Origin of the sequence: Fibrisoma montanum (assembly GCF_003583365.1) — a bacterium.
In the GTDB taxonomy this organism is placed as follows: Bacteria; Bacteroidota; Bacteroidia; order Cytophagales; family Spirosomataceae; genus Fibrisoma; species Fibrisoma montanum.
In genome coordinates this window covers 519,043-576,713 of the sequence record NZ_QXED01000004.1, presented here as the reverse complement: position 1 = coordinate 576,713, position 57,671 = coordinate 519,043, and the positions used below count along the sequence as shown (strand labels likewise).

The window sequence follows — 57,671 nt, the reverse complement described above, 5'->3', positions numbered from 1 at the left end:
CCGACGACTTCATTGCCATCGTGAACGAAATCGTACCGAAACGACTCGGCAGCAAATACGGTCCGGACATGAACTGGTTTTTTGATCAGGTGCTATACGGCGACAACGTGATTGATTATGAACTGACCGACATCCGGAACCGAATCCGTAACGGCGAACAGCAGGCAACCATAACGGTTCAACGCCTGGGCGATGGGCACATGCCGGTCGACGTACGGGTCCATTTCGACGACGGCAAGGAACTGATGCTGTTCTGGGACGGCAAAGCCCGACAGCGCACCTTCACGCTCAACGAAAAAGCGAAAGTGGTGTGGGCGCACATCGACCCGAAACAGAAGATTTTCATGGACGTTGATCTGAACAACAACAGCCTGACTCTGAAGCCATCGGCGGCCCCGGCGGCTAAGTTTGCCGCAAAATTTCTGTTCTGGGTTGAAAACTGGATGCAGTGGCTGGCGTGGCTTTTTTAACCGACTAACCGTATGAATGCACTCACTCAGGCCCTGCGCCAAACCCTTGCTTCGCGCCGGTTGATCTGGCTGATCTACGGCATTACCCTCGCGCTGGGGCTGCTGGCGGCCCTGCCCATGTACAACACCCTCAAAGCCGAAGACCAGAACTCACTCGGTCCGCTGAACATGCTCGGCGGCTTCGATTACACCGTCTTTTCGGACTTCATGCACCGCAGCGGGCGAGCCATCAGTCCGCTGATGAGTGTCGGCCGATGGCTGGGCGTTTTGTATGTTTTCCTGAGCATCTTTTTCACCGGTGGCATCCTGCTGCATTTTAACCAGTTAGGCATCCGGTTCAGCGCCGGTACGTTCTGGCAGGCCTGTAGTCATTACGTTCGGCGCTACCTCGGTCTGTTCGGGGTAACGTTTCTGTTCATCTGCGTCGGGGCCGGTGTCTGGCTGATAGCCGGCGTTCTGGCGGGTATCGTACTGAGCGATACGCTCACCGAACGGGGTGTTTTCTTCGTCGGACTGGTATTTTTCCTCTTCTTTGTCCTAACCGCCACCCTGATTTTGTGCATCGGCGATTACGCTAAAGTGCTGATGTTTCGTGAAGACGTCCGCAATGGCTTCCGCGCCTTTGGACGGGCCGGCCGGCTGGTATTTCGCAACCTCGGCCGGACGTACGGACTTTACTGGTTGCTCATTCTGATCGGCACCGGCTTCTTTGCCCTGTACCTTCTGGCCGACAGCCTGATCACGATGCGTAACTGGCCGACGATTCTGATTATGCTGGTTATCCAGCAGGTATTGATCTTTGCCCGCGTTGGTCTGAAGGTATGGGCGCTTGGCACAGCCGTTCACGTATACGAAACGCTCCCCAGACCAACCCCGCAGCTCCGGCCGGTCCCGTTTTCGGCCAGTCCTTCGGCCGGTGAACCCGTATCAGAAGCGGCAATCCCGGCGGCTACGGATACGTCCGAAAAGCTGGACGAACCGGATTCATCGGTGCCAACCAGGGATCACGAACGCAATTAAACTTCTTACTTCTTTGGTCATTTCGTATAATTGCAGAATCATCTTCGTTTACTGATTTAGCCGTATGGCCGTTCCAACCGTTTCCTCCGAACCCAAGACTACTACGCATGGACTTTTCAGCCTACCGGTTATCGTTGCCGCACTGGGCTATTTCGTCGATATCTACGATCTGTTGCTGTTTGGCATTGTTCGAGTACCCAGCCTGAAAGATCTTGGCCTGACGCCGGACGAGATTTCAACCGTCGGGGCCAGCATCCTGAACTGGCAGATGGGCGGTCTGCTCCTTGGTGGCATTCTGTGGGGCGTTCTGGGCGACAAGCGCGGGCGACTATCCGTACTGTTCGGCTCCATTATTACCTATTCCATTGCCAACGTAGCCTGCGGATTCGTGGCCGACGTTACGTTCATGAGTCCAACCACCTACTACGCCCTGATGCGGTTTGTGGCGGGTATCGGTCTGGCCGGCGAACTGGGTGCAGGCATTACACTCGTGAGCGAAGTGCTGCCAAAAGAAAAACGAGCCATCGGTACGTCGCTGGTAGCCGGTATCGGCCTGTTTGGAGCCGTAGTCGCGTATTTCACGGTGCAGTTGTTTGACTGGAAGATGGCCTTTTTTGTAGGCGGTGGGCTAGGCTTTGGGCTGTTGCTCCTGCGCGTGGGCGTAGTCGAATCCGGTATGTTTACCGACGTTTCGGAGCAGAAACATGTCAACCGGGGCGATTTCCTGTCGTTTTTCACCAACACCAACCGGCTCGTGCGTTACCTGAAGTGTATCGGCATTGGCCTGCCCACCTGGTTTGTTATCGGTATTCTGGCTACGTTCAGCAACGAGTTCGGCAGAGCCTTCGGGATTGCCGAAGAAATTCAGCCGGGGCTGGCCATCATGTGGTGCTACGTCGGGCTGGCCGCGGGCGATCTGGCCAGTGGCTTCATCAGTCAGGCGCTGGCGTCGCGCAAAAAAGGGGTTGCGTTGCTGATGTCGCTGGCGCTGGTATTCAGTCTGGTTTATCTGTACGCGGGCGTTTCATCGTCCACCATGCTGTATGGTCTGTGTCTGGCCCTGGGCTTTGGCATTGGGTACTGGGCCATGTTCGTAACCATCGGGGCTGAGCAGTTCGGCACCAACCTCCGGGCCACAGCCGCCACTACCGTACCGAACATGGTACGTGGTCTGGTAATCCCCATGACGCTGACCTACCAGGCTCTGAAGCCGTCGCTCGACGTTATCAACGCCGGGGCCGTGGTTGGTCTGATTAGCTTCGCCATTGGCCTTTATTCAACGCTGACCATTCCTGAAACACACGGGAAGGACCTCAACTACCTGGAAGAGTAGCCTCGTTTTCGTTACGGCCTGTCCCCTCCTATGCAAGTTGCTGCTCCGCCCCGGCCTTCCCTACGGCCTTTGTTTGCCCTGCCGGTGATCGTATCGGCACTCGGCTTTTTTGTCGATGTATACGACATGCTCATCTTCAGCATCGTGCGGGTGCCCAGCCTGCAATCGATGGGTCTGTCGGAAGCCGACGTGTCACGGGCCGGTACGTTCATTCTCAACTGTCAGCAGGCGGGTCTGGTGCTGGGGGGCATTTTGTGGGGCGTTCTGGGCGACCGGCGGGGCCGGATGTCTGTCCTGTTTGCCAGCATTCTCACCTACTCGCTGACCAACATTGCCTGCGGGTTTGTCAATGATGTCAATACGTATGCCTGCCTGCGCTTTCTGGCCGGTATCGGCTTGTCCGGCGAAATCGGCGTAGCGATGGTGCTGGTAGCCGAAATTCTTCCCAAGGAAATTCGGGGCTACGGCTCAGCGGTCGTGGCCGGGGTTGGCTACTTCGGTGCCGGAGCCGCCTACCTGACCCAGGAATGGTTCGACTGGCGAACTGCCTTTTTTGTGGGTGGGGGTATGGGCTTGCTGCTGCTGCTCCTGCGGGTGAGCGTATTCGAATCCGGTTTATTCAGCCGAATGAAAGCCGAGCACCAACACGTCAGCCGGGGGGATTTCCGGCAGTTTTTCCGAACGTGGCCGTCAACGATAAAATACCTGCGCTGCGTGACGATTGGCATGCCTACGTGGTTTATTGTCGGTATTCTCGCTACGTTCGCCAACGAACTGGGGGAGGCCATGGGTATCGTGGAGGGCGTCAAACCGGGCCGGTGCGTTATGATGATCTACGTCGGTCTGGCTGGGGGCGACCTCCTGAGCGGCCCCCTGAGTCAGTGGCTGCAATCCCGCATCAAAACCATTACGGGGCTCCTTCTTTTTAGTGCGCTGCTGAGCGGCATCTATCTGTTCGGGGGGATTGACACGGCCGAGGGCATTTACACGATCTGCGGTCTGGCCGGATTCTGCACCGGCTATATTGCCATGTATCTGACGATGGTAGCCGAACTGTACGGCACCAACCTCCGCGCAACGGCCACTACATCGGTACCCAGCGTCGTGCGGGGAACGCTCATCCCCATGACGCTCCTGTTCCAGACATTCAAACCGTCGCTGGGCGCATTGGCAGCCGCCGGCCTGCTTGGCTTGCTCGTCTACGGCCTGGCGTTCTGGTCGCTGAGCCGCATGGAAGATACCTTTGGCAGGGACCTGGACTTCGTCGAGGAGTAAATTGTAATTCTGCCGGTTGCGGCAACAGTCTTCCTGATCCAGCGCATTACCTGAGTATTTCTTCCACAAAAGGCAATATAATAATTGCTGGATTTTGTCCATTTAAAGCGCGTACGGCCCTATTCCCTGCAAAAAATCGGCCTGCCGTTCATCCTTTTTATTTGCCGTTTCTCACCAAGCCCGGCGCTGAGCAAAGTCCCTTTACTCTTTGGATTGACAATTAAAGGTTATCACACAAATCAGTCAACCCAATGAAAACGTTCGCCAAGTCAACCATCGGAGCCCTGCTTGTTGCCATGAGTGTGTCAGTATCGTCCTTTGCCGTGGATGATGATCTGACTCAGAAGAAGTCGTTTGGAGTGGCTATGTTCCCGGCCGCTGATCCGTCCAAGTTGTGGATGTGTCTGGAGAAATACAAACCCGGCAGCAAGATTGAACTTCAACTGACGAACGAGAAAGGCGAAGTGATGTTCCGGGAAGTCTTGCCTGCAAAAGGAGGCAAAAAGAACGGCTTCCGGCAACAGTTTGACCTGAGCCAGATCGGCGACGGCCGCTATACGTTCCGGATCTCCGATGGCATTCAGACCGAAGAGCGCACGTTTAAGCTGTCAACACCAACCATTCGTGAAACGCTGCCTTCCCGACAGATAACCATGAACTGAGTTCTCATAGTGAGATTATTAGATGAATTGGTAAAGGCACGGTGTTTTACGCCGTGCTTTTTCTATGGTCTAAACCCCGACCCCGCTCATGGCCGGACGATGCTTTTTTCTAACTTGCCGGCGGCTAGGCTTCAACCTCTTATGCAACCGTCAACCACCGCCGTTCAATCGTCCGTATCGCTGCGTCCGTTGTTTTCACTGCCGGTCATCGTGGCCGCGCTCGGGTACTTTGTCGATGTCTATGACTTGCTGTTATTCAACATCGTTCGGGTACCCAGCCTGAAAGACCTCGGACTGTCTGAGAGCGACATCTCCCTTATCGGCGGGCGCGTGTACAATTTTCAGCAGGCGGGTCTGCTCCTCGGCGGCATCCTGTGGGGCATCCTGGGCGACAAGCGGGGGCGGCTCTCGGTACTGTTCGGCTCCATCGTCACGTATTCGCTGGCCAACATCGCCTGTGGGTTCGTCAACGACCCTACTACCTACGCCGGGCTTCGGTTTGTGGCGGGTCTGGGGCTGGCCGGCGAACTCGGTGCCGGTATTACGCTCGTCAGTGAGATTCTGCCCAAGGAGCTACGCGGCTACGGATCGTCGCTGGTGGCAAGTGTCGGCTTGCTGGGGGCCGTTGTGGCTTTTTTTACCGTACAGTTGTTCGCCTGGCGTACTACGTACTTTGTGGGGGGCGGCCTGGGACTGGCTTTGCTGCTGCTACGGGTCAGCGTACTCGAATCCGGCATGTACAAACGCGCCGAAGCCACCAACGTCAGCCGGGGGGATTTCTGGTCGCTCTTCGCCAACCAGAAACGGCTGGTTCGCTACCTCCGCTGCATGGGTATTGCCGTACCGACTTATTTCGTGATCGGCATCCTGGCTACGTTTGGGAATGAATTTGGAAAAGCAATCGGCATTGCCGAGCCCATTCAACCCGGCCAGTGCGTGCTTTATACCTACATCGGTATGGTGGTCGGCGATCTGGCCAGCGGCTTTTTAAGCCAAGGACTACGCTCCCGCCGACGAGCCATCGGGCTGATGATGGGCCTCACGGCCCTGTTTGTCGCTATCTACCTGTTCGGAGGCCTCAGCTCGACGAACGCTTTCTACGCCGTTTGCCTCGGTATGGGATTTGGGATTGGCTACATCGCCATGTTCCTGACCGTTACGGCTGAGAACTTCGGCACCAATCTTCGCGCTACGGCTACAACGTCCGTGGCCAACAACGTACGGGCTACTACGTTACTGACCATCCCGTTGTTCCAGGCTCTGAAACCATCCATTGGCGTGATAGGAGCCGGTGGGCTGGTGGCCCTGCTTTGCTTTGTAATTGGTGTCTGGTCGCTGGCAACCATCGAAGAGACATTTGGCAAAGAGTTAGATTATACAGAACTTTAAGGCAACTATTTGCTGCCGTAAGTCTCGTTAAGCAACGTTATGGTTCAACATACCATGCCTCCAGCGCAGCCATCGCTGGTTTATTTTCCTGGTTTCAACGGCATTCGGTTCATAGCAGCTTCTGCCGTGGTTGTGCATCACATTGAGCAGTACAAAACCACCTTTGGCTATACCGACACCTTCACCAATGTCAACGACCACCCGATTGTCTACCAGGCCGGTAAGTTAGGCGTAGCCCTGTTCTTTGTCCTGAGCGGCTTTCTGATTACGTATCTGCTGCTGGCCGAACGGCAAACGGCCGGACGCATACACATCGGCAATTTCTACGTTCGGCGTATCCTGCGCATCTGGCCGCTGTACTTCCTGTTGGTCGGGCTGAGTTTTTTCGTCTTTCCGCACATTCCGGCCCTGTTCATCCCCGGCGTATCCGAGCATACGTATACGAATTTTGCCCAGAAACTGACCCTGTTCGGGCTGGTGCTGCCCAATTTCGCCCTGACGCTCTACGGCGAGATGCCGCTTTGTTCGCATGCATGGTCGATTGGCGTCGAGGAGCAGTTTTATCTCATCTGGCCGTGGCTGATCGGTAGTCGCAACCCACGCCGGACGCTGCTGATTTTACTTGGTATCGCCCTGGTCCTGGGAGGCTGGTTTTTCTGGCTGCGCTACGGTCCCGGCTCTACAGCACCCCAGGCCGGCACTACGATGCTGCTCATTACTGACTTCCTGGCGCATTTCCGCATCGGCTGCATGGCCATCGGTGGGGTTGGCGCCTATCTGGTGTTTTCAAATCATCCGGTGCTTCGGTTGCTGTACCGGCCATCGGTGCAGTGGGTTGTGTATACCGTACTGGGTGCTATGCTGATAAGCGGCCTGCGGATTCCGGGTTTAAACTACGAAGGCTACGCCGTATTCTTCGTGTTTCTGCTGATGAACCTGGCCCATAACCCCAACTCGGTAGTCGACCTGGAAAACCGGCTGTGTACGTTCATGGGTAAGATTTCGTACGGACTGTATATGTATCATCCGTTCGCGATTGTGCTGAGCCTGTACGTTGTCCGCCAGTTTCTGCCGTACAGCCCCGGTTTTTCCATAGCCTTGTACGTGCTCAGCTATGCGCTCACGACGCTGCTCGCGTGGCTCTCGTACGAATATTTTGAAAAGCAGTTTCTGAAACTGAAGGACCGCTTTTCGCCGGCTACGGCACCGAAACCAGCTACCGAAACGGCCCGGGCATAAGAATCATTTCGCGAGCTCCGGCGGGCGTTTGTCGAACCAGGGCTGCGCTTGTTCCAACTGCCCGGCCAGTCGAAACAGCGTGGCTTCGTCGCCGAGTCGGGCCGCAAACATCACCCCAATGGGCAACCCATCGGCCGACCAGTGCATCGGTACCGACATAGACGGCTGACCGGTCATGTTCGTGATGGCGGTAAACGAGATGTACCCCAGCGATTTTTCCGCAATCTCGTCCACAACTTTAGAGCCTTTCAGGTATTTCAGCGCCCCAACCGAGTCGGCCAGTTTAAGCATGCGCTGCTCGGTCGTTGTATTCTGAAAATCGCCGATGGCAATAGGCGGCCGTGGTAAGGTTGGTGTCAGAAAGACATCATACGTTTCGTGAAGCTGCCCCATGCTGCGACTCAGTACGTTCCAGCGCCGTTTCTGGTACGCAAAGTCCGTGGCTGAGAAGCCGGCGGCCAGTCGTGCCTGCGCCCAGGTGTTCAATTCCACGTCGCCCCGGCTGACGGGCCGTCCCAGGTATTCGCTGAGTTCTCGTAGAACAGCGCCTGTTTCGCCCAGCACCATCGTGAAAAACGCCTGCGTAAGAATCGTTTTTTCGTAGGGCAGCGGTACCTCTTCGACCGTATGCCCTAACTGCTCCAGCAACCGGGCCGTTTTCTGCACGGCGTTTACGCACTCCGGATGCACCGGCTGCGACTCGATCAGGGTCTGGGTCGAAAATGCTACCCGCAATCGTCCCGGCTCGCGACCCACTTCCTGAGCAAATGGTCGCTCAGGCGCGGGAATGCCATACGGATCACCCGGCAATGGACCAGCCACCGCATCGAGCAGCGCGGCACTGTCGCGAACCGTGCGCGTCACGGCGTGGCTGGCCACGGCTCCACCCCATACTTCGCCGAAACGAGTCCCCAGCGTAACGCGGGCACGGGACGGTTTCAGCCCGAACAAGCCACAGCACGACGCAGGAATACGGATCGACCCGCCCCCATCACTGGCTGTAGCCGCCGGTACAATCCCCGCAGCCACCGCTACGGCCGATCCTCCGCTCGATCCGCCCGGCGAATGCGTCAGCTTCCACGGATTGTGAGCCGGCCCGTAGAGTTTCGATTCGGTGTAGGGCGTCAGCCCGAATTCCGGCGTATTGGTTTTGCCAAAAAACACCAGACCGGCTCGTTTCAACCGTTTCACAACCTCACTGTCCTCCGTAGCTACGTACTGCTGATAGCCCACGCAGCCGGACTTAGTTGGCGTTCCAGCCCACTGCAACTCCAGGTCTTTGAGCAGAAAGGGAACACCGTAGAAAGGCGAACCGGCATCAGGTTCCTTCGGTAAATCGGCGGCCCTTTGCCGACCCTTATCGTACAGGGGCGTTACGATGGCATTCAGGACCGGATTGACGGCTTCGGCCCGGGCAATGGCTGTTTCCAGCAGCTCGGCGGGGCTTACCTCGCCTTTACGTACCCGTTCGGCAAGGGCCGTAGCATCACAGCGGGCATATTCATCAAATGACATGACTGGGGTAATCGACTGCATAGCAAAGGTTGGGATACGTACGCGGATGTACAAACCTCATCGCTGGGGGGCTACCGCCACAGCGATCTTGGAATCAGCGGTGCCGTAGTACAAAAACCATTTCCCCTTGTAGGGAACCATCCCTTCCAGAAAGCACACCTGATTGACCTGTCCTTCGGTTTCGTACGGCTGGTCGGGTTTAATAAAATACTGTTCTGAGCGATCGAGCAACCGGGCAGGCTCATTAGCGTCCAACAAGAGCTGCCCACCGGCGTAGGCACCTTCCGGCAGGGCAGGATCACCGTTTTTCGCGTCGTTCATGCCATTGTAGATCAGCAGAATCCCTTTCGGCGTCAGCAGGGCATACGGCCCCGGCTCCAGCAACCGGTAGTCGTGTTTGCCGGGACGGCGCTCGGCCGCAGCCGCCAGCTTGCCCTCCGCATCCAGTACGGGTGTCCAGTGCAGCAGGTCGTCGGACGTAGCGACGTACAATTGCGGCTGATCGCCCCAGTACATCCAGTATTTACCGTTGATTTTCTGGGCCACAATTTTGTCGCCCACCCGTTTGCAGACGATAGCCCCCGACTTCGACCATTGATCAACGTATTTCCCATTGGCAGCCTGCGCGAACGCCAGCCCCTGCTTTTGCCACGTCATCAGGTCACGGGAGGTCGCTACGCACAGCCGGGCTTTGTCGCCGTCGTAGGCCGTGTAGGTCATCACATAGACCCCGTTTGGACTTTCAACCACGCGCGGGTCCTCGCAGCCTCCTTCCCACTCGTAGCGTTTCATGGGGTCGTTGTCGGGGTAAAACACCGGTTTGGGCATCCGTTGAAAATGAATACCATCCGAACTGACGGCCAGCCCCAGCCGCGACGTACCGGCATGTTTGCCAACGGTATCCTCGGCGCGGTAGATCATATACACCTTGCCGTTCCGGACCACGGCCGCCGGGTTGAACACGTCTTTCTCCTCCCACCTGACGGTTTCCTGCCGGATCGGGCAGGCAAACGTAGTGGTAGCTTTAGCGTCCAGAATGGGATTAGCCGCGTTCTGCTTGCGGAACGGACCGAGCATCCACGGCTTTTCGGGGGTCTGGGCATAAACGGCCTGAGCGGCCAGAAACAACAGGCAAAGCCAGCGACGAACTAAGGAGTATTTCATTCAGCAATTACGTTCTTTCCAGATTTTCTTCGGGAACTGCCCCTTCGTGGGGTTCTTCGGTCAACGGGGTACCAAACCACCTGGCCCGTTGGAGCAGGCCGGCCTCATCGCCGGTTTCCAGCAAATGAATGGTATGGGATTCGTCGTATTCGATACGCAGCGACACCCACGCCAGGTAGTCATTCAACTTGGTTTCCAGCGGCTGATTGCCAAAAATACACAGATCGTAGTACCAGTCCAGCGATTCGCCCGCCACGGCTTCCGTTACGGCCCGGTAATCGTCCAGGGTGTACCCGACAAATGGCTTACCGAACTGTTCCCACATCCGGCGCATTACGTCGTCGAGCGACCGGGCATGATTCGTTTGCCGACGAATGTGCAGGTCGAGAATGAGGGCTGCGATGGCCCCTTTAAAATAAACAGACACTTTCCGATCCGGAACGCCTTTCTCGTAGCCATCCAGCCAAAGATCCCACGACGATTCGACCAGCGATTGAACGGCCCGCCCATTGGTTTCGAAATGGCGCTTGAACAGCACCTGCAACTCTTTAAGGTAAGCCGCATCGGTAAATACGTCCGACCGGCGCAGCATCAGGTCGCCATAGTAGGTCGTAACCCCCTCGGCCACGAAGCAGGTAGAGAAGTAATTTTCTTTCGTAAAATCGTAGGGCAGCAGTTCGGCGGGCCGGATGCGGATGATGTTCCAGGCGTGGAACAACTCGTGCGATGAAACCCCCAGTAAGTCCTGGTAGAGTCCCTCACCCTCGTCGACCGGCCCGAGTACCAGCATGGTTGAGTTTCGGTGTTCAACGCCGTGGTAAAAAGGCGTTGGCAGCACGATGGTTAAAAAATGGTAGTCCTTTTCCGGAAATTCGCCGTAGAGTTCGATCTGCTTCTGAGAAAACCGGCTGAAGTGCCGCTGAATGCGCCCGGAATCAAACGGCTCGGCTCCATCGGCCCGTAGGCCGCCCTGTACCCACACGTGGAACGAAACACCCAGCACCTCGTAGCTGATTTGCTGCATAAAAGGCGACGCAACGACCGGACAGTCGACCAGTTCGTAGTAGTCGCGGGCCCACAGCACACCGGGCGCAAGCTGCCGCAGCCCGCAGGCCACGGGCCAGTCGGCCGGTACGTCCAGTTCCAGCGTACAGGCCTCGTCAAGCCGACCGTCGGCGTACAGACACAGATTGACCGGATTAACGTACAGCAGGCCTTCATCAACAAAGCTGCTACCGGCGTTGATTACGTTCGCGTAGTAATTGTACCGCACCGTCAGGGCTGAAGCGCCGTTGGTCTCAACCCGCCATCGGTCGCGGGCGATCTTTCGGAATGGCAGGGGTTGTCCCGTTTCATCTACGACGCCGAATCGCTGAATATGCTTGGCGAAGTGCTGCAATTCGTAACGCCCTGGCCGCCAGGCGGGAAGCTGAAGTTCAACCGCTGGGGTGGTAACGTTGTCAAGGTAAGCATCAATAGCCAGGTAATGAGGAGCGTCGGAATCAGCAGCTATTCGGTATCGCATAGAGAAGTCAGGTAAGTATTCAGGACTGGAAGGTCGTTGCGCGGCAACAGACCGTGGTGAGTAACGACAAATTAGCCATTTACCCAATTACTTAATCAACCAACTGGAAAGTAAATCGTTTTTTTAGTTACGCTTGATATACTGCCAAACTTACTTTACCTTTGCGCACTCATTTGGAAAACAAGGCATTTAGGGCAGATAGATCATGAAAAGAACGTACCAACCTTCAAACCGTAAGCGGAAGAACAAACACGGTTTCCGCGAGCGGATGTCAACCGCTAACGGCCGTAAGGTGCTGGCCCGCCGTCGTGCGAAAGGCCGCTGGAAGCTCACGGTATCCGACGAAAAGAAAGGCGAACGCTTTAAGTTGTAATCTGTTTACGGTTTTCGGTTCACGGCAATCTGTCGATACGGTTGATAGGATGAGCTAAGACCGTAAACCAAAAACCGTAAACCGACTTCATGCGGCAAACCTTCACAAAATCAGAACGGCTTTGCAGCAAAAAAGTAATCGGCGAGTTATTCGATAAAGGTAGTGCGTTGACGAAAACGTTCTACCTTTTTCCGTTTCGGGTGTTGTATATCCCGCAAGGTCTCCAGGGGTCATCCGGTCTGACGGTACGTCAGACCGGCGCTCCACAACAGCCAAGCCCAAAAGGTCTGACGGTACGTCTGACCGACGCATCCCAACAACCAGTTGCAAACGGTCAGGCCGATGGTAATAGCCCGTATCCGGATGAAACCCGATCTGGCGGTACGTCTGACCGTTCGCAGCCGTCGGAAATACACCCCGCCATCCTCATTGTCGTTTCCAAACGGAACTTCAAACGGGCGGTTGACCGCAACCTCCTGCGTCGGCGCATCCGCGAAGCTTACCGCCTAAATAAATCAATTTTATTCCGCGCTGAGGATCAATCGAAGCAACCTCCGGCCGCTATTGCGTTTCTTTATACCGCCAAGGCTAAAATTTCGTTTGAAGAAATAGAAAAAGGTATGAAATTAGCCTTACTGAAATTATAACCTGGCCGGGCTTTAAACGACTCTCCCATGCGCCTTCGTAAACGCTTTACCCTAATAGCCTCAACAGCGCTGCTGGCAGGCACTGTCGGTCTGTATTCGTTTAAAAACGATGACCGGTTCTTCGAGATCGCCCGCAACCTCGACATCTACGCGACCCTGTTCAAGGAACTGAACATGTACTACGTAGACGAGGTCAATCCGAACCGGATGGTCAAGACCAGCATCGACGCCATGCTGAAGGCCCTCGACCCGTATACCAACTTCTTCGCTGAAGACGAAATTGAAGATTACATGACGATGACGACGGGCCGCTACAACGGTATCGGTGCCCTCATCGGCCAGCGGCAGGGCAAGAACATTGTGCTGATGATCTACGAAGGCACACCCGCCGAAAAATCCGGCCTCCAGATTGGCGACGAAGTCATCAAGGTGGATGGTGTGGATGTTAAATCGCGCCGGGATGCCGACGCCGGCAAGCTCCTGCGCGGCCAGACCAACACGGCTGTAAAGCTGACCGTAAAGCGGTACGGGCAGAAAGACCCCGTCGACGTCAGCGTGACGCGCGACGTAGTGAAGATGACCAACGTGCCTTACTACGGCATGATCAACAGCGAAGTCGGCTACATTGACCTCAAAGACTTCACGGCTACGGCTTCACGAGAAGTACGCACCGCGTTTCAGGAACTGAAAGGCAAGGGCATGAAGAAGCTGATTCTCGACGTGCGCGAGAACCCGGGCGGTCTGCTGAACATGGCCATCGACATTTCGAACCTGTTCATTCCTAAGGATTCGGAGGTTGTGACCACAAAAGGCAAAGTGACCGAGTGGAACAAGACCTACACGGCCCTCAACCCGCCGGTTGATCTGGAGATCCCGATTGTGGTGCTGACCAACAGCCACAGCGCATCGGCAGCCGAAATCGTGTCGGGGGTAATTCAGGATTACGACCGGGGTGTGCTGATTGGCCAGCGGACCTACGGCAAAGGGCTGGTTCAGACCACCCGCGAACTGTCGTTCAATACCAAACTGAAAATCACCACCGCCAAATACTACATTCCAAGCGGCCGCTGCATCCAGGCTATCGACTATAGCCACCGCAACCCCGACGGCAGCGTAGGTAAGATTCCGGACTCCCTCAAAACAGCGTTCAAAACCAAAGCCGGCCGCGTGGTGTACGACGGCGGTGGCGTAACGCCCGACATCGCCATTGAGGACCAGACACCGACGCCCATCGCGCTGAGCCTAACCAACAAAGGTCTGATTTTTGACTATGCCGTTAAGTACCGGCACGAGCACCCGGCGATTAAGCCCGCCCGGGAATTCCGCCTGACCGATGCCGAATACCAGGATTTTGTGAAGTGGGTAAGCGATAAGGAATACGATTACACAACCCAGGTGGAGAAAGACCTCAACACCCTCGAAGCCTCGGCTAAAAAGGAAAAATACTTCGACCAGATTCAGGATCAGTTGAAATCGCTGAAAACGAAGATGTCGCACAGCAAGGATGCTGACCTCAACACGTTCAAGCCTGAAATCAAAACCTTGCTTGAGCAGGAAATTACGGGACACTACTACCTGCAGAAAGGCCTGAAAGAGTCGTCGTTCGGTACTGACCCCGAAATCAAGGCCGCTCTTGATCTGTTCGGCAACATGAACCGTTACCAGGAAATTTTGAAAGGAAAGAAATAAGCGGAGGAAAGGGAGGAGAGGAGGAAGGGGAGAAAAGGGACGAGGTGAATACCCCTTTCCCCTTTCGTCCCTTCCTCCTCTCCTCCCTTTCCTCCTTTCCTCCTCTATGCTCATTCTCTCCATCGACACCTCCACTACCGTCTGCTCCGTTGCGCTCCATCAAATTAACGAGGATACCGCTCAAAACCCGGAAAAAACCGGTCTGCTCGGGTGTTACGAATTGTTTACGGAACGTACGTCCTCGGCCATGCTGACGACCCTCATCAGCGACGTAGTCCGTCATACCGGCCATGACCTTCAACAACTTGATGCCATTGCCGTAGCAAAAGGCCCCGGTTCATACACCGGTCTCCGGATTGGCGTTTCAACCGCCAAAGGGCTTTGTTTTGCGTTGGATAAGCCGCTGATTGCCGTTAATACCCTCGATGCCATGGCCAGGCAGGTAGCGCCATCCGTCACATCGACTGCTGACTCTCCCCCGATCCTGTGCCCCATGCTCGACGCCCGGCGGATGGAGGTGTACTGTGCTATGTATGGCGAAGCCATGACGGTCGTGATGCCCACCTCAGCCAGGATTGTCGATGAACAAACGTTTGCCGATGAGCTGGATCGAGGCCCGGTGCTGTTTTTCGGCGATGGGGCCGACAAATGCCGACCGGTGTTGAACTACCACCCTAATGCCCGGTTTCTAGCACAGCTTATTCAACCATCAGCCCGAACAGTTGGCGAGCTGGCGGGCGTTGCTTTCGCCGAAAATCAGTTCGAGGACGTAGCTTCCTTCGAGCCGTTCTATCTGAAAGACTTCATGACGACCAAACCCAAAAAAGCGTCGGTTTAAAAGACGGTCTGAAAGTGAACTTCTGACTGGTTCCTGTCATTTCGACGCAGCAGGTGCCGGAATGACAAACCCGTTTTTACCAGCCAAACCAACTGTTTCGTCAACAGTCATCCGGTTTTTATTTCCCTATATAATGTAATTTTTTAAGAAATATCTACAAAAAATTTGCTATTTAAACGATTAAGCTTACATTTGATATAGATACTGTCAACGAACCACTCCATCGATAGGCTTCCTCCCTACCCGTTCGTTCATGAGCAAGAAAAAGGTATCATTGAAAGACATCGCGGAAAAAGCCGGTGTATCGACCGCGCTGGTTTCCTACGTGTTGAATGGCAAGGAGAAGGAAAGCCGGGTCGGGGCCGAGATGGCGGCTAAAATCAGGCAGATTGCGAGTGATCTAAGTTACAAGCCGAACTACCTGGCCAAAAGCCTGCGTAGTGGCAAGACCCAGACCATTGGGCTTATTATAGCCGATATATCCAACCCGTTCTTTGCCAATATTGCCCGAATTGTTGAGGACGAAGCCAAGAAGAACGACTACACGGTCATTATCGGGAGCTCGGATGAGGACGCCGATAAATCGTGGGATCTGATCAACGTACTGCTGAATCGGCAGGTCGACGGGTTCATCATCGTCTCCTCCGAAAACACAGAAGAACAGATTCAGTACCTGAACAGCCGAAACGTATCGTTCGTCCTGCTCGACCGCCATTTTCCGGCGATCCCTACCGACTACGTCGTTCTGAACAACTACCACGCTTCCTACATTGCCGGGACGCACCTCATTGAAGGCGGTTACCGCAACATTGGGCTGATTGCGTACCGGTCGCAGTTGTTTCACATGCAGGAGCGGATCCGGGGCTATGTTGAGTCGCTGCGCGATGCCGGTATTACGTTTTACCCTGACTGGCTGACCGAAGTTGATTTTGCCCGAATTGAACCGGAAATACGCGCCGGGATCGACCGGATGCTGGCTGCTGATCAACCGGTCGACGCGCTGATTTTTAGTACGTACCGGCTGGCCATCAGCGGCCTGAAATACATCAACGAGCTGGGTTTGACGGTTCCGGACGATCTGGCTATTGTCAGTTTCGGTCAGGCCGAAGCCTTCGACCTCTACTATTGCCCCATTACGTATCTTCAGCAACCTATGGAAGCGCTCGGCAAAACGGCGGTAGAACTACTGATCAGTAAACTGAAAGACCCTGAACAGCCCCCCCGACCAGTGCTGATGGAAGCTACGCTGATTGCCCGTAACTCATCAAAAGTCAAAGCATTTGTTACCTGATTCTCTATTTTATCCGTTTGCTTAATCGTTAAAGCAGGGTGCATTTTCCTATTTCCTGACCTGAGTTAGTATGCAACGAAGAACGTTTATCAAATCCGCTTTTCTGGGTTCATCGGCGGCTATGGCCGGGCTGCCACTGTTTACATCGGAAGCCGCCGTACCAAAACTGAAGATTACCAAAATCCGGTACTACGCGGCACCGGGTTATACCAAACCACTATTCAACCAGGCGCGGGGTATTGTCGAAATTGAAACCGATGGCGGCATTATCGGCATCGGCGAGGGCGGCTCGAAAGACATGATCGAGCAGTGCGCTCAGATGATGATCGGCGAGAATCCATTCCGGATTGAACACATCTGGCAGAATCTGTACCGGGGTATGTTCTACCCCCCGGGCCGCGAAAAACTACACGCCCAGGGCGCGCTGGACATGGCCTTGTGGGACATCAAAGGAAAGGCGCTGGGTGTGCCGGTGTACGAACTGCTGGGCGGGGCCACCCGCGACTACGTTGAGTGCTATGCTACGGGGTTCAGAGCCTCCAAAGCGAAAACGGAAGAAGAACGGGCCCGGGACTGCATCGAAGCCGGCTTACGGGCGTACCGGATTGGGCCAACGGGTGGTAACGGACCCGAACCGTTTGACTTCTACGACAACGCGAAGAAAACGATTGAAGTCTGCAAACGAATCGACGCGGCCGTGGGCGGTGGCGGCAAATGGGCCATCGACCTGCACACCCGCTTCGACACAACCGAGGGCATCAAGATCTGCAAAGCTCTCGAAAACCTGGAGCCGTATTTCGTCGAGGACATTGTGCGGTCCGAAAATCCGGACGTGTATAAAACAATCCGGCAGCTAACGACCGTACCCATTGCGGTTGGCGAGCAATTTGGCGACCGCTGGGACAGCAACACCTTCATCGAGCAGCACCTGATCGACTACACCCGGTTCACCATTCCGAATACGGGCGGCATTTCCGAGTTCAAGAAACTGGCTGCCATGTGCGAAACGCACTATGTTGGTATGATTCCGCACTTCACGGGGCCGCTCGCCGTCGCTACGCTGGTGCATGTGATGGGTTCGAGCAGCCCGGCCCGCTGCCTGATGGAGCTGGCCGGGGGCGAACCGGAGCGACCGCCTTACTTCAACGAAGACCTGGTCAACTTCAAAAACGGTAAGCTTTACCTGAACCCTGCCCCCGGCCTTGGGGTGAAGTTCGACCCGAAAAAGGCTACGTTTCTTATGGAAATAGCGGAGAACACGAAGTACCCGCACCCAATCCTGAAAAGCCCCGATGGCGCCATTCATAACTGGTAGCCTGGGATAGCATTGCGTTGACTGCCTTCTGATTACCCTTAACTATTCCTTACCCATGAAAAAAACGATTTATGTACTTATTCTGCTGCTCGTGTGCCTGAGCAATTACAGCCGGGCGCAATCGAACCGCGTGACGGGCCGCGTCACCGGAGCCGACAACCAGGGGTTACCCGGTGTGAACGTCGTCGTGGTTGGTACGACGCAGGGAACGACAACCGATGCGTCGGGGAACTACGCGATCAATGCCGGGCCGGAAACCTCGCTGATATTTTCGTACATCAGCTACGTAAGCCAGACAATTCCGGTTAATAACCGCTCGGTCATCAACGTACAGCTGGTCGAAGACGCAAAAGCGATCGATGAGGTGATTGTTACGGCCCTGGGTATCAAGAAAGAAGCCAAAACCCTCGGGTACGCTACGGCCTCGGTCAACGCCGAGCAGATTTCGGTGAACCGAACCACCAATTTTGTGAGTGGCCTGCAGGGGAAACTGGCCGGGGTCAACATTTCGTCGTTGGGAACCGGACCGGCTGGTTCGGCCAAGATCCGAATCCGGGGTCAGTCGTCGTTTGCCGGTCAGAACAACCCGCTGATTGTGGTTAACGGCGTACCGATCGACAACTCCAACTACGCTCTCGGCGGTGACTTCGGCAACCGGGCATCCAACAGTTCCGACGGTGGCGACGGCCTCAGCAGCATCAACCCCGACGATATTGAAACCATCGACGTCCTGAAAGGCGCGACGGCAGCCGCCCTCTACGGTTCGCGGGCCAAAGACGGCGTCGTGATGATCACCACCAAAAGCCGGGGTACCGGCAAAGGCTTCGGCGTTACGTACAACGCCAACTTCACGACCGATACGCCACTGGATTTTACGGATTTCCAGTATGAATACGGCCAGGGCGAGGGCGGCAAACGACCCACTACGTCCAATCCAACCTCGGGCGTATGGAGCTTCGGCGAGAAGTTTCAGCCGGGCATGACACAGACCCTGTTCGACAACGAAACCTGGCCCTACGAACCGGTTTTCAACCGCGTCAGGAAGTTCTACCGGGTCGGCACCAATTTCACCAATACCGTTACGGTGGCTAACAATGGGCAGAACGGTGGCTTCAGTCTGTCGTTCGGCAATACCGATAACAAGGGGATCATGGAGAATAACAAGTTCAACCGGAAGGTGATCAATCTGGGTTTTACGCAGAACATCACCAGCCGGCTGACGGCCTCCGGGAATATCAACTATTCGAAAGAAAACAACATCAATCCGCCCCAGCTAAATACCCAGGACCTGTCGGTATCGACGGTGATCTTCACGCTGGCCAATTCCATGCCGTTCGAAGCCCTTCGACAGAACCAGACCCTGCCGAACGGCGATGAATTCGTTTTCTCACGCTTTCTGGTCCGGAATAACCCGTACTATTCGATGAACTATAAGTTCGAGAACGTTCGGCGCGACCGGCTATTCGGCAACGTAGCACTGAAATACCAGTTCACCGACTGGCTGTACCTGCAGGGCCGGCTGGCGCAGGATTCATACATCCGCAATCAGGACTACAACATTCCGAACGGATACGCCCCCATTGCCCGGGCCCCGGTTGGCTACGTAAACGGGTCCTACACCCAGGACGTGCGGCAGAACGTTGAACGCAACCTGGACTTTATTCTGGGCTTTAACAAAACATTCGGAAACATCGGTGTCGATGCTACGTTTGGGGGCAACCACCGCTTCGCCCGGAACGATTACAACAGCGTGACGGTGCAGGATTTTGTGCAGCCGGGCTTGTATACCGTCATGAACGGCCGCATCAAAGACCCGCTCTACAGCCTCTCGGAGAAGGAAATCAACTCGCTGTTCGGAGCCGCGACCATTTCGTATAAGGAATTTCTGTACCTGAATGCCACGGCCCGTAACGACTGGTTCTCGACCCTGGCGCCGTCGAACCGCAGCATCCTCTATCCCTCGCTCAGCGGCAGTTTCGTGTTCTCGCAGGCGTTCGACAACATGCCGGCCTGGCTGTCGTTCGGCAAGCTTCGCGCGGCCTACGCGCAGGTGGGTTCCGACAACGTTGATCCGTACTCCAACGCGCTCTACTTCGCCGTTGATAACAACTCCTTCCCGAATCCGTCGGGTCAGCTGGTACCCGTGGGCGGTATCAACGCGACGGTGGTACCGAACAAGAACCTGCGACCGCTCCGGATTCAGGAAGCCGAGGTAGGTCTGGAACTGAGGTTGCTGCAGAACAAAGTCGGTCTTGACCTGACGTATTACCGCAAACTGACTGACGATCAGATTCTGGCCGCTCAGGTATCCGATGCCTCGTCGTACACGAGTAAGCTGATCAACGTGGGGCGGAGTATGAACAAGGGCATTGAAATGCTGCTAACCTTCTCACCCATCAGCAATCCGACGTTCCGCTGGGATGTCAGCGCCAACGTGTCGTACAATACCTCCCGAGTGATGCGGCTTGGCCTGACCGAGAAAGATACGATCATCACCGTCAGCAGCGGAGGTGGCCGGACGCTGAATCAGGTGGTGGGCAAGCCCCTGGGTCAGTTGTACACCTTCACGTACCTGCGGGATGCCCAGGGGCGGCAGGTGTTCGACGCCAACAGCGGGATGCCGCTCCGGAACAATACCCTGAAGAACGTTGGAAGCGCCCTGCCGATGTATTTTGGTGGGATCACCAACACCTTCTCGTACCGGGGCATTGTACTGTCGGCTCTGATTGACTTCAAGCTCGGCCACAAGATGATTGCCGGCCGCAACATCAACTACATGCGGCATGGGCTGTCAAAACGCACCCTGCCGGGCCGCGACGTGGGCTACGTGATCGGCAACGGGGTGAATCCGAACGGCGAAGTTAACCAGACCCGGGCGGCCGTACAGCCGTTCTACGAGTCCATCAACCCGCTGGGCATCAACGAAGATTTCGTGTTCAACGCCGGTTTCTGGAAGCTGCGTCAGGTGACGCTGGGCTACGACTTCACCAAGTTCCTACCGGCCAGCCTGTTCATCAAGGGTCTGAAGATCAACGCCGTTGCCAACAACGTACTGGTATTGAAAAAATGGACCGAGAACATGGACCCCGAAGAAGCCCTGGTTTCGTCCGACAACGCCGTTGGCCTGGACTTCTGGCCGGGTCTGCCGCCCACCCGCAGCGTCGGCTTCAACCTCAACGTTCGCTTCTAAACCTGTATACAGTTTTTGGTGAGCGGCCTGGGTTGTTTTATCCTCCCGCCCGAAAACCGCAAACTGAATACCGAAAACCCAAACTTTTACAGACACATGAAAACCAAGCTCATTTATACGCTCGCTCTGCTGCTTTCGCTGAGCCTGTTTACGGGCTGCGACCAGGGGTTCGATGAACTGAATACCAACCGGGTGAATCCTACCTCGCTGGCCCCCTCGATGGTGCTCAACAAGGCCATCATCAGCACGACCTACCTCGACGGTTTCGGTACCCTGGGGATGCTGACGTACAATTTTGCCATTGTACAGCAGATCATAACGCCCTACGGCAGCTCGTTGTCGGGTGGTAACTACGACCAGGTCAACAACAGCAATACCCCCCTGGTCTGGACTAATTTTTACCGCAACGTACTGAAGCAGCTGGTCGCGGTGCTGGACCAGACCAAGAGCGATCCGATGCAATCCAATACCTACAACGCGGCCCGCATCTGGAAAGCGTATATCTTCATGATCCTGACCGATACGTACGGCGACATCCCCTATTTTGAAGCCGGACAGGGGTACACGAATGAGATCATCACGCCCAAATACGACTCGCAGCAGGCCATCTACAAGGATATTCTGAAAGAGTTCGACGAAGCCTCGGCTGCGCTGGACACTAAACAGGCAGCCGTCACGACCGACATCCTCTACGGGGGCGACGTAGCCAAATGGAAAAAGCTGGGCTACTCATTCATGCTGCGGGCAGCCATGCGCCTGACCAAGGTTGACCCGGCTACGGCCGAATCGTACGTGAAGAAGGCCGTAGCGGGTGGTGTGTTCCAGTCGAATGCCGACAACTCCATCATCCGGCATACGGCGATTTACAACAACTACATCGCCAACCACCTGGCCGCCCGCGAAAAAACCAACTTCTACCTCGCGGCTCCGTTTGTTAACTACCTGAAAGACAACAACGATCCGCGATTACCCATTTTCGCCGTTCGGTACGTGGGCGCAAAAGGCGGCCAGGAACAGACAGCCTCGCGAGCTACGTCGGATCCCAAAGTACAGGTAGGTATGCCGATGGGCTACAACGACGTAACGATTTCGTCGGTGCTCCAGCAGAACGGCGTAGCCAGCCTTTGGGACTTCTCGCAGGTGAACCTCAACACCGTGCTCAAACTGGACTCACCAGAGTTTCACATCACCTACGCGCAGGTTCAGCTGCTGCTGGCCGAAGCCGCCGTGCGCGGCTGGGTAACCGGTTCGCCCGCCGACTACTATACCAGAGGCATCCGGGCTAATCTGGAGCAAATGGCCTCGTATGGGGCTCCCATTCCCGAAGCGTCCATCAAAGCGTACCTCGACAGCCAGCCGCTCGCAGCCGGTAAGGAGCTGGATCAGATCAATACGCAGTACTGGGTAGCCTCGTTCCTCGACGGCACCGAAGCTTTTGCCAACTTCCGGCGAAGCGGCTTTCCGGCGCTGAAGAAGAATCCGTATCCGGGCTCGGAGGTGAAAGGTGACTTCATCCGGCGGCTGCCGTATCCCGATAGCGAGATCGTTGTCAATTCCGGAAGCCTGAACGAAGCCATTGGTCGTCAGGGGCCTAACACGCTGGACACCCGCGTCTGGTGGGATAAGAAGTAATGGGGCCGTGGTGTCGGGTTCTCAACCCGGCACCACGCCAAACCACAGCACGAAAACTGGCTGAAAAAACTAGTACAATACCCTTACCTATTAAACCACAAAACTTACTCATGAATCTGACTGAACAGAGTCGTCGCGATACGTTAAAAATGCTTGGATTTGGTTCATCAGCCGGTTTACTGGGCTTGTTTGGCGGAGCAACTCCAGCCGACGCCCGCGACCAGCGGGAAACTCCGAGCTACGCCAAAGGCACAGCCCCGGTCAAAATCACGGGCGTCAAAGCCATCGCCACCGCCCCTCAGGGTTCTAACCTGATTGTCGTGAAAGTTGAGACATCCGAACCGGGCCTGTACGGCTTAGGCTGCGCTACGTTCACGCAGCGGGCGGTAGCCGTAGTGGCCGCCATCAACAGCTACCTCAACGACTTCTGCATGGGCAAGGATGTCGACAACATCGAGGACATGTGGCAGGCTGCGTACGTTAGCTCCTACTGGCGCAACGGCCCCGTGCTGAACAACGCCCTGAGCGGTCTGGATCAGGCCCTCTGGGACATCAAAGGCAAACGGGCTGGAATGCCGGTCTACAAACTGCTGGGCGGCAAGGTCCGTTTTGCCATTCCGTGCTATACCCACGCCAGCGGCCGTACGCCCGAGGAGGTTGCCGACAGCGCCCAGAGCATCATGGATCGCGGGTTTAAGTACGTTCGGATTCAGCAGGGCGGCTACGGCGGGGTGGGCAGCCTGAACCAGCAGCCCGATTACAAAGCCGCCGGGTTCGGGGGAGAGAGCGACAGTTTCATGAACGAACGGGCCTACCTCAAAGCCGTACCCAAGATGTTCGATGTGGTCCGCAAGCGGTGTGGCGAAGAAGTAGAACTCCTGCACGACATCCACGAGCGGGTGCAGCCGATGGACGCGATCAATATGATCCGCCAGTTGGAGCCCTATCAGCCGTTCTTCATTGAGGACCCGTTTTCACCCGAGAACATGAAGTGGTTTGCCCAACTGCGCCAGACGACCTCCGTACCGATCGCTATGGGTGAGCTTTTTAACAACATCAACGAGTTCAAGGAGCCGATGGTGAACCAGTGGTTCGACTACATCCGGATTCACGTATCGCAGATTGGGGGGATCACACCCGCCATGAAAGTAGCGCGGCTGGGTGAGTGGTTCAACGTCCGGACGGCCTGGCATGGTCCGGGCGACGTATCGCCGGTTGGTCATGCCGCTCACGCTCACATCGACCTGGCTGTCTGGAACTTTGGGATTCAGGAGGCCGTGAGCTTTTCCGACAAGATGAAGGAGGTGTTCAGCGGTTGCCCAACCATGAACAAAGGCTACATGTCGGTCAACGAGGTGCCCGGCCTGGGCGTCGACATCAACGAAAAAGAAGCCGCCAAATACCCCATTGGTACCAAGTCGAACTGGCAGGTACGTAAAGTAGACGGTACAATCATCAGACCATAGAAGCGAACAGGTGAACGAGCGAATGAGTCAGCCACTCCCATAGCTGCCGTCCCGTTTCGCTCGTTCACCTTTCACTCTTTCACTCTTTTCCTTTTCCCTTCAATGAAAACAAACCTCTCCCGTCGCTCCGTCATTCAATCCGTGCTGGGGTTGGCCGGTACGAGCCTGCTGCTCCCCGAGTCGTCGTACGCCCAAAAGCCTGAACCCTTCCGGGACTACGGTAAGGTAAAAATCACCAGGCTGGAGACCTTCCTGGTCAAACCCCGCTGGATTTTCCTGAAAATTCACACCGACGTCGGCCTTGTCGGGTTGGGTGAGCCCCTGCTCGAAGGCCGCGCCCAAACGATTCAGACGGCCATTAAAGAGATTGAGCCGTATCTGATCGGCAAAGACCCGCGGCAGGTCGTCCACCACTGGCAGGCGATTTATCGTCATGCGTTTTACCGGGGCGGGCCCATCCTGACGAGCGCCCTGAGCGGCATCGACCACGCGCTGTGGGACATCAAAGGCAAACTCCTGAACATACCGGTGTATGAACTGTTCGGTGGTCCCACCCGCGACCGGGTTCGGATTTACGGCCGGGCCAGCAACGCCGACGACATGAAGAAGCGTAAAGCGGAGGGGTACACGGTCATCAAAACCGGGGTGGCGAAAAAGAATCCGGCCAACCTGGTCGAGAACCCCCGCTTCATCCAGTACGCGGCCGATAATTTTGCGTCGTTACGTGAAGCCGGCGGACCGGACATGGACATCGCCATCGATTTCCACGGCGCCATATCGCCCCAGACCGCCAAGGTGCTCATCAAGCAACTGGAGCCGTTTCAGCCCATGTTCGTTGAGGAACCCTGCCAGGCCCAGAACGTCGATACGATGGTCGACATCGCCCGGGGCACGCACCTGCCTATCGCAACGGGTGAGCGGATCTTCACGAAATGGGGCTTCCGCGAGATTCTGGAGAAAGGAGCGGCCAGCATTGTTCAGCCGGATCTGTGTCATGCCGGTGGGCTTACCGAAGGCCGGATCATTGCCGGTATGGCCGAAGCCTACTACGCTCCCATTGCTCCGCACAACCCGATGGGACCTATTTCGCTGGCCGTAGGGCTGCATCTGGCCGCCAGTGTGCCCAATTTTCTGGTACAGGAGCAGGTCACGCTGGGCGAAGGGTATCTGAAAAATCCGTTCAGGCTGCAAAAAGATGGTACGGTCATGATTCCGCAGGGACCAGGCCTGGGCATCGAACTGGACGAGGACCAGATGAAGGATAAGATTGGTCACGACTGGAAAAACCCCGAATCCTACAATGCCCTCGATGGCTCCGTAGTTGACTGGTAGGTATTATATTACGTACTGCTTGATAACCTTTCTGCCGTGAAACGTCAATTACTGTCTGCTGCGGTGCTGCTGCTTTTGTGTGGCGGCACCAGACCCGAACCGGTTCCTCCACAGGCCAGCATCGCCAACGGGGTGCTTACGGCATCGTTGTACCTGCCCGACGAACAGCAGGGCTACTACCGGGGCACCCGATTCGACTGGTCGGGGGCGTTCAAAAGCCTTGACTACAAAGGCCACCGCTACGTAGACCAATGGTTCGATACGTACGACCCCAACCTGCACGATGCCATCAACGGGCCGGTGGAGGAATTTACTCCATTGGGTTTTGCCGACGCCAGACCGGGCGACGCCTTCGTGAAGATTGGCGTGGGCGTACTGCGCCGACCCGACGATAAACCCTACGGATTTTCGGCCGTGTACGACATCGTAGATCACGGAAAACGGACGGTAAAAACACGAAAAGACCGGATTGAGTTTACCCACGACCTGACCGCCCCGAATGGGTACGGCTACCACTACACCAAAACGGTTCGGCTGAGCAACGGTAAGCCTGAACTGGTGCTGGAACACCGGCTGAAAAATACGGGGCAGAAAGCCATTGAAACCAGCGTGTACAACCACAACTTTTTTGTGATCGACAAACAGCCGACGGGGCCGCAGATCACGATCCGGTTTCCGTTCAATGTGAGCGCAGAGGGTCGTGGCTTCGGTAGTACGATTCTGGCGCAGGGCAACCGCTTGACGTATGCGCGCGAACTGGCTAAAAAAGAATACGTGTACAGCGCGGGGCTACAGGGATTCGGGCCAACGGCTGCCGACTACGATGTTCGCATCGAAAACCTGAAGACGGGAGCCGGGGTCCGGGCCACGAGCGATCAGCCGCTCGAAAAACTCGTGTTCTGGGCCTGCTCGACGACCTCCTGTCCGGAGCCTTACATCCGGCTGCAGGCCGCACCCGGCCAGGAAGTCACCTGGACAATTACGTACGCATTTTACGAGAACACCAATCCATGAGAGGCTTCATTGCGCTTGTACTAACCGGTGGCTGGCTCCTGTCCGGAACCACACCCGATCGGGGCAGTACCGACCCCATCGATACCGACTGGCCGACGTACGGCGGCAACCCGGCCGGCAACCGGTACTCGTCTCTGAATCAGATCAATTTGCAGAACGTTTCCCAACTACGGCTGGCCTGGACGTTTGATACCGGTGAAAACAAAAAGCTGACTCCTGACGACCGGGGGATGGACATTCAGTGCCAGCCTATTGTGGTGGATGGCGTCCTGTATGGCACCACGCCCAGGCATAAACTCTTCGCCATCAATGCGGCCACAGGCAAACAGCTGTGGCGATTTGATCCCTACGCCGACCCGAACAAGAAACCCCGTTTCCATCCGCTGCGGGGTGTAACGTACTGGGCAGACGGCGACGACCGGCGAATTCTGTATTCGTCGGGACCGACGCTGTATGCGATCAACGCCACGACCGGTGCTCTGATCAATAGCTTCGGTACCAACGGCACGGTCGATCTGCACGAGGGCCTCGGCGACGCCCAAACCCTCGGCCATGAAACCGCCGGCCTGTCGATCCGCAACACAACCCCCGGCGTCATCTACCGCGATCTGCTTATCGTCGGGTCGAGTGTGTCGGAGGGAGGGGATGCGCCCCCCGGCCACATCCGGGCCTTTAACGTCCGGACCGGTAAACTGGCGTGGGTATTCCATACCATTCCGCTGCCGGGCGAATTCGGCTACGAAACCTGGATGACCGACTCGTACCGGAAGCTCGGCGGGGCCAACTGCTGGGCAGGCATGGTCGTGGATGAAAAACGGGGCATCATGTACGCTGGAACCGGCTCCCCCTCGGTCGACTTCTACGGCGGGGCCCGGGCCGGCCAGAACCTGTTTGCCAACTGCGTTCTCGCCCTCGACGCCAGTACCGGCAAACGCATCTGGCATTTCCAGACCGTTCACCACGACCTTTGGGACCGCGACTTGCCCTGCCCACCGAACCTGATCACGGTTACGCACGAAGGCCGCCGGGTTGAGGCAGTGGCGCAGGCCACCAAGGACGGATACGTGTTTGTCTTCGACCGGGATTCGGGCAAGCCGCTGTTTCCGGTGAATGAAGTGGCCGTGCCGAACTACCCGGCCCTACCCGGCGAACAACCGTGGCCTACGCAACCGGTACCGACCAAACCAGCCCCGTTCTGCAGACAGGAACTCAGCGAAGCAATCATCACCGACCGCACTCCGGAAGCGCGGGCCTATGTACTGGAGCGCTTCCGAAACAGTCGACAGGGCAACAAATACCTGCCACCCAGCGAAGAAGGTTCGCTGATTTTCGGTATGGGCGGTGGCGCTGAATGGGGTGGTACGGCCGCCGACCCAGACGGCATTTTCTACGTCAACAGCAACAACATGCTCTGGTGGCTGAAGATGCGCAACACGCAGCAGCCGGAAGGAGTGGCCCTGACGCGGGGAGCCAGTCTGTTTAACACAAACTGTGCTGTTTGTCACGCAACGCCGGGCCAGGACAAAGCCATAGCGAAAACCCAGCAGGCCTACCCCGACCTGACCGACGTAGGAAAACGGCTGGATAAAAAGCAGATTCACGCCCTGCTGACCACCGGTCGGGGGCGAATGCCTTCGTTTCAGCACATTTCCCGGGAAGATCGCGAAGCAATCGTAGACTTTCTGCTCAACCCGGCGGCAAAGCCCAAAGCCGTTTTATCAGCGTCAACGGATATTCATTCATCCGCCGTAACAGCGCCCCGAACCCAGACCAGCGACTTTCCGTACCAGTCGCCGTATCTGAACAACGGTAACACCCAGTTTCGGGATCAGGACAACTACCCGGCCATCAAACCGCCCTGGGGTACGCTCAACGCCATCGACCTGAATACGGGTGAATACGTCTGGCAGGTGCCGCTCGGGGAGTATCCGGAACTTACCAGGAAAGGGGTTCCGCAGACGGGGACCGAAAACCACGGCGGTCCACTCGTAACGGCGGGCGGGCTGGTGTTCATTGCGGCTACGTACGACGAAAAGCTGCGCGCGTTCGACAAAAAAACCGGAAAGGTAGTGTGGGAATACAAGCTGCCGGCCGGCGGCTTTGCAACGCCCATAACGTATAGCGTCAACGGTAAACAATACGTAGCCATTGCCGCGGGCGGTACCCGCTACGGGCTGAAGCCGGGCGGCTCCTATGTTGCCTTTTCTTTGCCCTGACGTACTGCCGGAAACTAACCAATCGGGCCTTTACCTAAACGATCCATGAGCGGTCTGACGACGAAGTATTTATTGTGCTGTGACTGGGGAACGTCGTTTTTCCGCCTACGGCTAACGAACTTATACGATCACCAGTGCACCGGCGAACTGATCTCCCGAGAAGGCATTGCCGGTACGTTTGACGCCTGGCGCAAAACCGGCGCAGCAACCGGTATGAGCCGGGATAACTTTTTCCGGCGGCAGTTGAAAAAACAGATCAACGCGCTGGGTCGCCAGTTGGCGATGAACCTGCTGAACATCCCGGTTGTGATTTCGGGCATGGCCTCCTCCTCGATTGGGATGGAAGAAGTGCCCTATGCCGTACTGCCGTTTGCGCTGGACGGCAGCCAGTCCAGCATCCGGCATTTTGATCCGCAACCGGATTTCCCGCACGAACTGATGCTGATCTCGGGCGTCAGGAGCGGGCAGGACGTCATGCGGGGCGAAGAGACGCAGCTCATCGGCCTGGTTACGCTGCTTACCTTATCGGGCGAAAAAACCAGGGAAGCCATTTTTGTTTTTCCCGGCACACACTCCAAGCACATGTACGTCCGGGATGGGCAGCTGATCAGCTTTGATACGTACATGACGGGGGAGTTGTTTGATCTGATGGCCCACCACAGCATTCTCAAAGACTCCGTCGACCTGATTGATCTAACCGACTTTTCGGCTCCGAACGTACTGGCTTTCAGGCAGGGCGTGCAGCAAGCCACCGCGTCGGGTATCCTGAACGGCCTGTTCACGATCCGTACCAACCAGCTTTTTGATACGTTTACGAAAGCGGAAAACGCCTTTTATCTAAGCGGCTTACTGATTGGTACGGAACTGTTGCCGCTGCTGGCCGAAAAAGGCTGGCCGCTGGTGCTGTGCAGCGGCAGTAAGCTGACCGGTTTTTATGAACTGGCTATTCGCGAACTGAACCTGGCCGATCGGGCGACAACCATTCCTGCCGATCTGATTGATCAGGCAGCCAGCCGGGGACAGGCGATGCTATTCCGGAATCAGACCTTAAAAGAAATTACCCGATGACAACCCTCTTTTCCAACGACCTGTTTACCCAGGCACCCATCGTGGGTATTGTCCGCAACCTGCCCGCTGATGTCATAAGGCAGCTTCTGCCGGTGTACCGGGAGGCTGGTCTGACCACCATCGAGATCACCATGAATACGCCGGGAGCTGTGGACTGCATTCGACAGGCCCGGCAACAATACCCCAATGATCTGAACATCGGCGCCGGTACGGTCTGCACCCCCGACGACCTGGAGCAGGCCCTGGATGCCGGTGCGCAGTTCATCGTAACCCCCATTCTCGACGAGTCGGTTATCCGCACCTGTGTTGACCGGGGAGTGCCTGTTTTTCCGGGAGCCTTTACACCCACTGAAATCTACCGCGCCTGGACACTGGGCGCACCGATGGTGAAGGTTTTCCCCACCACGACACTCGGCCCTGCCTACATCAAGGACCTGAAAGGGCCACTGCCGCAGGTCAGGCTGTTGCCAACGGGTGGGGTGAGCCTGAGCACCATCCGGCAGTTTTTCGATGCCGGCGCAACCGGCGTTGGCGTGGGCAGTCACCTGTTCGATGCAGCCCTGATCAAAGCCCGGGACTGGAACGGGCTTACCATTCATTTCCAGGAATTTCTGAAACGGCTGCCCAGCCAGCACCAACCAGCCTGACCCCAACCCCTTTCCTGAACCAGCATGATAACTCCCCAGAAAACCGAACCGGCGACCGTCGCCACCAGCAAAAACTACCGATGGCTCATCGTTGTGCTGCTGTTTGCGGCAACTTCCATCAACTACCTCGACCGGCAGATCATTGGTTTACTCAAACCCCTGCTCGAAATAGAATTTAACTGGACCGAAACCCAATACGCCCGGATTGTGATTGCCTTCACGGCGGCCTATGCGGTCGGGTTGCTGGGGTTTGGCTGGTTCATCGACCGGGTCGGCACTAAAATTGGCTATACCGTTACGATTGTCTGGTGGAGCGTGGCCGGCATGCTCCACGCCCTGGCCCGGAGTGCCTTCGGATTCGGGGTCGCCCGCGTCGGGCTTGGGTTGGGAGAGGCTGGTAACTACCCGGCCGCCGTCAAAGCCGTGGCCGAATGGTTTCCGCAAAAAGAACGGGGGCTGGCAACGGGCCTGTTCAACGCCGGAACGAGTCTGGGCGTAGTGGCCGCTCTGCTCATCGTTCCCTGGATTTTAAGCCACTACGGCTGGCAGGAAGTATTCTGGATCACCGGCGCTCTGGGCTTTGTCTGGTTGATCTTCTGGCTGATTTTCTACGACGTACCGGCCCGCCAGAAACGCCTGTCGGCGGAGGAATACGAGTATATTCGCAGCGGGCAGGAACTCGAAACAGACCAAAAAACGCCTATTCGCTGGTTCAAGCTCTTCGGGCAACCGCAAACCTGGGCGCTCATTACGGGCAAGGGGCTCATTGACCCCATCTATTGGTTCTTTTTGTTCTGGCTCCCCTCCTACTTTTCCTCTACGTTTCAACTGGACCTCAAAAAGCCCAGCCTGGAACTGATGATTATTTACACGGCCACCACCATCGGCAGCATTGGCGGAGGGTATCTGTCTTCCCGACTCATCAAACGGGGCTGGGGGACCCTGAGAGCCCGCAAGACGGTGCTGTTTGCGTTTGCCATACTGGAATTATCCATCATTCTGGCGCAGTTCGCCACGGACGTGTGGGTAGCCGTTGGCCTGATCAGCCTGGCCGTAGCGGTCCATCAGGCGTGGGCGACCAACATCTTTACGCTGGCATCGGATCTGTTTCCCAAACAAGCCGTCAGTTCAGCGGCCGGCATTGCGGGCATGGCCGGAGCGGTGGGGGGCATTTTCTTTCCAATGCTCGTAGGTAGTCTGCTCGACACCTACAAAGCGGCCGGTAATCTGGCCGGGGGTTACAACATCCTCTTTACCCTCTGCGGCTGTACGTATCTGGTGGCCTGGACAATTATTCATCTCCTGACCCGGAAACCGAAGCTGGTACAGATTGAGGAATTAATCTGATTATCGCTGCGGATTGAATCGTGGTGCAGACGTCTGCTGCCACTGCCGGTTTGTCGGGTTCAGGGCTACGTAGCGGGACATTTTCTGAAATATGCGGTTTTTCCGCTTATTTCGCCCCGTTAACTGACCCCGCCCGTGCAGATCATCGTTGATATTGGTAATACCGACGCCGTATTTGGCCTGTATTCGCAGGCTGGCTGGCAACACATCTGGCGTACGCCCGCACGTACTGACGAGCCAGCCGGCTCCTACGAGCGCCGACTGCGGTTGTGGCTGCTGGAAGCGAGCGTTTCTCTTAGTACCATTCAAACTACCGTCTTGAGCAGCGTCGTACCGAATCTGACGCCCATCATGCGCAGCATGCTCACGACCCTATTCGGTTTTGAGCCGGTGGTGATGGGCCCCGGTGTTTATCCTTTACTGCCCCTGGAGATTCTCCGGCCGCACGAAATCGGTACCGATCTCGTAGCCAATGCCCTGGCCGCTTATACGCACTATCAGCGCAACTGCGTGGTCGTCGATTTCGGGACTGCCCTGACCTTCACGACGGTATCGGGCGAAGGAAAAATCCTGGGCGTGGCCATAGCACCCGGGCTGAAAACAGCCATCCGGTCCTTGTTTGCCAATACGGCCCAACTGCCCGAAGTGCCTATCGAAGTGCCGGCTTCGGCCCTGGGCACCAGCACTACCCACGCCATTCAGGCAGGCGTTGTGCTGGGCTACGAAGGCCTCGTTCGTTCGCTCCTCGACCGTATCCGGACCGAACTCAACGGCGATTGCATCGCTATCGCTACGGGGGGTTTATCAGGTCGAATCCCTTCCCTCCATATTGCCTTTACGGCGGTTATCCCATCGCTCACCCTCGATGGCATACGGCTTGTCGGCGAGATTGTCGGCCGCGACGCCCGCTAAGTGTTGATTGTACGGTACTTTCCCCAAGGTGAGGAGCGAATACCTCACTTACCTGTTTTTACCTAACTTCCAAAAAATTAGCCTGTTACCAAACATTTTAGTACGCTGCGAACATTCCGTTTTAAGTCAATTTTCCGGGCAGTTCCGCTAAGAAAAGTACCATAATCGCCACATATTCAGCTTCCTGACAGCAGGCTGCAAAACCTCCTCGTTTTATGGCGGTCTGGCACGGCTTTTTCGTAACACTCCGGCAGACGGCTTCGCATTTCACATTAGCCGTCGGTAAAAGACAGCGTTATGAAAGCGTACGTATTACTAATCGTTTTGTGGTTGAGTGCCGTAGGAGTCGGTACCAGTCACGCCAAAGGAGCACCAAACTGGAACCTGGGTCAACTGCTGCTGACCAATGGGACACAGATCGAGGGGGAGTTAAATTATAACTGGAAAGCAGAGATTGTACAGGTTCGGCAGGGGAATACCATTAAGGCTTATTCAGCCACTCAGGTGGATCACTTCGTTTTTTTCGATGCCAATCAGAACACGTTACGTCGCTTTGTAGCGGTTGAATACCCGGTCCGTCAGTCACTCATGAGAAAACTGTTTCTGGAGGAATTTGTGCCCGGTACGTTGACGGTATACCGCCGGCTTCGGCACACCCGGGAACCGATCAAGGTGATTAGCCCGATTGCCTACGGCGATGATGAAGAACTGGTGAAAGACCTGGATAGCTTCACTTACTTTGTCTACGACGAAAACGGCATAATCACCAACCTGGATAACTTCACCCGCGACATCTGGCCCCGGCTGAAAGAGGAGTATGGAGAAGAGTTAAAACATTTTGTTGACGGCCAGAGCCTGGATCTCGGCACTACCTTGTCGCAGCTATTATTGATTAATCAATACAACGCCCTGAAAAAACAGCAGGAAGAATCAGGAGAACCTGTTAACCAGAAGGTTCCGGCCGGTGAGTAGCCGATAGCGCAAGCGGAATGAAACTCAGAAAGCCAGTCTCAATCCGAGAGCTGGCTTTTGTATTTTATCAATGTAACACCTTTATAATCAATCCCTGACACGGCCAAAAAATAAATTTTCAATAGTAAATAAGTTATATAATTTGATGTTTTTACACATAATTCTGCTGACTTGCTGACTACAGTATAATTTATCCTTTTAGTTGTACAACGAAATGTAATATAACGATTTGGAGTGCACAAACAGGAAAGCTTTTAATGAGTTTATTTGTCAAAAGCTCAACCCCCCTAAACCGCCCCGGTATGACATAAATCAAACGTTAACGCTGATCCAGCTAAAATTACATTTTTATGAAAATGCTCCGTCACGTAACCCTCGTGGTACTTTTTTTAGGTACTCAACTGGCAGCCAGCCTGGCTGGAGACCCGCCAGCTAAATGGCACGAAGGCCGGTTAACCATGGCTACCAACGAGCTTGTTTCCGGCGAACTGGCTTATAACTGGAGCGCCGAGATGGTTCAGATCCGGCAAGCCAATGGCCGCATCCGGACCTTGTCGGCCGGGCAGGTTCGATCGTTCAGTTGGTTTGATGCCGACCAGAGCAAGTTGCGCGAGTTTGTATCCCTGCCCTTTTCGTCCGGCAAGGGCCGCGCCCATCCCGTTTTTTTTGAAATTGTCATGGATGGCCCCCTGGTTGTGATTCGGCGGCTTCAGGCCAATAAAGGGTTATTCAGATCGGCGATCGGCCATCCTGTTCGTTATTTTGACGACAAATCCCTGAATCAGGATGTTTCCAACTTTGTCTACTATGCCTACGACGAGGGCCGTTTTCTGAGTGTGAACCGGTTCTATATCGACATCTATCAGCCCTATCTCAAGGCTTACGAAAAACCACTACAGCAGTTCGTTCAGGCCCACAACATCAACGAGCGGACAACCATCGGCCGCCTGGTTCTCATCAGCCAGTACAACATGCTGGTTAACGAAGACCAGCGATCAGCTTCAGCCCGAACCTCCTACGGAGCCATTGAATAACACCCTTTTATACCAATAAACCCAGGTTGGGCCGGAAAGACAGTAGGTACGGCGGAGTCTCTGCTTTTATAGCCGAGAATTCCTTCATGCTGACTCATCTTTCTGCTTTCTGACTGTCTTCCCAAGCTGGGCAATATGGACCAATTTAACATCACAAAAGCACCGACGGTATACGACGCCGTAATCGTTGGTTCGGGTGCCGGGGGCGGTATGGCCGCCTACATACTCACTAAAGCGGGCGCTAAAGTATTAATGCTCGAAGCCGGCGGTTACTACGACCCTGCCGACCCCAAATACATCACCCAGCTCAAATGGCCGTATGAGTCACCCCGGCGTGGAGCAAGCACCCCACTCCGGTCGGGTGGCGATTTCGACGCGGCCTGGGGTGGCTGGGACATTGAGGGCGAACCGTACTCATCCAAAGCGGGGACTGAATTCCACTGGTTCCGGTCGCGGATGCTGGGGGGACGTACCAACCACTGGGGCCGGATTTCGCTCCGTTTCGGTCCCGACGATTTTCGCCGTAAATCCCTGACGGGCGTCGGCGACGACTGGCCGATCGGCTACGAAGACCTTAAGCCGTTCTACGACAAAACCGACCGGCTCATTGGTGTTTTCGGCACCAACCTGCCCGATTTCCCCAACGAACCAGACGGCTACTTCCTGCCTCCGCCGAAACCCCGCCTGCACGAACTGATGCTGCAGAAAGCCGGTAAGAGCATTGGCGTACCGGTAGTTCCCTCGCGGCTATCCATCCTGACTCAGCCCATCAACAAAGAGCGGGGTCAGTGCTTTTACTGCCACCAGTGCAACCGGGGCTGCCAGGCCTACGCCGACTTCTCGTCGTCGTCGGTGCTGGTAATTCCGGCCGTTAAAACCGGCAACCTGACGCTTCAGAACCACGCCATGGTGCGCGAGGTACTAACCGATCAGCGTACGGGTCTGGCCACCGGCGTTTCCTACGTCGATACGGTTACGTTGCAGGAGGTTAGCGTACGGGCAAAAACCGTGATCCTTGGCGCCAGCACCTGCGAATCGGCCCGGTTGCTGCTCAATTCCAAGTCGCCCCGCTTCCCGAACGGCCTGGCCAATTCAAGCGGAGTGATTGGCAAGTATCTGAACGATTCAACCGGAGCCGGGCGGTCAGCTTTTATTCCGGCCCTGATGGACCGCAAACGCTACAACGAGGATGGCGTCGGTGGGATGCACGTATTTACGCCCTGGTGGCTGGATAACAAGAAACTGGACTTCCCGCGCGGCTACCACATTGAGTACGGGGGTGGTATGGGTATGCCGGGTTACGGCTTTGGCGGGGGCGTCGAAAACCTGAACGGTCAGATTCCCGGCCGCGACGGCAAGATGAAACCCGGTGGTGGCTACGGCGCGAGCCTGAAAGACGATATGCGCCGGTTCTACGGGGCCTACGTAGGCATGTCGGGCCGGGGCGAACCGGTACCCCTGGAAAGCAACTACTGCGAAATTGACCCGAACGGCGTCGATAAGTACGGTATCCCTACGCTGCGGTTTCACTACAAATGGTCGGACTACGAGGTTAAACAGGCCAAACACATGCAGGATACCTTCGAGGAGATTATCCATGCCATGGGTGGCATTCCGCTCGGTCGGAAACCGGGTCCCGAGCAGAATTACGGCCTGGCGGCTCCCGGCCGGATCATCCACGAAGTGGGTACGGTCCGGATGGGCAACGATCCCAGCAAGTCGGCCCTGAACAAGTTCCAGCAGGCCCACGACGTCAAGAACCTGTTTGTGGTGGATGCTGCACCGTTTGTTTCGCAGGGCGACAAGAACGTAACGTGGACCATCCTGGCGTCATCCATGCGCACCTCGGAATACCTGATTGACCAGGTTAAACAGAAGAATATTTAACTCTGTGCGCTCTGCGATACTCTCAGCGTTCTCTGCGTTTACCTATTTAAACGCAGAGAACGCTGAGAGTATCGCAGAGGACGCCAAGAAACTTGAAATCCAATGAAACGCAGAGATTCCCTCAAAGCCATATCAATCAGTTCGCTGGGGCTGGCCGTTGGGCCGGCCGAGGCCGCGGTTCCGGAACCAGCTCCCAAACCGCCCATTAAAATTCCGGGAGGACGGCTCAAGGAAGAAGCTGAACGGGATGCCAGGCTGAACGCCGAGAAGTTTTTCACCCCCCACGAACTACAGACTGTTACGGTACTGTCGGACATCATCATCCCGGCTGATACTCGTTCGGGTAGTGCGTCGCAGGCGGGTGTGCCGGCCTTCATCGAATTTATGATGAAAGACCAGCCACGTAGCCAGACGCCCATGCGTGGCGGACTGCGCTGGATCGACAACGTCTGCACGAAGCGCTACGGGAAACCGTTTGCGCAGTGTACGAAAGCCCAGCAGATCGAACTGGTTGACCAGATCGCCTTCCCGAGCAAAGTAGCCCCGGACATGACGCAGGGCGCGGCCTTTTTCTCGCAGCTGCGCAACCTGGTTATGACTGGTTTTTACACCAGTAAGATGGGCATCGAAGACCTGGGCTACATGGGCAACGTACCGAACCAGTGGAACGGCGTGCCCGACGACGTACTGAAACAGTATGGTCTGAGTTACGAACCGTCAAAGGCGGAAGAAGCCCGGAAATAAACCAAACTTTATTAATTAAAAAACGGCCGATTCGATACTGCGGATCGGCCGTTTTTTGCTACAATGCGCTGGTTCTCCCTAAAAGCCGGCGACCACTCAAAAGAAATTTGCGGCAGCATCGTTTATAGGGGTGTTATCCTCACAAAACGATCTGCACATGGCCAATCAACCCGGCGGCTGGCTCGGTAAACTAAGCAGCCTGATTATTCCGCCCAGCCATCACGAAGCGGCATCGGCGCCTTCCGTCAGCAACAAACGTATTCTGGACGAATTGGTAGCCTCGTTCGAGGATTCTATTGGTCGGGAGTCGGTCGGGTCGAGTATGCTCTTCAATGCCCACTTCCTGATCATCCTGCACCCCGATACGTACGAAGACCGGATGAATGCCTTTCCGGTGATCGTCAATGAGGCTGTTCGGGCGTTTAATATGGTCATTGAATCGCACCGCAGTCAATACGAACAAGTGTCGCCGGTAGCGTCGAGCTGGTTTTTCAAATTTGGGGCCGGCCGCGAATTCGGTGGTGAACCGGTCAACCTAACCGATATTCATGTGATTGGCGCACTGACCGGCATTCTGACCGGAACGGCCCAGCCCCAGGCTCCTGCGGATAAAGTGAACGTAACGCGCCGGGTCAAGCAAACTAACCGCTACGAAAAAGTGGATGTTGACCTGAACGCCTTTCAGCACATCGACTTCCGCGAACCGGGTGCATTCGTGGTCAAATTCAGTTTCGGTACCCCACCACCCCCAGCGTCTCCCAGCCGGGCACCGGTAGTAGGAGCCGGTGTTACCAAAGCGAACCCCACCAGCCTGCCGCGGAGCCTCAACGAGGGACTGGCGCAGCTCGATTACTACATTGCCGAAACCAATCAGGAGTACACCTACGTCATGCGCGACCGGGAAATCGTTGTTGCCCGGAAAGAGCCCGAGAATCAGCATTTTCCAAATTACCTGCTGGTCGAATCAGCCTACGTATCCAATCCGCACGCCCGGATTCGGTTCAACGAATCGACCGGCTCGTTCCAGATCACGTCGTTCAGCCGCAACGAAACCCGCGTGAATGAGCAGCTGATTCCGAAGAGCGAACCCGCCAATCCCGTCTGGTATGAATTGCCGGAAAAAGCCCAGATTCTGCTCAACAGCATGGTAACTCTCAGTTTTCAAAGCAGCCGGTAAATTCATGATCGATTCTTTGCTCGTTTTACTTTTGCTGGTGTTTGTGCTGTTTCTGGTGTTCAGCCATTTTCGGGACTTACCCCGGTGATTTCAGTTTACGGTATACGGTTTACAGTCTTCGGTTCATGGTTTCGGGGTTCGGCGCAACGGTCTGCCGGTACCAATAGCAAACCGAAAACCATTCAACCTTAACCCATTCCAACGCATGCAGTCAATCTTACTCACGGGCAAAACCGACGTCGGCCGGCGACGAACCGACAATCAGGATACGTTTATCAGCACCACGATCTGGTCCGACTCCAGCGCGCTCCTGGCCGTCATCGACGGGGTAGGCGGCTACGCCGGGGGTGACCGGGCCGCGGCCATTGCCCGCGAGTCGATCGAACGCTACATGAGTACGCCCAACGGCGACCCGCTGTCGATGCTGCGCGAGGCCGTGGTGTTTGCCAACAACCAGATCAATGAAGAACGGCAGCAGGCCCCCAAACTGGCGCAGATGTGCTGCGTACTGACGGTGGCCGTTGCAGACCCGCAGGCTAATAAGCTTTATTTTGTTCATGTGGGCGACACGCGCCTGTATCGGTTCCGGCAGGACGTGCTCGAAAAACTCACCCACGACCACTCGCTGGTTGGTATTCGGGAAGACGCCAACGAACTGACCGAGACGGAAGCCATGCAGCATCCGCGCCGAAACGAGATTCTGCGCGAGGTAGGGCTTATACACCACCGCATCGATGATCCCGACTTTCTGGAATCAGGCGAGACCGATTTTTTGCCCGGCGATCAGTTACTGCTGTGCAGCGACGGCTTGACCGACATGATTACGCAGGCCCACATTACGGCGGTGCTGCGGCAATCGGGTTCGCTGGACGAACAGGCTGGCGAACTGATCCGGCTGGCCAACGAACAGGGCGGCAACGATAACGTTACGGTCGTACTGGCCAGAAACGGAACCGGCCCGGGTACGGCAACCGTCGCAGCTCCGGCAGCGGCCAGCCTGACCCAACCAGCCACGCCGGTAACCGCCAACGGCCGCACCACTACCGGCACCGACGTAAAACCGGCTAAACGTAGCCGCGCCGGTCTGTGGCTGCTGGGGCTGATCATGGTCGTTGGATTGCTGGCCTTTGCCTGGTATTCGTTCCAGACGCCGGATCGGGGGGATCAACCCATTGAGGACACCGAACTGACTGACCTGACAATCCCCCCGTCGAGTACGTCAGCTTCGTCGATGGTTCCGGCTTCCGTGCCGCTGGATTCGCTGGTGCAAACCGCCTACCGAAGCGCCGACCATCGACTCGTGCTGACCGCCGACACAATCCGGCTCGCTAAACCCCTGGTATTGAATGATTCGCTGCTGACCGTTTTGGGCGATAGTCGGCTGACCGTGGTTATTCCAACCGACACGACGCAATCGCGGGTGGCCTTTCGCGTTATCAACGGGAGAACCATAAACCTGGAAAATCTGGTTATACAAGGATTCAGGACGGGTATTGAAACCACGAGCGACGTGAAACTGCAACTGAAGCAGGTTTACTTCCGCAACGTAGAGCGGCCCGTTAATGCGGTGATCCGGCAGGATACGTTCCGCAACACCGTGCTGTCTGTTTCGTCGCAGGCCCAGCCTGTTCCGCCAAAACCAATGTCTCGCCCCTGATGGCAACGATCCGATTTAATGCCCAGTTTCCGGGTTACGAAGTGCTGAGTGAACTGGGGCGCTCCAACGCCCGCATCCTCAAAGCCCGGCATATAGCCACCGGCGATCTGGTGGCCATTAAACATTTTGCCCTGAACACCGACGAGGATACGCTCCGGCGGTTTCAGCGGGAGTCGGCCATTATGACCAGCATCAACCACCCGAACGTGGTGAAAGTCCGCGAGGTGCAACTGGAGGCCGATCTGCCGTATATCGTCATGGAGTTGATCGAAGGGGGTAGTTTGCGTAACCTCATCAAAACGGGCGGCCATCTGGACATTCCGACCACCATCCGGCTCGGCCTGCAGATGGCCAGTGCTTTCAGGGCGTTCCATCCGCAGGGTATCATTCACCGGGACATTAAGCCGGAAAACATCCTGTATCGCCCGCTGCCCAGTGGTGAGCTGCACTTCCTGCTCACCGACTTTGGCGTGGCCCGCCTGCGCGAACAATCGACTACCATGACCGGCCAGTCGCTGATGACCTACGAGTACGCATCGCCGGAGCAGTTCAATGACCCGCGCGGGGTGGGCGTTGCCACGGATTATTACTCCCTCGGGGTTGTGCTGTTTGAATGCCTGAACGGCAGCGTACCCTTTCAGATGGGCGATCAGTCGGGTATCGTTACGTTCATGAACAAAGTCCTCAACGATGCCCCACCCGCCCTGACCGTAGCCGCCAACGGTCAGCCGCTTGGCCGCTTCGTGGATCTGATCCAGGGCTTACTCCTGAAAAAGCCGGCCGAACGCCTGAGCGATGCCGACGAGTTAACGTGGCTGCTGAAACAGGCCGAACTTGATTACCTGCAGGCCAGCCGTACCGGCCAGTTTACGAACCGGCCCACAACCCCGCTGATCATAACGCAGCCGGTCGACGTACCGTCCCAACCGGCCGCGCTGCCACCAACCGAGCCGGCCGACGTTTCGCCCGCTCCCCGTCACACTTCGGCGCGAACATCGTCCGGCAGGGGCACTTTCAAATGGATCGGACTAACACTGCTGGCCTTGGCCGTTGCCGCGGGTGGCTATTATATTGTAGCCAATCAGACAGCTTCTGATCCGGGCTCGGGGCCGCCGTCGCTTGGCGAGTTGATAACGGGTTCGGCCGATAGCACCGTTTCTGGCACGGAAACCTCCGGCGCAGAAGCCGATTCGGTTGCCCTCCGATTGCAGCGCGAAGCCGAAGAACGCCAACGCCGGGAAAAACTCCGGCGGGAAGCCATCGCAGCCGGGCGGAATCTCCGGGCAGAGGTATCCAACTACCGGGCGGTTTTCCTGGGCGGCATCCGGGACGTAGAAATCACCCTGAACAACCCAAGCGGCATCACATTCCCCGCCGTGGCCGTTCAGGTGAAATACATCAAAGACAACGGAGACACGTACAAAACGGAAAAGATCTTTTTCATGAACGTCGGACCGGATGCGATCATGAGCAAGCCGGCACCCGACAGCGACCGGGGCACCCGAATCACCTGTCGCGTGCTGAAGTACGACCTGCCACCCGACGTACTGTCGACCGATTCGGTAGCGACCGACACGGCTTTATCTGCTGACTCAACGCTATAAACCAACCTCTGCCGATGCCAACCGTTAGCGTCAACACGCACTTTCCGGGCTATGAAATTCTGGGCGAACTGGGTCGCTCAAACGCTCGTGTGCTGAAGGCCCGCCACGTAGCAACGGGCGATCTGGTGGCGATCAAGCATTTTACGCTGGGTACCGACGCCGACACGCTCCGGCGATTTCAACAGGAATCAGCCATTATGACCAGTATCCGCCATCCGAACGTCGTAAAGGTCCGGGAGGTGCAACTGGACATGCCCCTGCCGTTTATCGTGATGGAGTGGGTAGAAGGGGGCGATCTGCGGTCGCTGATCCGACAGGGTGCGCTGGACGTACCAACGGTACTCCGGCTGGGTCAGCAAATGGCGAGTGCGTTCAAAGCCATTCATCCGGAGGGCATCCTTCACCGCGACATCAAGCCGGAAAACATTTTGTATCGCCCGCTGGCCAGTGGCGAACTGCATTTTCTGCTGACCGATTTCGGCGTGGCCCGTCTGCGGGAACAGTCGCAAACGCTGACGGGACAATCCCTGCTGACGTACGAATACGCGTCGCCCGAGCAGTTCGATAACCCCCGGGGCGTGGGAGTGGCTACGGATTATTATTCGCTGGGCGTGGTGCTGTATGAATGCCTGACCGGCCGGGTACCGTTTGCCATGACCGACACCGCCGGGATTGCTACGTTCATGACGCAGGTGCTGCGAACCCCACCCCCTGCGCTGTTGCTGCCGTCCGGGCAACCCCTCCCCCCGAGCTTGAATACGCTCGTCAACTGGATGCTGGTCAAAGATCCGGCCGAGCGATTAAGCGACGTCAGCGAATTGACCGTGTTGCTGGGGCAGGCCAGTGTGGAACAGTTGCAGGCCGGCCGGGCGGGTACCCGCCCGGCCCCAGCGGTGCCCCGTGCTCAGACGATGGCGGCACCGGTCGCCGGATCGCAAACCCCCGGTTATGCTGAGCCGGCAACGGAAGATGAACCACCCCGCCGATCCAGCGGAACAGGTGGCTGGATTGCCTTCATCGTAGCCGTTGGCCTGCTGATCGGGTTTGGTATGTATTACCTGAAACAACGAAAACCCGCTCAGTCAGCGGCTCGCTCCACCCCGACGGTCGTGGAAGACACGCTGGATACAACGGCTGCCGATACGATGGCCGCCCCCTATGACACATATTCCGACGAAACGACGCCGACCGACTCAACCGAACAGCCATCAGAATCGGTCGTATCCCCCGATACAACCGCAGCGCCCGCCCGCGATTCAACGGCGGTTGCTGACTCCACCAGTACGGAGAACTAACCTCGCTTTGTTTATTACGTATGCCACTTGCTTCCGTTTCGCCTGCCCGTCTGTATCTGCTCGGCACATCGCTGGTACTGCTTCTGCTTTTCGGGCGGCTGTACATTAACCTGGTGCCCATCTTAAATCAGGCCCGACAGGCCTACGCCAGCGGCCAGGCCCTCAACCTCGAACCCGGTGTCCGATCAGCCGCTATCCAGCGGCTGCTTACGGCGGGTAATTACTACACCGATGTCCGCGATGCCAGACTGGTGGCCGATTCGCTGCCGGTTAAGCTGGCTCAGAACGGCTCGCTGGACAACCTCGGCAGCATCAACAAACGGGCGTTTGCGGTGTTGGCTCCCGTGTCGTGGCGCAGTCCAATCGGGGGCGAGGATTTTCAAAACCGGCTTCGCTTGTCGCGGCAGCAAATGGGTTTCGATTCGACTTTGTACCGACGTGAGCTGAACAACCCCCGGCCGTATGCTGCGACCGTGCGGGTTGGCAGCGGAACGGTATCTATCTCCGGTCGGGTCATGCGGGACGAGCAGCCACTGAATGGGGTGTTGGTACAACTCAAACGCCACCCGGCCACGGCCCGGCCCGATACCCTACCCGACCGCTACGTATACGCCCGCACGGATGCCGATGGACAGTTTACGTTCTCCGGCCTGATCGAAGACGCAGCCTACAGCGTAGTGCCGCTAAAGCCTGGACTGGAGTTCGGCAGCCGGAAAGGTACGAGCCGTCTGTCCAGCGATCAGTCGTATACCTTCGAAGGCCGACCGCACCGGTTGCGGCTCATCGGCTCGGTGACGTACAGCCAGCTCAAAACCGATCATGCGTTTAGCGTCCGGACTCCGGCTTCGTTCACCTGGCTCTTCTGGGGCATCGTAGCGTTGTTTCTTGGATCGTTCTGGGCGGTGTATGGGTTCTGGACGCTACGTTCGTTTCAGCCTGATCCGCTGCTGCTGGCCGTCCTGATGCTGCTGACCGGCTTGTCGGTGCTGACGCTGCTGGCCATTCAGGACCCGGTGCAGGATACGCTTTATGCCGGCCAGACGCTACAGGGGCTTATGCTGGGGCTGGTGGGTATGACCATCCTCTCGCAGATGAACGTAGGGCGATTCTATACGCTCTGGCAATATGACTGGCTGTTTGCCTTCCGTAACCGGGCGTCGGTCCGGCTGTCCGGCTGGACGTGGCTGGTCCTGGCCATCGGGCTCGCTGCCCTGACGCTCCTCATCGGTTCTGGTCCGGAAGGCAGTGGGGTACGGGTCAATCTGTCGCTTCTGGGCATTACGTTTCAACCCAGCGAAATCACGAAGTACCTCCTGTTGCTTTTTTTCGCTGGTTTTTTTGCGGCCAACGAGCAACACATCCGCCAGCTTCCGGACCTGCGCTGGCGGTTTGTCGTCAGTTTCGGGGCACTGGCCGGGGCGGTGTTTCTGATGCTGCTGTATCTGCTGCTCGGCGACATGGGTCCTGCACTGGTGGTTTGCTTTACATTCCTGCTGTTCTACAGCATTGCCCGGGGTAACCTGCTGCTTACCCTGGCAACGGGCGTTGGCTACGGGGTGGCGCTGTGGCTAATGCCCGGCTGGCTGGCAACGCTCGTCAGCCTGATCGCCGTGATTGGCTTCATGCTCTGGCGGGGCGACGCCCGGTCGCAAACGGGAGCCGGCTGGGTGGCACTGCTGGCCGAAGCGCCGATTATTTTGCTGCTGGTCATGGCTGCATTTACGTTTGGGGACCTGTTACCTTTTGTGGGCGATCGTCTGGCCGGCCGGAAGGCGATGTGGCTCAGCCCGTGGAACAACGATGTGTACGGGGGCGATCACCTGGCCCATAGTTTCTGGACGCTATCGTCGGGCGGCTGGTTTGGTCAGGGGCTGGGTAAAGGCTTCGCTAACGCCATGCCGGCCGCCCACACGGACATGATTCTGCCCAGCGTGGGCGAAGAGTTGGGGGGCGCGGGCCTGGCGTCGGTGTTTCTGCTGATGGGCATTCTGCTGCACCGAACCTTCCTCCACGCCCGCCGGGCTGGTCAGCCGTTCAGCTTCTTTCTGGTGACCGGCATTGCCATCGCCACCGGCGTGCAGTTTCTGATCATTGCGGGCGGCTCCATCGGGCTGCTACCGCTCACGGGTATCAGCGTACCGTTTCTGAGCTACGGAAAAATATCGCTCATCATTAACCTGACGGCCATGGGGGCCGTATTCAGCGTAGCGCACCGACCGGGGCAGGTTACCCAGCGCGAATACCTCGAAACGCACTACGACACCGTACTAATGGCGGGGATTTCGGGCTTCCTCCTGGGCGTTTTAGTACTCATCGGGCGATTATTACCCGTTGTCGGCTGGTCCGGCGATGACTACATTGTTCGGCCTGCCCGGGTTGTAACCCGCAACGGCGATCCGGTGTATAGCTATAATCCCCGCATCGAACGGCTGACCCGGGCAATTGCTGCCGGGACCATCTACGACCGCAAAGGAGTGGTTGTTGCGGCCAGTTCCCCCGAAACCGTTAGCCAACAGCGCACCCGGCTTCAGCAAAGCGGTCTTGATCCGCAGCAGATTAATACGCTCACCCGGAAGCGATTGCAGCGATACTATCCCTTCGGCGATCAGTTGTTTTTCTGGGTTGGCGACCTCAACACGCAATTATTCTGGGGACAGAGCAATGGCTACTACGCCGAAGCAACGCACCTGAGCGAACTGCGTGGGTTCAACAGCCGACCGCGCAAAAGCGAACTGGTCGCGACCGACTACCGGGCCGACCGGTTCAGTCCGTCGGTTCAGCAAACCCGTACGCTGTCGGTGTACGATTACGGCGAACTGGCTCCGGCCCTGCGAGCCGGTATCGACAGCCGCGAGGTCGAACGGCGCAAAGCCCAGAACCGGGACCTTACGCTGAGTGTGGATGCGCAGCTTCAGGTAGCGTTGCAACAGGCCCTGGCGCAATCCGAGTTTCGGAATAAACGCCTGTCGGTGGTGGTGCTGGATGCGGCTTCGGGCGATGTGCTGGCGTCGGCGCTGCACCCGCTCCCGAACCTGAAAACGCCCGAAGTCATGCTGCTGGCCGACCGCGACCGGTTGAAGCTTCCGTATCTGGTTACCGAGCGTGATTTGGGGATGACGTACCCGACCGCTCCCGGTTCGACGGTTAAAATTCTGACGGCAATGGCGGCCTTCAACAAACTCGGCGAACGGGCGTCGTCGCTTAGCTATCCGATTTCCTGTCAGGAGATTATCCGGCGTGGTACGCGCGAATCGGAGCCCTGTGGCGAGTCCGTCGATATGCGCAAAGCCATTGTCCGGTCCAGCAATGTGTATTTTATCCGGGCGGCCAACGACAACCAACTGGACAATGAACTGGCCGATCTGTATCTGGCAACGGGTATGAACATCGACTTTGTGGGAGGCTACTCATTCACGAATACCCACACAAAACCGGAGCGCGACCGTATCCTGGACCACTGGCGGGACTCGTCGTTCGTTGTTCGGCGGAAGTTATACCAGAGTGACCGGTATCCCCGGCGCTACCGTAGTGAGTTTTCGGGCTTAGCCTGGGGGCAGGGCCAATTGTCGTCGACTCCGGCGTCTATCGCACGCATGGCGGGGGCCATTGCCAACAACGGCGTCATGCAGCCCTCGCGGTACGTTGTAAGCCGGGCCGGGAAAGCCCAACCCATACCGGCCGGACAGCCACTGGCCCGACAGCCGGATTACGCCGAGCAGTTACGTGAGTTTATGATTGAGCAGTCAAACGCCGGTGGCCGCAGTAAGATCAGCGTGGCGCGGGTCGCCGGCAAAACCGGAACGCCCGAACGGATTGTGCTTGGCGAACAGCAAAACGACGGCTGGTACGTATTTTTTGCCCCAACGCCCGAAGGCCGGTCGTATACGGTGGCCTGCGTACGCATTGAACTGGGCGAATCATCGGCTCAGGCCGTTCAACTGGCCAATACCGTTGTCGCGCCCATTCTTAAACAGCAAGGTTATTTAGGCAGCTTCTAACCCAATCGGACATGAGCTTTATCGACACCCTTAAAACCTTATTCGGTCTGACTCCGTCGCGGGCGGAGCAGCCAACCGTTCAGCCGACGGATACGCCACCGGTTTCCCCAGCAGCTTCGTCGTCCGGAATGCCACCGGCGGCCCAGCGTCGTGATCAGGTGCTGCGGTTCATTATCGAAAAGCTGCGACCGTATCAGAACGAACCCGGTGCGGCCCCGGTCGGTCTACGGCTTTACATAGCCTGCTCAAACCCGGAAGAGGAAGAGTCGTACCGGGTAGCTTTACGAACAAACCAGCCAGGCACGTTTCGGGCCGAACTCAACCGCCAGCTGGCCGACAATTACATCAGCCTGCCCAAAAACTGGCCGTTTGAATACGAGTTTTTCCAGGGCGGCCTTCCCGACACCACGTACCGGGAGGGTAACCTGGGGCTGATCGTTCTGGACGGTTCAAAGCCGGATGGACCTCCCCAACTGGCCCGGCTCGTCACGCTGACCGGTCAGACCGAGCAAGCCGAATACCTGCTTGACCCATCCCGGCAAACCACGTTTTGCATCGGCCGCGGCCGAACGACCCAGACCGCATCCGGGCGCGTCCGGACCAACGATATCGTTATCCTGAACGACGACGATACCGGATTTGACCCGGCAAAAGGAGCCGGGAACGGAGCCGTCAGCCGGGCTCATGCCACGATTCGCTACAACGCGGCCCAGCGCCAGTATGCCCTGCTCGTTGATGCCGGTGGTTTGCCCGCCAGCGGCAATAAAACCAAGATCTTCCATTCCGACGAGCGCATGGAACGCGCCGACATTGCCGGCATGAGCTACCCACTGCAGCATGGCGACCAGATTGAACTCGGTGGTTCGGTGACGCTACAGTTCGAGCTTCGGTAACCGGCTATTTCGCAACGGCCAGCTGTATCAATGTGCCGGTATATGCCCACGAACAAAGAACTTTACGTAATTTTGCGGCCTGAAATTGCGAACTATGCTGCTGAGCGAACAGGAAATAAACCGCCGACAAAAGCGGGAAGAACTGATGCGAATGGGGATCGACCCCTACCCCGCCGAACTTTTTGACGTTACCGCCACCGTAGCCGACATCCGCGGTACGTTCCAGCCCACCCCCGATGCCGAAGTGGCCCCCGAGCAGGATTTCTCCGGCGATGAGCGCTGGGGCAATGTCCAGATGGCCGGGCGGCTGATGGGCTTCCGGATCCAGGGGTCGGCGTCCTTTGCCGAGTTTCAGGATTCGACCGGGCGGCTGCAACTCTATTTCCGGCGCGATGACCTATGCCCCGGTGAGGACAAGACGCTTTACAACACCGTATTTAAAAAACTGCTCGACATCGGCGATATTATAGGCGTTCGGGGACACGTATTCACGACCAAAACCGGCGAGCTGTCGGTGTACGTCAAGGAATTCAAACTGCTGAACAAGTCGCTGCGGCCGCTGCCGGTGGTGAAGGAGGTGGTGAACGAACAAGGCGAGAAAGAAACCTACGACGCATTCACCGATCCCGAACAACGCTACCGCCAGCGCTACGTCGACCTGATCGTGAACCCGCAGGTACGCGACGTGTTCGTCAAACGTACCAAGCTGGTCAACTCGATTCGGCAGTTCCTGAGCCAGCGCGGTTACCTGGAGGTTGAAACGCCGATCCTGCAGCCCATCCACGGCGGGGCCGCGGCACGCCCGTTCCGGACGCACCACAATACGCTGGACATGACGCTGTATCTGCGCATCGCCAATGAGTTGTACCTGAAACGGCTGATCGTTGGCGGTTACGACGGCGTGTTCGAGTTTGCGAAAGACTTCCGCAACGAGGGCATGGACCGGACGCATAACCCCGAGTTTACGCAGGTTGAGTTCTACGTCGCCTACAAAGATTACCTCTGGATGATGGATACCATCGAGGAGATGGTCGAAAAGGTCGCCATCGACGTAGCCGGTACGACCAGAGTGACTGTCGGCGAAAACGTCATTGACTTCAAACGCCCCTGGAAACGCCTGACCATGTTCGAAGCGATTCAGGAATACACCGGCATCGATGTATCGGCCATGGAAGAAGACGAACTTCGGAACGTAGCGGAGAGTCGCGACATCAAAGTCGACAGCACCATGGGTAAATCAAAACTGATCGACGAAATCTTTGGCGATGCCGTTGAGCCGAATCTGATTCAGCCAACCTTCATTACGGATTATCCGGTCGAGATGTCGCCCCTGACGAAGAAGCACCGCAGCAAGCCGGGGCTGGTTGAGCGCTTCGAAGCCATTTGCAACGGGAAAGAGATTGCCAATGCCTACTCCGAGCTGAACGACCCGCTGGATCAGCGCGAACGGTTTGAAGAGCAGCTTCGGTTAGCCGAACGGGGCGATGAAGAAGCGATGGCCCTGGACGAAGACTTCCTGCGGGCCCTGGAGTACGGGATGCCCCCAACGGCGGGTGTAGGACTCGGCATCGACCGGCTGACGATGATTATGACCAACCAGCCTTCGATTCAGGACGTACTGTTCTTCCCTCAGATGCGTCCGGAGAAGAAACTGGAGGTATCCGACGACGCTGATTTCGTAAACGCCGGCATCCCAGCCGAATGGGTTCCAGCCCTGCAAAAGCTGGGTTTCCTGACCGTTGAGCAACTGCGGACCGCAAATCCCAACAAACTGTTCAACGACCTGGGAGGAGCCCGCAAGAAGCTTAAGCTGGACCTTAAAATGCCCGGCCTCGACGAAGTAAAAAGCTGGACGGGCCAATAACCCACGTGGCCCAAAGAAAAACCCCGCTCGGCTACCGAACGGGGTTTTTATCGTTATGCGCAGCTACGATTAATAGTCTGCGTCCAATTTCTTAACCTTAACAGCGTTGAGTCCTTTTTTACCTTCAACTACTTCAAATTGAACCCGATCCTTTTCGCGAATGGTAGCGCCGTTCAGACCAGTGATGTGGACGAAAATGTCCCGGTTGGAATCGTCTTCAACGATAAATCCGTAGCCTTTGCTCTCGTTAAAGAATTTTACTACACCTGTTTGCATAAAAAGTAAAAAATTAAACAATTAAACATACAAAGGGGCACATTACTAACAAAGAACGCGAAACAGGCACCAAAGTACGCATACGGATGGGACACTTGGTTGAGACTCAACGGACTTTGTCGCTCAGTGGATGGCCTGTGGTGATAATTTTGCCAACCTCCTTACAACACAAAGTAAATAAATTTGTTCCACATTCAACTCAAACTCAGCCTAAAAATAACATTTTCAATAAGTATTTTTTGCTTTTTTCAAAATACTCCAAACAATCTGTTCAGAGTATTCGTTAGATTTGCTCAAAAGTTTCTACGTATATAGGTTGGATCTTTCAGAGATAGTGGTTATGAACAAGATCAGGTATTTCGTGGAAAAACAGGCTTTCGGCGTCTGCACCCTTCTGGGCGAAAAAATGAACATTTCGGCCAGCAGCATCCGCCTATATTTCATCTACACATCGTTTTTGACGCTGGGCTCACCCGTGGTTCTGTACCTGATCCTGGCCTTCTGGATGGAGATGAACAAGCACCTTCGGCGGCATGCCCACCCGACCATCTGGGAACTGTAGCCCGGATCAGTTCTTCTGGCAGACCGTTCCCGCCCGGCTGGAACTAGATAAGCTCCCGGTACGTCTTTTTGCCTTCCACAAAGTACTCCCAGACGATACTTCGGGGGTATAACATCACCTCCGTCGTCTGCTGCTGACGTAATGCCCGGCGTTGCCGCCGAAGCTGTGGCAGATGCCCGTAAAACGCGAAATGAGCCTGTATGATGGCCAGCACGTCGCGCCACTGGCCTTCTTTCAGGAACAGCAGCGACGAAACGCCATCGAGTACCAGACGGAATAGGATTCGACCCCAGAGCCCCCCCCCCGACCAGTTTTTATACAGCATATAGAGGCTGTTTCGGTAATTGAGGTACGTTTTCCGGGGATTGGACTTGTGCAGCGTCCCGCCCCCAACGTGATACACCACCGACTGACCGCAGGCCCAGACCTGGTAGCCCAGCCGCTGCACCCGCCAGCACCAGTCAATCTCTTCCATGTGGGCGAAAAACGCCGGATCGAACCCGCCGGTTTGGTGAAACACCTCCGCCCGCATAAACAGGCAGGCTCCCGTTGCCCAGAACACCGGCCGATTATCGTCGTACTGGCCCTGATCGTCCTCAAACGTAGCAAACACGCGCCCCCGGCAAAATACATAGCCGAGATAATCGACAAAGCCGCCGGCCGCTCCGGCGTGTTCAAACTGCCGGGGCCGGTCATACGCCCGGATTTTGGGCTGGCAGGCTGCAATGGCCGGATTAGCTTCCAGGAGCCGGAGAATGGGGGTGATCCACCCCGGCGTCACGTCAATATCAGAATTGGGCAGAACATAATACCGGGCGCCCCCATACTGCTGCCGAACGTGCGCCAGAGCCGCGTTATAGCCCCCGGCATACCCTTCGTTGCTGGCCAGCTGAATCAGCCGGACCGATGGAAAGTGCGCACGCAGGAACGGCACCGAATCGTCGGTCGAAGCGCTGTCGGCTACGTAAACAGGAAAGCCTTCGGCATTGGCAATGACCGAAGGCAGGAATTTCTCTAAGTATCGTTTGCCGTTGTAATTGAGAATGACAATCGCGAGGGTATCCATTTATTGCATTAACCCGCCCAGATCAAGGCCGGGGATGTTGGGCAGTAAGCCTTCGGTAGCCTGGCGAAGGTGTTCACGGGCTTTGGTTTCAACGTTGTCCATTGCCTTGTTGGTGGCTGCCACAATCAGGTCCTGCAGCATTTCACGCTCTTCGGGTTTGATCAGGTCGGCATCGAGTTCAATTTTCTGCACCTGCTTTAATCCGTTGACCGTCACGCGCACCAGCCCGGCACCGGCTTCACCTGTTTCGGTAATGGTGCTCAGGGACTGCTGCGCTTCTTTCATTCGGGCCTGAACTTCCTTCATCTTCCCGAACATATCCATCATGTTGAACATAGTATTTCGATTAGTTAATCAGCCCGACGGGATACGCACCGGCCGCAGTTGTTCGAAGTCACACTGGCCTCGAAACGTCTGCAAACTTACCAACTTATCGGCTGATTCGCGCACGGCCTGTCGTCACCGTAGTAACAACACGGCACCGGTCGTGACTGTTTTCTGACCGGTCAGATCCCGCACTTCAATGCGGAACATATACTGACCGGCGGACGCGGGTTGTCCGTTAACCGTCCCATCCCACCCCTTGGTCTGATCGGTGGTATTGTACACAACTTCACCCCAGCGGTTGTAGAGAGTCATGTTGAACTGGTCCCAAAATAAGCCTTTGGGAATAAACTCATCGTTGACACCGTCGCCGTTGGGCGAAAAAGCCGTCGGTGTCAGGATTTTGGCCTCGCGCCGGAACGTGTAGAAATTCGAGTAACTGGTTGTCCCGTTGTTCGAAACGGCAATGATCCGAAAGCGCTGGGTTTGCAGATTCGGGTCGTTCGGGTCTGGCTGGTACTGGGTGTTCGTGCCCAGCGCGATTTCCCGCTTCGTTCCATTCAGCGAGTCGATGATTTCTACAGTGTAGCTATCGAGCGTTCCGGGCGCAAACGGCGAGCTTGTTGTCCAGCCGATGGCGTCGCCCGAGCCGGGCCCGAGGTGTACCGTACAGACGGGTTTGGACGGTGGCGATTGCAGCCCGCAGTTGTTCTGATACGTCACCTGATAGCAGTACGACTGGGCCGCTGGGTTGGCGGTTCTATCTTCGTACACATTGCGGTTGGCCGTCGACGTAACGGGCTGGAACGGCCCGGAGGGGTTATCGGCCCGACTGACCAGCATGGCATAGCTCGACGTAGTACCGGTGGTCGGCAGGGTGGCAACCAGCCGGGGTGCCCCATCTTCTATTGACACCAGAATAGACCGGAATTCGCCAGGGGATTCGCCATTCTGGCCGGTTACGCAGGTAGGCATCGACGTCACCACCGTCCGGCCGTTGTTCACATACGACTCTACGTAATAGCAGTACTGGCTACCGCATTCAATCCGGTTATTATCACTAAAGGTTGACAGCGTGCGGTTGGTAATCAGTCCACCGGTCGGTTGCCCGTTCCGGAACAGTCGATAGTATCGGAAACTGGCTGCGTTGCCTCCGTAGGGGGTCCATTTCAGATCGTTCTGTTTGTTGCCGGCGGTTACATTCAGCGCCACGCTACATACCTCCTCCGACCGGGCACCGACGTTGCCGCAGCCATCCTCAAACGCCAGCTGAAAGCATTGTTCCTGTTTGGTATCGACCGAATTGACGGTGAACGTACCGGTGTTGTTTCCAACCTGGCCGGTTGCGGTATAGGCCCCGTTTCCATCCTTGCGATACAGTTGTACGTTGGTGCTCCCATTGGCCTGATATTGAATGGAAATGGTACCTTCATTAACCGTCGTTAGTTTCGTAATCAGCGGCTGCTGAGCCGTTGGAGCGAGACTTACCGTAGTGGTCGATGCGGGTGAACTGCAGCTAACCGGTGCGTTATAGCCGCCGATGACCTGAATGGTGTAATTGGCCGCTCCCGTGCTGGAGTACGTATGCGAGGGCTGGTTGGCAATCTGGCTCCGCAGTACCTGTTCCGTATTGCCGTCGCCCCACCGGATGGTATACACACTGTACTTGTCGGTCCTGTCGTCCAGCTTCACATCCAGAATAACCTTACGGCCGGAACACGAACGTACTGTAAACTTCACCGGATCGAGCGGCAGCACCTCCACCTGCCGGCAGAAGATCGTGCCCGTTGCCTGACCGCCCCCGCTGCCAACCTGCAGGATAGTGAACGAACCCGGCTGCGTGTAGGTAAACGTAGTGGCGGTGGTGGTGTTGGTCGGGATGCCGTTGCCGTTGTACTGATAGCTATACCCAACGTTCGTTACGCTGGTCGGCACGTTGGTGATCACGACCGGAGCGCCTACGCAGATCCGGCTGCTTTGAAGATCAAACGCTCCTTTTGCGGCTGAGCCGGGGTTCAGACACACATTCTGCGCATGGAGCAGCGGGCGCACGCACAGCAGGAGCGCCGTAAGAACCATTACCGAATAAAGCCCGGGCCGTCTGGTTTTCACCCTGGTATCGATCGGCCACATTCTTGAGATTAGCACAAAGGGTAAAGTTTTATCGTTATCGTTGCTGGGTCGGTTGTTACCGTAAAAACGCTTCACTGGACATTTTCGCGCGCCGGGAAACGTATCTTTGTCGAAATCAGTTTTGTGGATAAAACTCGGCTCCTCCGAACGTTTATAAAACTGCAAACCGCTTAATAAATAGTTCAAAGGTAACTCCGCCGACACGCATCGACCAAGCTATGAGCAATAATAATACCAATACTACCACCCCTGCTTCAATCCGGCTGGACCGGATTGAAGATGCCATCGCCGACATTCGGGATGGTAAAATCGTACTGGTAGTCGACGATGAAGATCGCGAAAACGAAGGCGATATGATCTGCGCGGCCGAAAAAATCACGCCGGAAATGGTCAATTTCATGATCCGGGAAGGCCGCGGCCTGATGTGTGCTCCCCTTACCGAAGAGCGATGCCTCGAACTGGGCCTCGAAATGATGGTCACCAGCAATACGTCTGTGCATACCACGCCGTTTACCGTATCGGTTGATTTACTGGGCAATGGCTGCACTACCGGCATTTCGGCGTCCGACCGCTCCAAAACGATTCAGGCGCTGGTCAATCCGGACACCAAGCCCGAAGACCTGGGCCGCCCGGGGCATATTTTTCCGTTGCGGGCCGTCGAAGGGGGCGTTATTCGCCGGGCCGGGCATACCGAAGCGGCCGTTGATCTGGCCCAGCTGGCGGGGCTGGCACCGGCGGGTGTGCTGATCGAAGTCCTGAACGAAGATGGTACCATGGCCCGGCTGCCTCAGCTTCGGGTGATGGCCGACCGGTTTGGCATGAAATTGGTTAGCATCCAGGACCTGATTGAATACCGGCTTCGGACCGAAAGTCTGATCCGGCGCGAAATCGGCGTTGATATGCCTACCGAATGGGGCCATTTTGATCTGATCGCCTATAAGCAAAGCAATACGGGCGATACGCACCTGGCGCTGGTTAAAGGCTCGTGGGAGCCCAACGAGCCGGTGCTGGTTCGCGTGCATTCGTCGTGCGTAACGGGCGATATTTTTGGTTCATGTCGCTGCGACTGCGGTGGTCAGTTGCACACGGCCATGCAGATGGTCGAAGCGGAAGGCAAAGGCGTTGTGCTGTACATGTTTCAGGAAGGTCGCGGCATTGGCCTGATCAATAAACTGAAAGCCTATAAACTACAGGAGATGGGCCGTGATACGGTCGAAGCCAATCTGGACCTGGGTCTGCCGATGGATGCCCGCGATTACGGCGTAGGCGCTCAGATTCTCCGTGACCTGAACATCCATAAGATCCGGCTTATCTCAAACAACCCTAAAAAGCGGGCCGGCCTGATGGGATATGGTCTGGAAATTGTAGACAGCGTGCCCATCGAAATCCCGGCTAACCCGTACAACGAGCGGTACCTGCGTACCAAGCGTGACAAAATGGGCCACCTGATTATGAAAGAGCCCGTCAGCCCGGAACCGGTCAATCAGGAACAACAGATGTAACCCAGGAATGTACGCAGTGGCGGCTTCGTGCCGGCTGCCAACCCTATCAGGCCCCTTCGACGGAAGGGGCTTTTTTTGTGCCCAACTTTTTTTAGGCCCCACGCAACCCTTTACCAAAAGTATGCGTATATGGCTGAGAACCGGTTCAACTGTTCAGTTTTTCACTACCAAACACAGTTGACAACCATGAAATTCGCTACAACCAGTGCCCGCTACCTAACCCTGGCGGTACTGCTGGGGGCCGGCACACTGGCCTGCCAGAACGATGATAATACGACCCCGGCCCCGGACGTGGCCCTGGCGACGACCTCGCTCGGTACCATCCTGACCGGCGACGGGGGTAAAACGCTGTACGTGTTCTCGCCGGATGTTGGCGGCAACTCGACCTGTTCGGGGCAGTGCAAAACCAACTGGCCCGTATTTTTTAAAGAAACGTTAACCGTAGGAAACGGCTTGAAGGCAGCTGACTTTACCACCATCACCCGCACCGACGGCGAGAAGCAAACAGCGTATAAAGGCTGGCCGCTCTACTATTTCGCGAATGACGCCCAGTCCGGCGACGTTAAAGGCGAAAATGTCAATGAGCGCTGGTTCGTGGCCCGGCCGAACTATACCCTCCTGATTGCGGCCGGTCAGTTGAAAGGACTTGATGGGAAAAATTATACGAGCGACTACAAAGAAGGTACCGGAAATACGTTGTATTTTACGGATAGTACCGGCCGCACCCTCTATGCCTTCGCGCCCGACAAAAAGAACAAAAATACGTATACCAAGGCTGATCTGAGCAACAACGCCACCTGGCCGCTGTTCGAAGCCTCGCTTACCGAAATTCCCTCAACGTTAAATAAAGCTGATTTTAGTGTAATCACTGTGGCCGGTCGTAAGCAACTTACGTACAAGGGCTGGCCGCTTTACTATTTTGACAGTGATCAGAATCAGCGGGGCAGCACGAAGGGTGTCAGTGTACCACGGCCGGGCGTCTGGCCTGTTGTGTACAAAACGATACCCGAAGCCCCGTTGAATTGATACCTTATCCGGCCGGCGTCTGAAAACCAACGCTTTATCCATCAGCCGTCGGCCGTCTGCATCTTAACCGAACATACTGTGTCCAACGCTCCAAAGGCTCCAGCGCTGTCTGATCTGCTGGCGGGTTGTTTGCGCAACCACCGGCAAAGCCAGGAATTGCTCTACCGGCAGTTCTACGGCTACGCTATGGGCGTTTGCCTGCGCTACACGCCTACCCGCGAGGAAGCGCTGGAAGTCCTGAACGATGGATTCCTGAAGGTGTTTACCCGGCTGGACCAGTACAATCCCGAACACTCTTTTAAAGGCTGGCTCCGGCGTATTCTGATCAACACGGCCCTGGACCATTACCGGCACGAGATTCATCACTACAAGCACGACGACATCGACCGGGCCGGTCAGACGATCGTATCGGATCAGGCTGATGCGTTCAGCCAGTTGGCCCACGAAGACCTGATCGGGCTGGTGCAGCGGCTGAGCCCGGCCTATCGGATCGTGTTCAACCTGTACGTCATTGACGGATTCAGTCATGAAGAAATTGCCGAGAAGCTTACCATCTCGGTCGGCACGTCGAAGTCTAACTTAGCCCGGGCGCGGGAAAACTTACGCGTACTACTTAAGCAAATGAATCACGATGAGTATGCAAGAGCTAACCGATGACCAACTGGACGGGCTCTTCAGAAAATCGGCTGAAGAGTTCGAGCCAACATTTGACCCCGCAGCCTGGCAGTCCATGCAAAGCAAGCTGGATGCCCACGACGGAACCGCCGGCAAACCGGCGATTCTGGGAAGACTGCTACGCTGGGGCCTTCCCGGCTTGCTGCTGTTCCTGTCGGGCGTTGTCTGGTACGTTCTGCAGAACGATGTACCCGCTACACCTGCGGCCCGACCGATCGCGACCAATCGTCCGAACGCAGCCGGTTCAGGAACGTCGCCCGTCGGTCGCCCGTCGGCCCGACAGCCAGCACCTGCGGCAAAGATTACGTCGGTCGATGGGCAACAAATTGCTGCTGCTCAACGTAGCACAAGCGATCCCGACCCACTCGTATCAGCCAGAAAAAATCAGCCGATTGATCAACCCGCTGCAACCA

Annotated in this window: 46 protein-coding genes (2 of these 46 only partly in view); 39 read left to right on the top strand and 7 right to left on the bottom strand. The window is 56.3% G+C overall.

The window, feature by feature from the left end:
* From DYU11_RS16330 to DYU11_RS16300, 7 genes are all read left to right on the top strand, one after another.
* A protein-coding gene (locus DYU11_RS16330; RefSeq protein WP_119668759.1) for a M1 family metallopeptidase crosses the window boundary here: on the top strand, positions 1–470 show its 3' portion. It extends 1,483 nt beyond the left edge of the window; only the last 470 of its 1,953 coding nucleotides appear in the window; its start codon lies beyond the left edge, outside the window; it ends in the stop codon at positions 468–470.
* Positions 471–482: 12 nt separating this feature from the next.
* Positions 483–1,490 (top strand): hypothetical protein, encoded by a 1,008-nt coding sequence (locus DYU11_RS16325; protein ID WP_119668758.1) that lies wholly within the window; start codon positions 483–485, stop codon positions 1,488–1,490.
* Between the two features lie 64 nt (positions 1,491–1,554).
* Entirely contained in the window at positions 1,555–2,823 is a 1,269-nt protein-coding gene (locus DYU11_RS16320) for an MFS transporter (protein WP_119668757.1), read from the top strand.
* Positions 2,824–2,853: 30 nt separating this feature from the next.
* Positions 2,854–4,098: an MFS transporter gene (locus tag DYU11_RS16315; protein ID WP_119668756.1), complete on the top strand. Its 1,245-nt coding sequence runs from the start codon at positions 2,854–2,856 to the stop codon at positions 4,096–4,098.
* Positions 4,099–4,349: 251 nt separating this feature from the next.
* Positions 4,350–4,760 (top strand): hypothetical protein, encoded by a 411-nt coding sequence (locus DYU11_RS16310; protein ID WP_119668755.1) that lies wholly within the window; start codon positions 4,350–4,352, stop codon positions 4,758–4,760.
* A gap of 141 nt (positions 4,761–4,901) precedes the next feature.
* Positions 4,902–6,149: an MFS transporter gene (locus DYU11_RS16305; RefSeq protein ID WP_119668754.1), complete on the top strand. Its 1,248-nt coding sequence runs from the start codon at positions 4,902–4,904 to the stop codon at positions 6,147–6,149.
* 39 nt (positions 6,150–6,188) lie between these two features.
* A complete protein-coding gene (locus DYU11_RS16300; RefSeq protein WP_119668753.1) occupies positions 6,189–7,388 on the top strand; it encodes an acyltransferase family protein in 1,200 nt (399 codons plus the stop codon).
* A 3-nt stretch (positions 7,389–7,391) separates the two neighbouring features.
* Here the strand turns inward: DYU11_RS16300 and DYU11_RS16295 are convergent, their stop codons facing one another.
* Genes DYU11_RS16295 through DYU11_RS16285 form a run of 3 tightly spaced genes read right to left on the bottom strand, consistent with a single transcriptional unit; the run spans position 7,392 to position 11,592 of the window.
* Positions 7,392–8,924 (bottom strand): amidase, encoded by a 1,533-nt coding sequence (locus DYU11_RS16295; protein ID WP_119668752.1) that lies wholly within the window; start codon positions 8,922–8,924, stop codon positions 7,392–7,394.
* Between the two features lie 36 nt (positions 8,925–8,960).
* Complete coding sequence (locus DYU11_RS16290; RefSeq protein WP_119668751.1) at positions 8,961–10,067, bottom strand: glycoside hydrolase family 130 protein; 1,107 nt, start codon at positions 10,065–10,067, stop codon at positions 8,961–8,963.
* Between the two features lie 7 nt (positions 10,068–10,074).
* Positions 10,075–11,592 carry a M61 family metallopeptidase gene (locus tag DYU11_RS16285; RefSeq protein ID WP_119668750.1) on the bottom strand — a complete coding sequence of 506 codons (1,518 nt, stop codon included), beginning with the start codon at positions 11,590–11,592 and terminating at the stop codon, positions 10,075–10,077.
* A gap of 205 nt (positions 11,593–11,797) precedes the next feature.
* Between DYU11_RS16285 and rpmH the strand changes: the two genes are divergently transcribed.
* The 27 genes from rpmH to lysS all read left to right on the top strand — a co-directional run bounded on the left by rpmH (position 11,798) and on the right by lysS (position 49,694).
* Complete coding sequence (gene rpmH / locus DYU11_RS16280; RefSeq protein ID WP_009285763.1) at positions 11,798–11,965, top strand: 50S ribosomal protein L34; 168 nt, start codon at positions 11,798–11,800, stop codon at positions 11,963–11,965.
* Positions 11,966–12,054: 89 nt separating this feature from the next.
* Positions 12,055–12,612 carry a ribonuclease P protein component gene (locus DYU11_RS16270; RefSeq protein ID WP_374755992.1) on the top strand — a complete coding sequence of 186 codons (558 nt, stop codon included), beginning with the start codon at positions 12,055–12,057 and terminating at the stop codon, positions 12,610–12,612.
* 27 nt (positions 12,613–12,639) lie between these two features.
* Positions 12,640–14,301, top strand: a complete 1,662-nt coding sequence (locus tag DYU11_RS16265) for a S41 family peptidase (protein WP_119668749.1) — start codon at positions 12,640–12,642, stop codon at positions 14,299–14,301.
* Positions 14,302–14,407: 106 nt separating this feature from the next.
* On the top strand, positions 14,408–15,139 hold the full coding sequence (gene tsaB, locus DYU11_RS16260) for a tRNA (adenosine(37)-N6)-threonylcarbamoyltransferase complex dimerization subunit type 1 TsaB (protein ID WP_119668748.1): 732 nt from the start codon (positions 14,408–14,410) through the stop codon (positions 15,137–15,139).
* A gap of 253 nt (positions 15,140–15,392) precedes the next feature.
* Entirely contained in the window at positions 15,393–16,430 is a 1,038-nt protein-coding gene (locus DYU11_RS16255) for a LacI family DNA-binding transcriptional regulator (protein ID WP_119668747.1), read from the top strand.
* Between the two features lie 70 nt (positions 16,431–16,500).
* Positions 16,501–17,745 (top strand): mandelate racemase/muconate lactonizing enzyme family protein, encoded by a 1,245-nt coding sequence (locus DYU11_RS16250; protein ID WP_119668746.1) that lies wholly within the window; start codon positions 16,501–16,503, stop codon positions 17,743–17,745.
* A gap of 55 nt (positions 17,746–17,800) precedes the next feature.
* Positions 17,801–20,935 (top strand): SusC/RagA family TonB-linked outer membrane protein, encoded by a 3,135-nt coding sequence (locus DYU11_RS16245; protein ID WP_119668745.1) that lies wholly within the window; start codon positions 17,801–17,803, stop codon positions 20,933–20,935.
* A 96-nt stretch (positions 20,936–21,031) separates the two neighbouring features.
* The gene (locus DYU11_RS16240; protein ID WP_119668895.1) at positions 21,032–22,567 is read left to right on the top strand and encodes a SusD/RagB family nutrient-binding outer membrane lipoprotein; all 1,536 of its coding nucleotides are present in this window, start codon (positions 21,032–21,034) and stop codon (positions 22,565–22,567) included.
* A gap of 110 nt (positions 22,568–22,677) precedes the next feature.
* Complete coding sequence (locus DYU11_RS16235; protein ID WP_119668744.1) at positions 22,678–24,033, top strand: enolase C-terminal domain-like protein; 1,356 nt, start codon at positions 22,678–22,680, stop codon at positions 24,031–24,033.
* Between the two features lie 102 nt (positions 24,034–24,135).
* On the top strand, positions 24,136–25,365 hold the full coding sequence (gene dgoD / locus DYU11_RS16230) for a galactonate dehydratase (protein ID WP_119668743.1): 1,230 nt from the start codon (positions 24,136–24,138) through the stop codon (positions 25,363–25,365).
* A 36-nt stretch (positions 25,366–25,401) separates the two neighbouring features.
* On the top strand, positions 25,402–26,379 hold the full coding sequence (locus tag DYU11_RS16225; RefSeq protein WP_119668742.1) for a hypothetical protein: 978 nt from the start codon (positions 25,402–25,404) through the stop codon (positions 26,377–26,379).
* A complete protein-coding gene (locus DYU11_RS16220; RefSeq protein WP_119668741.1) occupies positions 26,376–28,595 on the top strand; it encodes an outer membrane protein assembly factor BamB family protein in 2,220 nt (739 codons plus the stop codon). The genes DYU11_RS16225 and DYU11_RS16220 overlap by 4 nt, the downstream gene beginning before the upstream one ends.
* Positions 28,596–28,640: 45 nt before the next feature.
* Positions 28,641–29,663, top strand: a complete 1,023-nt coding sequence (locus DYU11_RS16215; protein WP_119668740.1) for a 2-dehydro-3-deoxygalactonokinase — start codon at positions 28,641–28,643, stop codon at positions 29,661–29,663.
* Positions 29,660–30,310, top strand: coding sequence for a bifunctional 4-hydroxy-2-oxoglutarate aldolase/2-dehydro-3-deoxy-phosphogluconate aldolase (locus DYU11_RS16210; RefSeq protein WP_119668739.1), 651 nt, complete (start codon positions 29,660–29,662; stop codon positions 30,308–30,310). The genes DYU11_RS16215 and DYU11_RS16210 overlap by 4 nt, the downstream gene beginning before the upstream one ends.
* A gap of 24 nt (positions 30,311–30,334) precedes the next feature.
* The gene (locus DYU11_RS16205; protein ID WP_119668738.1) at positions 30,335–31,657 is read left to right on the top strand and encodes an MFS transporter; all 1,323 of its coding nucleotides are present in this window, start codon (positions 30,335–30,337) and stop codon (positions 31,655–31,657) included.
* Positions 31,658–31,792: 135 nt separating this feature from the next.
* Positions 31,793–32,569 (top strand): type III pantothenate kinase, encoded by a 777-nt coding sequence (locus DYU11_RS16200; RefSeq protein ID WP_119668737.1) that lies wholly within the window; start codon positions 31,793–31,795, stop codon positions 32,567–32,569.
* Between the two features lie 297 nt (positions 32,570–32,866).
* Complete coding sequence (locus tag DYU11_RS16195) at positions 32,867–33,541, top strand: hypothetical protein (RefSeq protein WP_119668736.1); 675 nt, start codon at positions 32,867–32,869, stop codon at positions 33,539–33,541.
* Between the two features lie 350 nt (positions 33,542–33,891).
* On the top strand, positions 33,892–34,575 hold the full coding sequence (locus tag DYU11_RS16190) for a hypothetical protein (RefSeq protein WP_119668735.1): 684 nt from the start codon (positions 33,892–33,894) through the stop codon (positions 34,573–34,575).
* A gap of 135 nt (positions 34,576–34,710) precedes the next feature.
* The gene (locus DYU11_RS16185; RefSeq protein ID WP_119668734.1) at positions 34,711–36,462 is read left to right on the top strand and encodes a GMC oxidoreductase; all 1,752 of its coding nucleotides are present in this window, start codon (positions 34,711–34,713) and stop codon (positions 36,460–36,462) included.
* 102 nt (positions 36,463–36,564) lie between these two features.
* Complete coding sequence (locus DYU11_RS16180; RefSeq protein ID WP_119668733.1) at positions 36,565–37,206, top strand: gluconate 2-dehydrogenase subunit 3 family protein; 642 nt, start codon at positions 36,565–36,567, stop codon at positions 37,204–37,206.
* Positions 37,207–37,363: 157 nt separating this feature from the next.
* The gene (locus tag DYU11_RS16175) at positions 37,364–38,383 is read left to right on the top strand and encodes an FHA domain-containing protein (protein ID WP_119668732.1); all 1,020 of its coding nucleotides are present in this window, start codon (positions 37,364–37,366) and stop codon (positions 38,381–38,383) included.
* Positions 38,384–38,588: 205 nt separating this feature from the next.
* Positions 38,589–40,040: a PP2C family protein-serine/threonine phosphatase gene (locus tag DYU11_RS16170; protein WP_119668731.1), complete on the top strand. Its 1,452-nt coding sequence runs from the start codon at positions 38,589–38,591 to the stop codon at positions 40,038–40,040.
* Positions 40,040–41,644, top strand: coding sequence for a serine/threonine protein kinase (locus tag DYU11_RS16165; protein ID WP_119668730.1), 1,605 nt, complete (start codon positions 40,040–40,042; stop codon positions 41,642–41,644). Before DYU11_RS16170 ends, DYU11_RS16165 begins: the two co-directional genes overlap by 1 nt.
* 14 nt (positions 41,645–41,658) lie before the next feature.
* Positions 41,659–42,939 (top strand): serine/threonine-protein kinase, encoded by a 1,281-nt coding sequence (locus tag DYU11_RS16160; protein ID WP_119668729.1) that lies wholly within the window; start codon positions 41,659–41,661, stop codon positions 42,937–42,939.
* A 20-nt stretch (positions 42,940–42,959) separates the two neighbouring features.
* Positions 42,960–46,937, top strand: a complete 3,978-nt coding sequence (locus DYU11_RS16155; protein ID WP_119668728.1) for an FtsW/RodA/SpoVE family cell cycle protein — start codon at positions 42,960–42,962, stop codon at positions 46,935–46,937.
* A gap of 11 nt (positions 46,938–46,948) precedes the next feature.
* A complete protein-coding gene (locus DYU11_RS16150) occupies positions 46,949–47,830 on the top strand; it encodes an FHA domain-containing protein (protein ID WP_119668727.1) in 882 nt (293 codons plus the stop codon).
* Positions 47,831–47,924: 94 nt separating this feature from the next.
* Positions 47,925–49,694, top strand: coding sequence for a lysine--tRNA ligase (gene lysS / locus DYU11_RS16145; protein WP_119668726.1), 1,770 nt, complete (start codon positions 47,925–47,927; stop codon positions 49,692–49,694).
* Positions 49,695–49,763: 69 nt separating this feature from the next.
* Here the strand turns inward: lysS and DYU11_RS16140 are convergent, their stop codons facing one another.
* Positions 49,764–49,970, bottom strand: a complete 207-nt coding sequence (locus DYU11_RS16140) for a cold-shock protein (RefSeq protein ID WP_009285736.1) — start codon at positions 49,968–49,970, stop codon at positions 49,764–49,766.
* Positions 49,971–50,310: 340 nt separating this feature from the next.
* Between DYU11_RS16140 and DYU11_RS16135 the strand changes: the two genes are divergently transcribed.
* Positions 50,311–50,532 (top strand): PspC domain-containing protein, encoded by a 222-nt coding sequence (locus DYU11_RS16135; protein WP_119668725.1) that lies wholly within the window; start codon positions 50,311–50,313, stop codon positions 50,530–50,532.
* 43 nt (positions 50,533–50,575) lie between these two features.
* Here the strand turns inward: DYU11_RS16135 and DYU11_RS16130 are convergent, their stop codons facing one another.
* The 3 genes from DYU11_RS16130 to DYU11_RS16120 all read right to left on the bottom strand — a co-directional run bounded on the left by DYU11_RS16130 (position 50,576) and on the right by DYU11_RS16120 (position 54,001).
* Positions 50,576–51,598 carry a glycosyltransferase family 2 protein gene (locus tag DYU11_RS16130; protein ID WP_119668724.1) on the bottom strand — a complete coding sequence of 341 codons (1,023 nt, stop codon included), beginning with the start codon at positions 51,596–51,598 and terminating at the stop codon, positions 50,576–50,578.
* On the bottom strand, positions 51,599–51,934 hold the full coding sequence (locus tag DYU11_RS16125; protein ID WP_119668723.1) for a YbaB/EbfC family nucleoid-associated protein: 336 nt from the start codon (positions 51,932–51,934) through the stop codon (positions 51,599–51,601).
* Between the two features lie 123 nt (positions 51,935–52,057).
* The gene (locus DYU11_RS16120; protein ID WP_229365868.1) at positions 52,058–54,001 is read right to left on the bottom strand and encodes a T9SS type B sorting domain-containing protein; all 1,944 of its coding nucleotides are present in this window, start codon (positions 53,999–54,001) and stop codon (positions 52,058–52,060) included.
* A gap of 272 nt (positions 54,002–54,273) precedes the next feature.
* On the opposite strand from DYU11_RS16120, the gene DYU11_RS16115 reads away from it, so the two are divergent.
* From DYU11_RS16115 to DYU11_RS16100, 4 genes are all read left to right on the top strand, one after another.
* The gene (locus tag DYU11_RS16115; protein WP_119668722.1) at positions 54,274–55,557 is read left to right on the top strand and encodes a bifunctional 3,4-dihydroxy-2-butanone-4-phosphate synthase/GTP cyclohydrolase II; all 1,284 of its coding nucleotides are present in this window, start codon (positions 54,274–54,276) and stop codon (positions 55,555–55,557) included.
* A 186-nt stretch (positions 55,558–55,743) separates the two neighbouring features.
* Complete coding sequence (locus DYU11_RS16110; RefSeq protein ID WP_229365867.1) at positions 55,744–56,583, top strand: hypothetical protein; 840 nt, start codon at positions 55,744–55,746, stop codon at positions 56,581–56,583.
* Between the two features lie 78 nt (positions 56,584–56,661).
* Positions 56,662–57,240 (top strand): RNA polymerase sigma factor, encoded by a 579-nt coding sequence (locus tag DYU11_RS16105; protein WP_119668720.1) that lies wholly within the window; start codon positions 56,662–56,664, stop codon positions 57,238–57,240.
* Positions 57,221–57,671 carry the beginning of a porin family protein gene (locus DYU11_RS16100; protein WP_147367951.1) on the top strand. It continues 1,037 nt past the right edge of the window, so the window shows 451 of its 1,488 coding nt (coding positions 1–451); the start codon lies at positions 57,221–57,223; the stop codon falls past the right edge of the window. The genes DYU11_RS16105 and DYU11_RS16100 overlap by 20 nt, the downstream gene beginning before the upstream one ends.

Coding starts and splice junctions, on each gene's coding strand:
- DYU11_RS16325 (WP_119668758.1), top strand. CDS start 483: ATGAATGCACTCACTCAGGCCCTGCGCCAAACCCTTGCTTCGCGCCGG.
- DYU11_RS16320 (WP_119668757.1), top strand. CDS start 1,555: ATGGCCGTTCCAACCGTTTCCTCCGAACCCAAGACTACTACGCATGGA.
- DYU11_RS16315 (WP_119668756.1), top strand. CDS start 2,854: ATGCAAGTTGCTGCTCCGCCCCGGCCTTCCCTACGGCCTTTGTTTGCC.
- DYU11_RS16310 (WP_119668755.1), top strand. CDS start 4,350: ATGAAAACGTTCGCCAAGTCAACCATCGGAGCCCTGCTTGTTGCCATG.
- DYU11_RS16305 (WP_119668754.1), top strand. CDS start 4,902: ATGCAACCGTCAACCACCGCCGTTCAATCGTCCGTATCGCTGCGTCCG.
- DYU11_RS16300 (WP_119668753.1), top strand. CDS start 6,189: ATGGTTCAACATACCATGCCTCCAGCGCAGCCATCGCTGGTTTATTTT.
- DYU11_RS16295 (WP_119668752.1), bottom strand. CDS start 8,924: ATGCAGTCGATTACCCCAGTCATGTCATTTGATGAATATGCCCGCTGT.
- DYU11_RS16290 (WP_119668751.1), bottom strand. CDS start 10,067: ATGAAATACTCCTTAGTTCGTCGCTGGCTTTGCCTGTTGTTTCTGGCC.
- DYU11_RS16285 (WP_119668750.1), bottom strand. CDS start 11,592: ATGCGATACCGAATAGCTGCTGATTCCGACGCTCCTCATTACCTGGCT.
- rpmH (WP_009285763.1), top strand. CDS start 11,798: ATGAAAAGAACGTACCAACCTTCAAACCGTAAGCGGAAGAACAAACAC.
- DYU11_RS16270 (WP_374755992.1), top strand. CDS start 12,055: ATGCGGCAAACCTTCACAAAATCAGAACGGCTTTGCAGCAAAAAAGTA.
- DYU11_RS16265 (WP_119668749.1), top strand. CDS start 12,640: ATGCGCCTTCGTAAACGCTTTACCCTAATAGCCTCAACAGCGCTGCTG.
- tsaB (WP_119668748.1), top strand. CDS start 14,408: ATGCTCATTCTCTCCATCGACACCTCCACTACCGTCTGCTCCGTTGCG.
- DYU11_RS16255 (WP_119668747.1), top strand. CDS start 15,393: ATGAGCAAGAAAAAGGTATCATTGAAAGACATCGCGGAAAAAGCCGGT.
- DYU11_RS16250 (WP_119668746.1), top strand. CDS start 16,501: ATGCAACGAAGAACGTTTATCAAATCCGCTTTTCTGGGTTCATCGGCG.
- DYU11_RS16245 (WP_119668745.1), top strand. CDS start 17,801: ATGAAAAAAACGATTTATGTACTTATTCTGCTGCTCGTGTGCCTGAGC.
- DYU11_RS16240 (WP_119668895.1), top strand. CDS start 21,032: ATGAAAACCAAGCTCATTTATACGCTCGCTCTGCTGCTTTCGCTGAGC.
- DYU11_RS16235 (WP_119668744.1), top strand. CDS start 22,678: ATGAATCTGACTGAACAGAGTCGTCGCGATACGTTAAAAATGCTTGGA.
- dgoD (WP_119668743.1), top strand. CDS start 24,136: ATGAAAACAAACCTCTCCCGTCGCTCCGTCATTCAATCCGTGCTGGGG.
- DYU11_RS16220 (WP_119668741.1), top strand. CDS start 26,376: ATGAGAGGCTTCATTGCGCTTGTACTAACCGGTGGCTGGCTCCTGTCC.
- DYU11_RS16215 (WP_119668740.1), top strand. CDS start 28,641: ATGAGCGGTCTGACGACGAAGTATTTATTGTGCTGTGACTGGGGAACG.
- DYU11_RS16210 (WP_119668739.1), top strand. CDS start 29,660: ATGACAACCCTCTTTTCCAACGACCTGTTTACCCAGGCACCCATCGTG.
- DYU11_RS16205 (WP_119668738.1), top strand. CDS start 30,335: ATGATAACTCCCCAGAAAACCGAACCGGCGACCGTCGCCACCAGCAAA.
- DYU11_RS16195 (WP_119668736.1), top strand. CDS start 32,867: ATGAAAGCGTACGTATTACTAATCGTTTTGTGGTTGAGTGCCGTAGGA.
- DYU11_RS16190 (WP_119668735.1), top strand. CDS start 33,892: ATGAAAATGCTCCGTCACGTAACCCTCGTGGTACTTTTTTTAGGTACT.
- DYU11_RS16185 (WP_119668734.1), top strand. CDS start 34,711: ATGGACCAATTTAACATCACAAAAGCACCGACGGTATACGACGCCGTA.
- DYU11_RS16180 (WP_119668733.1), top strand. CDS start 36,565: ATGAAACGCAGAGATTCCCTCAAAGCCATATCAATCAGTTCGCTGGGG.
- DYU11_RS16175 (WP_119668732.1), top strand. CDS start 37,364: ATGGCCAATCAACCCGGCGGCTGGCTCGGTAAACTAAGCAGCCTGATT.
- DYU11_RS16170 (WP_119668731.1), top strand. CDS start 38,589: ATGCAGTCAATCTTACTCACGGGCAAAACCGACGTCGGCCGGCGACGA.
- DYU11_RS16165 (WP_119668730.1), top strand. CDS start 40,040: ATGGCAACGATCCGATTTAATGCCCAGTTTCCGGGTTACGAAGTGCTG.
- DYU11_RS16160 (WP_119668729.1), top strand. CDS start 41,659: ATGCCAACCGTTAGCGTCAACACGCACTTTCCGGGCTATGAAATTCTG.
- DYU11_RS16155 (WP_119668728.1), top strand. CDS start 42,960: ATGCCACTTGCTTCCGTTTCGCCTGCCCGTCTGTATCTGCTCGGCACA.
- DYU11_RS16150 (WP_119668727.1), top strand. CDS start 46,949: ATGAGCTTTATCGACACCCTTAAAACCTTATTCGGTCTGACTCCGTCG.
- lysS (WP_119668726.1), top strand. CDS start 47,925: ATGCTGCTGAGCGAACAGGAAATAAACCGCCGACAAAAGCGGGAAGAA.
- DYU11_RS16140 (WP_009285736.1), bottom strand. CDS start 49,970: ATGCAAACAGGTGTAGTAAAATTCTTTAACGAGAGCAAAGGCTACGGA.
- DYU11_RS16135 (WP_119668725.1), top strand. CDS start 50,311: ATGAACAAGATCAGGTATTTCGTGGAAAAACAGGCTTTCGGCGTCTGC.
- DYU11_RS16130 (WP_119668724.1), bottom strand. CDS start 51,598: ATGGATACCCTCGCGATTGTCATTCTCAATTACAACGGCAAACGATAC.
- DYU11_RS16125 (WP_119668723.1), bottom strand. CDS start 51,934: ATGTTCAACATGATGGATATGTTCGGGAAGATGAAGGAAGTTCAGGCC.
- DYU11_RS16120 (WP_229365868.1), bottom strand. CDS start 54,001: ATGGTTCTTACGGCGCTCCTGCTGTGCGTGCGCCCGCTGCTCCATGCG.
- DYU11_RS16115 (WP_119668722.1), top strand. CDS start 54,274: ATGAGCAATAATAATACCAATACTACCACCCCTGCTTCAATCCGGCTG.
- DYU11_RS16110 (WP_229365867.1), top strand. CDS start 55,744: ATGAAATTCGCTACAACCAGTGCCCGCTACCTAACCCTGGCGGTACTG.